This window comes from Colwellia sp. RSH04 (assembly GCF_003545765.1).
Lineage (GTDB): Bacteria > Pseudomonadota > Gammaproteobacteria > Enterobacterales > Alteromonadaceae > Colwellia.
Genome location: NZ_QXIO01000012.1, coordinates 1 through 57,671, shown reverse-complemented (window position 1 = coordinate 57,671; position 57,671 = coordinate 1). Strand labels below are relative to the sequence as shown.

Annotated in this window: 49 protein-coding genes and 1 pseudogene (1 of these 50 running past the window's edge); 17 read left to right on the top strand and 33 right to left on the bottom strand. The window is 36.8% G+C overall.

Going from position 1 to position 57,671, the window contains the following annotated elements:
• The 9 genes from D1094_RS16165 to rimP all read right to left on the bottom strand — a co-directional run.
• A protein-coding gene (locus D1094_RS16165) for a hypothetical protein (protein WP_118961146.1) crosses the window boundary here: on the bottom strand, window positions 1-108 show its 5' portion. 1,371 nt of this gene lie to the left of the window's left edge; only the first 108 of its 1,479 coding nucleotides appear in the window; its start codon is at window positions 106-108; its stop codon lies off the left edge, out of view.
• A 50-nt stretch (window positions 109-158) separates the two neighbouring features.
• On the bottom strand, window positions 159-1,064 hold the full coding sequence (gene nlpI, locus D1094_RS16160; protein ID WP_118961145.1) for a lipoprotein NlpI: 906 nt from the start codon (window positions 1,062-1,064) through the stop codon (window positions 159-161).
• Window positions 1,065-1,178: 114 nt separating this feature from the next.
• Window positions 1,179-3,296, bottom strand: a complete 2,118-nt coding sequence (pnp, locus tag D1094_RS16155; protein ID WP_118961144.1) for a polyribonucleotide nucleotidyltransferase — start codon at window positions 3,294-3,296, stop codon at window positions 1,179-1,181.
• A gap of 370 nt (window positions 3,297-3,666) precedes the next feature.
• Complete coding sequence (rpsO, locus tag D1094_RS16150; protein ID WP_118961143.1) at window positions 3,667-3,936, bottom strand: 30S ribosomal protein S15; 270 nt, start codon at window positions 3,934-3,936, stop codon at window positions 3,667-3,669.
• A gap of 224 nt (window positions 3,937-4,160) precedes the next feature.
• A complete protein-coding gene (truB, locus tag D1094_RS16145; protein ID WP_118961142.1) occupies window positions 4,161-5,108 on the bottom strand; it encodes a tRNA pseudouridine(55) synthase TruB in 948 nt (315 codons plus the stop codon).
• 3 nt (window positions 5,109-5,111) lie between these two features.
• Window positions 5,112-5,519 carry a 30S ribosome-binding factor RbfA gene (rbfA, locus tag D1094_RS16140; protein WP_118961141.1) on the bottom strand — a complete coding sequence of 136 codons (408 nt, stop codon included), beginning with the start codon at window positions 5,517-5,519 and terminating at the stop codon, window positions 5,112-5,114.
• 125 nt (window positions 5,520-5,644) lie between these two features.
• The gene (gene infB / locus D1094_RS16135; RefSeq protein ID WP_118961140.1) at window positions 5,645-8,329 is read right to left on the bottom strand and encodes a translation initiation factor IF-2; all 2,685 of its coding nucleotides are present in this window, start codon (window positions 8,327-8,329) and stop codon (window positions 5,645-5,647) included.
• Window positions 8,330-8,352: 23 nt separating this feature from the next.
• Window positions 8,353-9,849: a transcription termination factor NusA gene (gene nusA, locus D1094_RS16130; RefSeq protein WP_118961139.1), complete on the bottom strand. Its 1,497-nt coding sequence runs from the start codon at window positions 9,847-9,849 to the stop codon at window positions 8,353-8,355.
• A gap of 15 nt (window positions 9,850-9,864) precedes the next feature.
• Complete coding sequence (rimP, locus tag D1094_RS16125; RefSeq protein ID WP_118961138.1) at window positions 9,865-10,323, bottom strand: ribosome maturation factor RimP; 459 nt, start codon at window positions 10,321-10,323, stop codon at window positions 9,865-9,867.
• A 609-nt stretch (window positions 10,324-10,932) separates the two neighbouring features.
• On the opposite strand from rimP, the gene D1094_RS16120 reads away from it, so the two are divergent.
• The 8 genes from D1094_RS16120 to nth all read left to right on the top strand — a co-directional run bounded on the left by D1094_RS16120 (window position 10,933) and on the right by nth (window position 19,719).
• Window positions 10,933-12,852 carry an EAL domain-containing protein gene (locus D1094_RS16120; RefSeq protein WP_118961137.1) on the top strand — a complete coding sequence of 640 codons (1,920 nt, stop codon included), beginning with the start codon at window positions 10,933-10,935 and terminating at the stop codon, window positions 12,850-12,852.
• Window positions 12,853-13,036: 184 nt separating this feature from the next.
• Window positions 13,037-13,618, top strand: a complete 582-nt coding sequence (rsxA, locus tag D1094_RS16115) for an electron transport complex subunit RsxA (protein WP_118961136.1) — start codon at window positions 13,037-13,039, stop codon at window positions 13,616-13,618.
• Entirely contained in the window at window positions 13,619-14,173 is a 555-nt protein-coding gene (gene rsxB / locus D1094_RS16110) for an electron transport complex subunit RsxB (RefSeq protein WP_118961135.1), read from the top strand. It begins immediately after the preceding gene.
• 9 nt (window positions 14,174-14,182) lie between these two features.
• On the top strand, window positions 14,183-16,492 hold the full coding sequence (gene rsxC / locus D1094_RS16105) for an electron transport complex subunit RsxC (protein WP_259337989.1): 2,310 nt from the start codon (window positions 14,183-14,185) through the stop codon (window positions 16,490-16,492).
• A gap of 3 nt (window positions 16,493-16,495) precedes the next feature.
• Entirely contained in the window at window positions 16,496-17,557 is a 1,062-nt protein-coding gene (gene rsxD, locus D1094_RS16100) for an electron transport complex subunit RsxD (RefSeq protein ID WP_118961133.1), read from the top strand.
• 62 nt (window positions 17,558-17,619) lie between these two features.
• Window positions 17,620-18,306, top strand: a complete 687-nt coding sequence (gene rsxG / locus D1094_RS16095) for an electron transport complex subunit RsxG (RefSeq protein WP_118961184.1) — start codon at window positions 17,620-17,622, stop codon at window positions 18,304-18,306.
• A complete protein-coding gene (locus tag D1094_RS16090) occupies window positions 18,299-19,069 on the top strand; it encodes an electron transport complex subunit E (protein WP_118961132.1) in 771 nt (256 codons plus the stop codon). The genes rsxG and D1094_RS16090 overlap by 8 nt, the downstream gene beginning before the upstream one ends.
• Before the next feature lie 17 nt (window positions 19,070-19,086).
• On the top strand, window positions 19,087-19,719 hold the full coding sequence (nth, locus tag D1094_RS16085) for an endonuclease III (RefSeq protein ID WP_118961131.1): 633 nt from the start codon (window positions 19,087-19,089) through the stop codon (window positions 19,717-19,719).
• Window positions 19,720-19,938: 219 nt separating this feature from the next.
• Here the strand turns inward: nth and D1094_RS16080 are convergent, their stop codons facing one another.
• Complete coding sequence (locus tag D1094_RS16080) at window positions 19,939-21,612, bottom strand: tetratricopeptide repeat protein (protein ID WP_182440219.1); 1,674 nt, start codon at window positions 21,610-21,612, stop codon at window positions 19,939-19,941.
• A gap of 200 nt (window positions 21,613-21,812) precedes the next feature.
• Window positions 21,813-22,886 (bottom strand): AraC family transcriptional regulator, encoded by a 1,074-nt coding sequence (locus D1094_RS16075; RefSeq protein ID WP_118961129.1) that lies wholly within the window; start codon window positions 22,884-22,886, stop codon window positions 21,813-21,815.
• A gap of 133 nt (window positions 22,887-23,019) precedes the next feature.
• On the opposite strand from D1094_RS16075, the pseudogene D1094_RS16070 reads away from it, so the two are divergent.
• A pseudogene (locus tag D1094_RS16070) lies at window positions 23,020-23,217 on the top strand (endonuclease III); the annotation flags it as partial.
• Between the two features lie 218 nt (window positions 23,218-23,435).
• Here D1094_RS16070 and speA read toward each other — a convergent pair.
• Entirely contained in the window at window positions 23,436-25,388 is a 1,953-nt protein-coding gene (speA, locus tag D1094_RS16065) for a biosynthetic arginine decarboxylase (RefSeq protein WP_259337988.1), read from the bottom strand.
• Window positions 25,389-25,390: 2 nt separating this feature from the next.
• Window positions 25,391-26,323: an agmatinase gene (gene speB, locus D1094_RS16060; protein ID WP_118961128.1), complete on the bottom strand. Its 933-nt coding sequence runs from the start codon at window positions 26,321-26,323 to the stop codon at window positions 25,391-25,393.
• Window positions 26,324-26,508: 185 nt separating this feature from the next.
• On the opposite strand from speB, the gene D1094_RS16055 reads away from it, so the two are divergent.
• Window positions 26,509-27,471: an adenosylmethionine decarboxylase gene (locus D1094_RS16055; protein ID WP_118961127.1), complete on the top strand. Its 963-nt coding sequence runs from the start codon at window positions 26,509-26,511 to the stop codon at window positions 27,469-27,471.
• Complete coding sequence (speE, locus tag D1094_RS16050) at window positions 27,461-28,318, top strand: polyamine aminopropyltransferase (RefSeq protein ID WP_118961126.1); 858 nt, start codon at window positions 27,461-27,463, stop codon at window positions 28,316-28,318. Before D1094_RS16055 ends, speE begins: the two co-directional genes overlap by 11 nt.
• Window positions 28,319-28,751: 433 nt before the next feature.
• Here the strand turns inward: speE and D1094_RS16045 are convergent, their stop codons facing one another.
• The 4 genes from D1094_RS16045 to D1094_RS16030 form a co-directional block, all read right to left on the bottom strand.
• Complete coding sequence (locus D1094_RS16045; protein ID WP_118961125.1) at window positions 28,752-29,615, bottom strand: PA4780 family RIO1-like protein kinase; 864 nt, start codon at window positions 29,613-29,615, stop codon at window positions 28,752-28,754.
• A 281-nt stretch (window positions 29,616-29,896) separates the two neighbouring features.
• On the bottom strand, window positions 29,897-30,091 hold the full coding sequence (locus D1094_RS16040) for a hypothetical protein (RefSeq protein ID WP_118961124.1): 195 nt from the start codon (window positions 30,089-30,091) through the stop codon (window positions 29,897-29,899).
• Window positions 30,092-30,202: 111 nt separating this feature from the next.
• Window positions 30,203-30,562 carry a DUF413 domain-containing protein gene (maoP, locus tag D1094_RS16035; RefSeq protein WP_118961123.1) on the bottom strand — a complete coding sequence of 120 codons (360 nt, stop codon included), beginning with the start codon at window positions 30,560-30,562 and terminating at the stop codon, window positions 30,203-30,205.
• The gene (locus D1094_RS16030) at window positions 30,562-30,819 is read right to left on the bottom strand and encodes a hypothetical protein (protein WP_118961122.1); all 258 of its coding nucleotides are present in this window, start codon (window positions 30,817-30,819) and stop codon (window positions 30,562-30,564) included. Before D1094_RS16030 ends, maoP begins: the two co-directional genes overlap by 1 nt.
• Before the next feature lie 127 nt (window positions 30,820-30,946).
• On the opposite strand from D1094_RS16030, the gene D1094_RS16025 reads away from it, so the two are divergent.
• Window positions 30,947-31,777, top strand: a complete 831-nt coding sequence (locus D1094_RS16025) for a LysR family transcriptional regulator (protein WP_118961121.1) — start codon at window positions 30,947-30,949, stop codon at window positions 31,775-31,777.
• A 121-nt stretch (window positions 31,778-31,898) separates the two neighbouring features.
• Here the strand turns inward: D1094_RS16025 and D1094_RS16020 are convergent, their stop codons facing one another.
• The 5 genes from D1094_RS16020 to rimK all read right to left on the bottom strand — a co-directional run bounded on the left by D1094_RS16020 (window position 31,899) and on the right by rimK (window position 36,376).
• Entirely contained in the window at window positions 31,899-32,846 is a 948-nt protein-coding gene (locus tag D1094_RS16020) for a zinc transporter ZntB (protein ID WP_182440218.1), read from the bottom strand.
• Between the two features lie 53 nt (window positions 32,847-32,899).
• Window positions 32,900-33,784, bottom strand: a complete 885-nt coding sequence (locus D1094_RS16015; RefSeq protein WP_118961119.1) for a mechanosensitive ion channel family protein — start codon at window positions 33,782-33,784, stop codon at window positions 32,900-32,902.
• A 195-nt stretch (window positions 33,785-33,979) separates the two neighbouring features.
• A complete protein-coding gene (locus D1094_RS16010; protein ID WP_182440217.1) occupies window positions 33,980-34,411 on the bottom strand; it encodes a RimK/LysX family protein in 432 nt (143 codons plus the stop codon).
• Complete coding sequence (locus tag D1094_RS16005) at window positions 34,408-35,442, bottom strand: succinylglutamate desuccinylase/aspartoacylase family protein (protein ID WP_118961118.1); 1,035 nt, start codon at window positions 35,440-35,442, stop codon at window positions 34,408-34,410. Before D1094_RS16005 ends, D1094_RS16010 begins: the two co-directional genes overlap by 4 nt.
• A 28-nt stretch (window positions 35,443-35,470) precedes the next feature.
• Entirely contained in the window at window positions 35,471-36,376 is a 906-nt protein-coding gene (gene rimK, locus D1094_RS16000) for a 30S ribosomal protein S6--L-glutamate ligase (protein ID WP_118961117.1), read from the bottom strand.
• A 126-nt stretch (window positions 36,377-36,502) separates the two neighbouring features.
• Between rimK and D1094_RS15995 the strand changes: the two genes are divergently transcribed.
• Complete coding sequence (locus D1094_RS15995) at window positions 36,503-37,354, top strand: LysR family transcriptional regulator (protein ID WP_118961116.1); 852 nt, start codon at window positions 36,503-36,505, stop codon at window positions 37,352-37,354.
• A gap of 470 nt (window positions 37,355-37,824) precedes the next feature.
• On the opposite strand, the gene D1094_RS15990 is transcribed toward D1094_RS15995, so the two are convergent.
• Together D1094_RS15990 and D1094_RS15985 are read right to left on the bottom strand one after the other, a co-directional pair.
• The gene (locus D1094_RS15990; RefSeq protein WP_118961115.1) at window positions 37,825-39,165 is read right to left on the bottom strand and encodes a magnesium transporter; all 1,341 of its coding nucleotides are present in this window, start codon (window positions 39,163-39,165) and stop codon (window positions 37,825-37,827) included.
• Between the two features lie 64 nt (window positions 39,166-39,229).
• Window positions 39,230-40,036 (bottom strand): mechanosensitive ion channel family protein, encoded by an 807-nt coding sequence (locus D1094_RS15985; protein WP_118961114.1) that lies wholly within the window; start codon window positions 40,034-40,036, stop codon window positions 39,230-39,232.
• A gap of 209 nt (window positions 40,037-40,245) precedes the next feature.
• On the opposite strand from D1094_RS15985, the gene D1094_RS15980 reads away from it, so the two are divergent.
• Window positions 40,246-40,665 (top strand): VOC family protein, encoded by a 420-nt coding sequence (locus D1094_RS15980; protein ID WP_118961113.1) that lies wholly within the window; start codon window positions 40,246-40,248, stop codon window positions 40,663-40,665.
• Between the two features lie 172 nt (window positions 40,666-40,837).
• On the opposite strand, the gene D1094_RS15975 is transcribed toward D1094_RS15980, so the two are convergent.
• Window positions 40,838-41,959: an alanine--glyoxylate aminotransferase family protein gene (locus D1094_RS15975; protein WP_118961181.1), complete on the bottom strand. Its 1,122-nt coding sequence runs from the start codon at window positions 41,957-41,959 to the stop codon at window positions 40,838-40,840.
• Window positions 41,960-42,285: 326 nt separating this feature from the next.
• On the opposite strand from D1094_RS15975, the gene D1094_RS15970 reads away from it, so the two are divergent.
• Both D1094_RS15970 and D1094_RS15965 read left to right on the top strand, forming a co-directional pair.
• Window positions 42,286-42,828 carry a YaeQ family protein gene (locus D1094_RS15970; RefSeq protein ID WP_118961112.1) on the top strand — a complete coding sequence of 181 codons (543 nt, stop codon included), beginning with the start codon at window positions 42,286-42,288 and terminating at the stop codon, window positions 42,826-42,828.
• A gap of 44 nt (window positions 42,829-42,872) precedes the next feature.
• Window positions 42,873-44,267, top strand: a complete 1,395-nt coding sequence (locus tag D1094_RS15965) for a M20/M25/M40 family metallo-hydrolase (RefSeq protein WP_118961111.1) — start codon at window positions 42,873-42,875, stop codon at window positions 44,265-44,267.
• A gap of 70 nt (window positions 44,268-44,337) precedes the next feature.
• Here D1094_RS15965 and D1094_RS15960 read toward each other — a convergent pair whose 3' ends face one another.
• The 7 genes from D1094_RS15960 to D1094_RS15930 form a co-directional block, all read right to left on the bottom strand.
• On the bottom strand, window positions 44,338-44,829 hold the full coding sequence (locus tag D1094_RS15960) for a GNAT family N-acetyltransferase (protein ID WP_259337987.1): 492 nt from the start codon (window positions 44,827-44,829) through the stop codon (window positions 44,338-44,340).
• A 137-nt stretch (window positions 44,830-44,966) separates the two neighbouring features.
• Entirely contained in the window at window positions 44,967-47,798 is a 2,832-nt protein-coding gene (locus tag D1094_RS15955; RefSeq protein ID WP_118961110.1) for a TonB-dependent siderophore receptor, read from the bottom strand.
• Between the two features lie 448 nt (window positions 47,799-48,246).
• Window positions 48,247-49,089 carry a hypothetical protein gene (locus tag D1094_RS15950; RefSeq protein WP_118961109.1) on the bottom strand — a complete coding sequence of 281 codons (843 nt, stop codon included), beginning with the start codon at window positions 49,087-49,089 and terminating at the stop codon, window positions 48,247-48,249.
• A 91-nt stretch (window positions 49,090-49,180) separates the two neighbouring features.
• Window positions 49,181-50,377 carry a collagenase gene (locus tag D1094_RS15945; RefSeq protein WP_182440216.1) on the bottom strand — a complete coding sequence of 399 codons (1,197 nt, stop codon included), beginning with the start codon at window positions 50,375-50,377 and terminating at the stop codon, window positions 49,181-49,183.
• A 295-nt stretch (window positions 50,378-50,672) separates the two neighbouring features.
• Window positions 50,673-51,647: a biotin-dependent carboxyltransferase family protein gene (locus D1094_RS15940; protein ID WP_259337986.1), complete on the bottom strand. Its 975-nt coding sequence runs from the start codon at window positions 51,645-51,647 to the stop codon at window positions 50,673-50,675.
• 6 nt (window positions 51,648-51,653) lie between these two features.
• On the bottom strand, window positions 51,654-52,367 hold the full coding sequence (pxpB, locus tag D1094_RS15935; RefSeq protein WP_118961107.1) for a 5-oxoprolinase subunit PxpB: 714 nt from the start codon (window positions 52,365-52,367) through the stop codon (window positions 51,654-51,656).
• Between the two features lie 27 nt (window positions 52,368-52,394).
• On the bottom strand, window positions 52,395-53,132 hold the full coding sequence (locus tag D1094_RS15930; RefSeq protein ID WP_118961106.1) for a 5-oxoprolinase subunit PxpA: 738 nt from the start codon (window positions 53,130-53,132) through the stop codon (window positions 52,395-52,397).
• Between the two features lie 217 nt (window positions 53,133-53,349).
• Between D1094_RS15930 and D1094_RS15925 the strand changes: the two genes are divergently transcribed.
• Window positions 53,350-54,438, top strand: coding sequence for a phospholipase A (locus D1094_RS15925; protein WP_118961105.1), 1,089 nt, complete (start codon window positions 53,350-53,352; stop codon window positions 54,436-54,438).
• 18 nt (window positions 54,439-54,456) lie between these two features.
• Here the strand turns inward: D1094_RS15925 and D1094_RS15920 are convergent.
• Window positions 54,457-57,671 (bottom strand): response regulator (locus D1094_RS15920; RefSeq protein WP_118961104.1); only part of this gene is annotated, 3,215 nt, incomplete at its 5' end.

Genomic DNA, 57,671 nt, shown 5'->3' with positions numbered 1-57,671 from the left:
ATTATTGCGAGTTAACGCATACTGTAGTTGTTGCTCATTATGATTTTGTTGCTCTATTAATACCGTTAAATGGTTAGATAAAAAAAACGAGCTTGACGGCAATAGCATCAAACTCGTTATTATTAGTAATCTAAAATTCATTTTAAGTGAAAGTAATGTTAAGGAACAGTGCTCAAAGCTTTAGTACTAGACATTAAATCTAACTCTAACTTAGCATAACGATGTTCAACAAATTCATAAACATTAGTGCTAAGTGATAGTTTAAAGAAGTTTGCCGCTGCCAGTTCATCCCCTAAAATTTGGTTATACTTTCCTAAATAAAAATAGGCTTCGCATAGTCGATCTGTTAACTGTTTATTGGTTTCAACACCATACGTTAAGCTATTAATAAACTCTTGTTGAGATAACTCGCCAATGTACATTTTAATGACTTGCTTAGCCCACGTTCTATCATCTACATTTTTTATTCGTTTGTTTAGTTGGTGAATAGCTTGTTTAGCATCCACTTCATGTTCTGTTAAATAAAGCCACAATATACGGTAAGGATCATCAAGTTGCTGATGGTGAAAGGCTTCAAAGTCTTGTACTGCAAGTTCTGGTCTAGCGCCATAATATAATGCTATACCTCGATTTAAATAAGCATATTCATGCAATGGCGCTAATTCTAACGCAGAATCAAACTGTTCATAAGCTTGCGAAAACTCTTGCATTTGTGTGTAGTGAATACCTAAAAAGTTATATGCATCAACTAAATTAGGCTTTAGCTGTAGGGCTCTACTAAAATCGAGTCTTGCTAAAGAACGTAACCCTACACTATCAAACAATACTCCACGGTCATAAAAAAGCTGAGCTCTTTGCTCTTCTGATATTTGAACACGAGTAAGTACTTCAGATAATCGAGCTATTGCAATCTCGCTTTTATAATTTACTGGTAATGGTTCAGCAATAATGAGTTCGCCCATTTTTGCGGGATTACTAGGAGTGGTTAATGTCGTTGTTGAATTACAACCTTGATTAAAGAGAGCTAAGGCCATTACCAAAGGAAATACGACTTTATTGATCATTGAGTGCACAAAAATGCCTTAAAATTAAAAAGCTATACTGAATAAGTACTGAGCATTATATACAAAAAAGGAGCCATAAGGCTCCCTTTTAACAAAGAATTCGTAAAATTTTACTTATTCTTCAACTGGCGCCGCTTCTTCAGCAGGCTTTTCAATTGCTTCTTTGATACTTAAACGTACACGGCCTTGGCGGTCAACCTCAAGTACTTTAACCGTAACTTCTTGTCCTTCAGAAAGCACATCACTTACATTATTAACACGCTCTTCTGATATTTGAGAAATATGTACTAAACCATCTTTACCCGGTAATACATTTACAAAAGCACCAAAGTCTACGATACGAACTACTTTACCAGTGTAAATAGTACCTACTTCAATTTCAGCCGTAAGTGCTGTAATTCTTGCGATAGCATCTTTAGCTTGCTCGCCGTCAGTTGCCGCAATTTTAACAGTACCATCATCATCAATTTCAATAGTCGTGCCTGTTTCTTCAGTCAATTGACGAATAGTTGCACCACCTTTACCAATAATGTCGCGGATCTTATCTTGACTAACTTTCATTGTATGAATACGAGGCGCAAACTCTGAAATGTCGTCTCTATGGCCAGCAATCGCTTCATCCATAACAGATAAGATATGCGTACGTGCAGCTTTTGCTTGGTTTAAAGCAATTTGCATGATTTCTTGCGTGATACCTTCAATTTTGATATCCATCTGTAAAGCAGTGATACCTTCTGTAGTACCCGCAACTTTAAAGTCCATATCACCTAAGTGATCTTCATCACCTAAAATGTCTGAAAGAACAACAAACTTTTCGCCTTCTTTAACAAGACCCATTGCAATACCAGCAACAGAGGCTTTGATTGGAACACCTGCATCCATTAGTGCTAATGACGTACCACAAACTGATGCCATTGAAGATGAACCATTTGATTCAGTAATTTCTGATACGACACGAACAGCATACGGGAATTCTTCAACCGTAGGCATTACAGCTAACATACCACGCTTAGCTAGACGACCATGACCAATTTCACGACGCTTAGGAGAACCAACAAAGCCTGTTTCACCTACACAATATGGAGGGAAGTTGTAATGAAGCATGAATGCATCAGTTTTCTCACCCATAATAGTATCTAAACGTTGAGCATCACGTTGAGTACCTAATGTTGCTGTAACTAATGCTTGCGTTTCACCACGAGTAAAAACAGAACTACCATGAGTACGTGGTAATACACCTGTCATTACATCTAAAGCACGAACTGACTCAGGATCACGACCATCTATACGAGGGTTACCATCAGTAATACGGCCACGTACAACCGTTTTCTCTAAGTCATGGAATAAATCTTTTGCTTCTTGAACATCAAGCTCTTCATTTTCAGCAAGTAATTGCTCAACTACTGAGTTTCTAATTTCAGCAACACGTTCATAACGTACCGCTTTTTCAGTGATTTGATACGCTTCATTAACTTGTGCTTCTGATAACTCAGCAATTTTTGCTGCTAACTCAGTGTTTTTCTCTGGCGCAGACCAATCCCAGCTTGGGTTGTTAACTTCAGCTTTAAACTCTTTAATTGCAGTAATAGCTGTTTGCATTTGCTCATGACCATAAACAACTGCACCTAACATAACCTCTTCAGAAAGCACGTCAGCTTCTGATTCAACCATTAATACTGCTGAATCTGTACCTGAAACCACTAAGTCAAGTTCACTTTCAGGTAACTCAGACTGTAATGGGTTAAGTAAATATTTACCGTCAGTGTAACCAACGCGTGCAGCACCCACAGGACCATTGAATGGCGCACCTGAAATAGCTAATGCAGCAGAAGTACCAATTAATGAAATGATATCAGGAGAAATTTCAGGGTTAACTGAAACAACGGTGATGATAACTTGAACTTCGTTAGTAAAACCTTCTGGGAATAATGGACGAATTGGACGGTCAATTAAGCGTGCAATTAATGTTTCTTCTTCAGATGGACGACCTTCACGTTTGAAAAAACTGCCTGGGATTTTACCAGCAGCATAACTTCTTTCTTGATAGTTAACTGTTAGCGGGAAGAAGTCTTGACCAGCAACGGCTTCTTTTTTAGCAACTACAGAGACTAATACACTTGTATCGTCCATACTTGCCATAACAGCAGCACTTGCTTGACGCGCGATTGCGCCAGTTTCTAATGTTACAGTATGTTGACCAAACTGAAATTTTTTAGTAATCGGATTTAACATCTAATTAATGTCCTTTATATATTTGATTATTTATAAACGTTAATCAATCTGTACAATTATTTATTCACTCATAGCAAAAGCAAAGAAGAGTTGAACAAAAAATTATACAGTTTGATTGATTATATCTTTTATATGCCGCTGTTAACTAAAATCAAAAATAGATTGAAGTAGCAGTAACACGTTGCAACTTAATAAATTGCTCGCACATTATACTGCCCTGTACGTGATTTACCAGTGTGAAAAACAATGAGAGGGTTAGAAACAACAAAAAAGATCAAAGTTTTACATTATTTGTCATTAAAACGAAAAAAACGCATAAAAAAAGGAGCCAATCGGCTCCTTTCAGTAAATTTTCTATTGAAAATTTGTCTTAGCGACGTAAACCTAGCTTTTCAATTAAAGCAGAGTAACGTTCAACGTTCTTGCCTTTTAAGTAATCAAGAAGCTTACGACGTTGAGCAACCATACGTAATAAACCACGACGTGAGTGGTGATCATGGATGTGCTCTTTAAAGTGACCTTGTAAGTGGTTGATTTGTGTTGATAACAAAGCAACTTGTACTTCTGGAGAACCAGTGTCACCTTCTTTATGTGCGTATTCTGCAACAATTGCAGCTTTTTCAGCAGCGTTTAAAGACATAATTTTTATCCTTAGTGTGAACTTTATCGATACAAAGTTTTGTAAAATAAAGTATTAAATAACCATCAAGCCAAACACTAATTCAGCATCGATGACGAAAGAGCGCGTATTCTAGCAGTAAGCAAGTAAATTGCAAGGTAAACCTTTCACCTCTATTATTTTACTTTTCATCATGCCTAAAATAACGCCGTAAGAGTACTTAACTTAAATACTCTTAACATGGTTTAAATTACAACGATTCGTTTGGGTGCAACCAAGCCATCATCATTTATTTGACCAACGCCAATGAATTCAGCTTGCTCATCACTTTCATCTTCCCCCACATAGACTTGAACACTCCCTTCAGCAGGTGCATTATGAGCTTGTACAGGGTTACCATGCCTTAAAAAGTTAGCCGACATATCATCAACATATACTGCTGGCATACCATCTACCGCACTTTCCATAGGCAGTAATAAAGGGTCTAACAATGTTGACGGTGTAATACCTTGCTCGTTAGCTTGTTCAAGTAATGATTCAACATGCGAAAGCGTAACCATTCGCTCTATAGGGTAATTACCCACGCCTAACCGTCTTAAATCAGCAACATGAGCACCACAACCTAATATTTCACCTAAATCATCAATAATAGTTCTAATATAGGTTCCTTTAGATACATGTATTTTTAATTCAACTTCATCATTTTCAAAACGAAGTAAATCTAAAGAAAATACGGTTATATCTCGTGCTTCTCTTGGTACTTCTATACCTTCACGTGCATATTTATATAGGGGTTGTCCTTGATACTTTAATGCCGAATACATTGAAGGGATTTGTTTGGTAGTACCACGAAAGCTTTCTAATGCATTTAACAATTGGTCACTAGAAATATTGACAGGCTTTTCACTGACTATTTCGCCATCAGCATCGCTTGTTGTTGTACGAATACCTAACTTTGCCCTAACCTGGTAAGTCTTATCTGTATCTAACAAGAATTGAGAAAATTTAGTTCCTTCTCCTAGGCAAATTGGTAGCATGCCTGTTGCAAGTGGATCTAATGCACCAGTGTGTCCTGCTTTTTGAGCAAAATAAATGCGCTTCACTGCTTGAAGCGCATGATTTGAAGACATTTCATAAGGTTTATCTAATAATAAAACACCATTTATTGCTCGACCTTTTCTACGCTTTGCCATGGTTTACTCACCCTGCTCGTTTTTGTCTTCAGAAGGGTTTTCATTAGTGCTATTGCTATCACTGGCAATGGCTTGATCTACCAAGTTACCCATTCTTACCCCTTCAGCCATAGATTTGTCATAAACAAACCTTAAGTGAGGCATAATACGCGCTCTTAAGCGCTTACCAAGTAATGAGCGAATATAACCTTCTGCTTCTGATAATACTTCAAGCGACGCGTTAATTTCATCTTCATTATCATTGAAAAAAGTTACAAAAACTTTTGCATAAGCTAAATCACGAGTGACCTCTACGGCTGAAACGGTTGTCATACTTAAGCGGGGATCTTTTATCTCACGCATTAAAATAACGGCAATTTCTTTTTGGATTTGCTGACCTACACGATCAGTACGGGCATATTCTCTAGCCATCGTATACTCCTATGAAACTAAGACTTGATAGCTTAGTTTTCAATTAACAACACAAAAGGGGCATAAGCCCCTTTTTAAATATATTCCACCTACTGTGACATTAAATTAATTCGCAATAATTTAAGTTACAGTGAGCGTTTTACTTCAACTGTTTCAAATACTTCAATTTGGTCGCCAACGCGTACATCGTTATAGTTCTTAACACCGATACCACATTCAGTACCGTTTCGAACTTCTTGTACATCATCTTTAAAGCGACGTAAAGATTCAAGCTCACCTTCGTATATAACAACGTTTTCACGTAATACACGTATTGGAGCGCTACGTTTGATAGTCCCTTCAGTAACCATACAACCAGCAATTGCACCAATTTTAGGTGATTTAAACACATCACGAACTTGAGCAAGACCAATAATCTCTTGCTTAAATTCAGGTGCTAGCATACCGCTCATCGCTTGTTTAACTTCATCAATTAGCGCGTAAATTACACTGTAATAACGAAGATCAACACCTTCAGTCTCTATCACTTTTCTCGCAGATGCATCAGCACGTACGTTAAAGCCAACAACAATTGCATTAGAAGCGGCTGCTAAAGTGGCATCAGTTTCAGTAATACCACCAACACCTGAGCCAATAATACGTACTTTCACTTCATCAGTAGAAAGTTTTAACAATGAGTCAGAGATAGCTTCTAATGAACCTTGTACATCAGATTTTAATACCACATTAACTTCTGAAACCTCACCTTCCGACATATTAGCGAACATGTTTTCAAGTTTAGATTTCTGTTGACGTGCTAACTTAACATCGCGGAATTTTCCTTGACGATACAAAGCAACTTCTCGTGCTTTTTTCTCATCTTTAACCACTGTTGCTTCATCACCAGACTGAGGAACACCACTTAGCCCAAGTATTTCTACAGGAATTGAAGGACCAGCCGATTGAATTGATTTACCATTTTCATCTCGCATCGCTCGTACACGGCCATATTCTAGACCACATAATACGATATCGCCTTGGTTCAATGTACCCTCTTGAACTAGCACGGTAGCAACAGGACCACGACCTTTATCTAGTTTAGATTCAACAACTACACCGTTAGCCATTTTATCAACAACAGCTGTTAGCTCTAGTACTTCAGACTGTAATAATACTGAATCTAATAATTCATCAATACCTAAGCCAGTTTTAGCTGAAACGTGAACAAATTGAACATCACCACCCCAATCCTCAGGGATAACATCATGTTGTGATAACTCAGTTTTAACACGATCTGGGTCTGCAGTTTCTTTATCCATTTTGTTTACTGCGATAATAATTGGCACCTCAGATGCTTTCGCATGCTGAATTGCTTCAATTGTTTGTGGCATTACACCATCATCTGCAGCAACTACGATAATGACAATATCTGTCGCTTTTGCACCACGTGAACGCATTGCGGTAAATGCCGCATGACCTGGAGTATCTAAGAAAGTGATCATGCCATGACCCGTTTCTACATGATACGCACCGATATGCTGTGTAATACCACCAGCTTCACCATCGGCAACTTTAGCTTCACGAATGTGATCTAGTAGTGACGTTTTACCATGGTCAACGTGACCCATAATCGTTACTACAGGCGCACGAGTGATTTCTTCACCAGTATGAGCGCGATCAGCAAGTACTGCTTCTTCTAATGCATTTTCTTTAACTAATACCACATTAAAGCCCATTTCTTCAGCAACCAATGCTGCTGTTTCTTGGTCAATAACTTGGTTAATAGTTGCCATGGCACCCATTTTAAACATTACTTTAACAACTTCTGCACCTTTCTTTGCCATTTTATTAGCAAGTTCAGCAACAGAAATAGTCTCACCGATACGTATATCTTGAACTTTTGTTTCTACTGGTTTAGTAAAGCCATGTTTTAAACTTTGAGGAGCTGATAAGGTTTGTTTACGACCTCTTGCTGAGCGTGCATCACGACCTTTCTTGTCTGTAGCACCTTTTTTCTTCTTACGACGGCGTCCAGCACCTTCATCAGCAGCATCAACTTTATCTTCAGCTTCTTGCGCATATTTAGAAGAGGTTAAATGAACAACTTCTTTTTCTTTTGCTTTACGTTCAGCTTCTTGCTCTTTCCAACGAGCTTCATTTTCTTCAGCAAGTTTTTTAGCTGCTGCTGCAGCTTCTTTAGCTTCAGCCTCAACCTTTGCAGCAAGCTCTTTCTCTTGTTGCAAGCGAAGTTTTTTTGCTTCTTCACTTTCAACAATTTTTTCAGGCTCAGCCACTGTTTTTTCAATGTTCTTAGCTTTCTCTACTGCTGCCTGTTTCGCTTTTGCTTCAGCTTCTGCTTTTGCGGCTGCTTTTTTCTCTGCTTCAGCTTCTGCTTTAGCCGCTGCAACTGCACGAGCATTTTCAGCTTCTTTAGCTGCTGCTTCTGCTTTCGCTTTTGCATCAGCTTCAGCTTTAGCTTGCGCTTCAGCTTCTGCTTTAGCTGCTTCTTCCGCTAACTTTTGCTCTTCAAGATCGCTACGCTTAACATAAGTCCGTTTCTTACGTACTTCAACATTTACCGACTTGGCTTTACTGCCATGACCTAAGGTTAATGTTGATTTAGTTTTACGACTTAATGTCAACTTGTTAGGCTTAGAAGATGAATCATCTCCATGTTGCTTTTTAAGGTGCTCGAGTAAAGTTTCTTTTTCTTCTTGTGAAACTTTATCAGTTGCCGATTTATTCACGCCTGTATCAGATAACTGACTCACTAAGCGTTCCACCGGTGTACCGATTTCTTTGGCGAGTTCTTCTACCGTTATATCTGCCATCTATAATTTTCTCCCGGTGTTAATTATTCTTCGTTAAACCAACAAATGTTACGTGCAGCCATGATAAGCTCGCCCGCTTTGGTTTCATCTAATTCTTCAATATCACTAATTTCGTCAATGCCTTGCTCTGCAAGGTCTTCTAGTGTACATACACCACGACTTGCTAAAACAAACGCTAAATGACGATCTAACCCTTCAAGGCCTAATAAATCTTCCGCTGGCTCAGCACCTTCAAGTGTTTCTTCACTTGCTAAGGCTTGAGTTGTTAATGCTTCTTTCGCTCTATCACGAAGTTCTTCAATGATCTCTTCATTTAAACCATCAATTTCAAGCATTTCAGCCACTGGCACATAAGCTATCTCTTCTAAAGAAGTAAAGCCTTCCTCTGCAAGTAATGCTGCGAAGTCTTCATCTAAATCTAACTTATCAGTAAATAACGATAATACTTTGTCATTTTCTGCTTGGTGTTTCTCTTTCATGTCTTCAACAGTCATGACATTCAATTCCCAACCAGTTAACTGGCTTGCTAAACGAATGTTTTGACCACTACGACCAATTGCCATTGCAAGGTTACCCTCTTCTACAGCAATATCCATTGTACCTTTATCTTCATCAACAATAATTGAAGCAACTTCAGCAGGTGCCATGGCATTAATAACAAACTGGGCAACGTTATCATCATGTAAAACGATATCAACTCTTTCACCACCAAGTTCACCTGAAACAGCTTGTACACGAGAACCACGCATACCAACACAAGCACCTACAGGATCAATACGTTTGTCGTTACTTTTAACTGCAATTTTAGCTCTTGAACCAGGATCACGAGCTGCACCTTTGATTTCAAGCATTTCTTCGCCAATTTCTGGTACTTCTACGCGAAATAACTCAATTAACATTTCAGGCTTAGTACGACTTACAAATAATTGTGCGCCACGAGCTTCTGGTTTAATTTCATATAACAAACCTCGAACACGATCGCCTGGACGGAAAGATTCACGCGGTAACATGTCATCACGGTAAATTACAGCTTCTGCGTTATTACCTAGATCTAAAATCACGCTATCACGGCTTGATTTTTTCACCACACCAGTAACTAATTCACCTAACTGTTCTTGGTAAGCATCAACGACTAACGCTCGTTCTGCTTCACGAATTTTCTGAACAATAACTTGTTTCGCTGTTTGTGTTGTGACACGGTCAAACTTTACTGATTCAATTTGTTCTTCGACATAATCACCAACATTAAGTTCTGGATCATCATATTGCGCTGCTTCTAAGCTCATTTCTGCATATGGATTTTCCATTGGTGTTTCACTTTCATCAATCACCAGCCAACGACGGAAAGTATCAAATTCACCTGTAATGCGGTCAATAGATACACGAACAACGATGTCGCCTTCATATTTTTTCTTTGTTGCTGTTTCTAAAGCAGTCTCCATCGCTTCAAAAATACTTTCTCGGGGTAATGCTTTTTCATTAGAAACTGCATCGACAACCAGTAATACTTCCTTACTCATGCTACTTAGCCCTTATTATTCAAAATTTGCGACAAGATTTGCTTTGTCAACATTACTGAAAACCAACTCATAATCTATGCCATCAACAGCAACAATTAACGTATCGTTTTCAATAGCAACCAATTCACCTTTAAATTTACGACGACCATTTAATGGTATCGACAATTTAACGTTTATCGTTTCACCTACAACGGCTTGAAAATGCTCTAAATCAAATAGAGGTTTATCAAGGCCAGGAGATGATACTTCAAGGTTGTACTCACTACTAATAGGATCTTCTACATCCAAAATAGCACCAACTTGACGGCTAACTTCGGCGCAGTCATCAACATTAATGCCATTTTCATGGTCAATAAACAAACGTAAAACTGAATTATTACCAGCACTTATAAATTCAACACCGAGTAATTCCTTACCAGTTTCTTCAACTGCTGGTCTTAACATTTCAGTTAGTTTTTGTTCAAATTTAGCCAATATTTTTCTCCTGCCACACTACTCACTTCCTTAGTAAATAAGCATGACCATATAAAATTTAGGTACAAAAAAAGGGCATATAGCCCAGCGATATTTTGCTGTAATTTTCATTTTTCAAGATTTATTCAACCTGTAAAAACGAAAAAACCCCATATCAGGGGCCTATTTCACTGTTTACCCCTATATATAGCTTAGCTATATATGGTTTATAACTAACTATTTATTTATATATCAATACAAGCGTTAGTTAATAATCATAGTAAGAATAAATACTACCACTATAACTTAGTGTTAATATTTCCAGTGACATCTTGCTATGTAAGCTGGCGCAATTATATAGGTTGCATAAAACAAGCGCAAGCTAGATTAAGGAATAACTGTGAAAAACTATTAAAACTTGTAACACGTCCCGTTACAAAATAGCTAAAAAACGTTCCTAAAAATAATTTATATTTTACAAGACTTTAGTATAATTACGACATTAGTGCTATATATATACTAAGACAAGCTATATAATTGCGTAATTTTTTAATAATCATACTATTACCTCCCCCAAATTAAGTAGTTATGTGGGAATTTACTTGAAGTTGCGGAGTCCATAACTTTACTATGTTTAAATTTTCAAAACTCTTACTTAAAAACACACTTATTGCGCTCATTTTTTATGGTGTAATTGCTAGCATCTCTTTACTGTTATTAAAGAGCTCCTTATCGGAACAAAACACAAAACATGCTTCAGCGATTAATATACTCGTTGAACAAGTGTCATTGAACATTGCGTTTCAAAAAGAAACCCTTGATGATGAGAAAGCAATCTCTAAAAAGTTATTAACGACACTTAAGCAATCTAATAGCTATCAGTATTTAGCAATAAAAAACAAGGCGACTAATTTACAACTACATCAAAGTAACAAAAAGTCTTTATTATCATTTGTAAACCCTGAGAAAAAAACAACCACTTCACGTAAAGTTAACTTCGCAGTAGAGTACCTGCTAGATTTTACTAGTGAAAACACATTAGTTGAGCGGTTTTTAGCTAGTTTAGCAGCGCTTTCTGTAGTCTTTATATTTTTAGCAACTTGGTTTAATTATAGATTACAGTCTGTTGTTTTTAATATGATTAGTACTCAGATCAAACAAGATTTAGACCAAATTAATCATCCCGATGTAAAAAAGGCTAAAAGAAATAGTTATATAAATATCCCAGCATTACAAGAAGGTATTGCAGAAATCAAAGAGTTAATGTCTGAACAATTACGTAGCTCTTCTCATCTTGAAATTGAAGCGTATATTGATAATTTAACAGAACTTGAAAATAGAAACCGTTTTGTACAAGTCTATGAGAAATACTTAGAGGAAGACAGTTCGGTAAACTTTGGTGTTCTTTTAATTATACGTTGCTCAGAATTACAAACCATTAACCAAGTACATGGCTATAAAGAAGGTGATGATTATATAGTACAAGTCTCTAATCGCCTTAAGCAAAACCTTATCAAAAGACCTAAAGGCAAGCTATTTAGATTAAATAGCTCTGATTTTGCCATTATATTACCAAATGAAAAGCTTAAACAGGCAGAAGAGTTTGCTGACGAATTAACCACAGCGTTTAATGGCTACCAACAACTTGCTTCGCTTGATTCAGTTGCTTTTACCGGTTTAGTATTCTTTGATAAAACAAAACCTCTAGGGGAATTGCTTGCTCTAGCTGATACTGGTGTGAGTGTTGCACAAACAAAAAGTAGTAACTCTTGGTACTCCGTTAAAGATGTTGACATGTTGAATACATCAACTGTTAATACAGGCAACCAAAATTGGCGTCAAGAAATTGATAGCGTTTTGGAAGGTAAACGTATTTCGCTATTACTACAACCAATTCAACCTAGTGGTCGAAACAGTAAAGTGTACAGTGAAGTGTTAGCAAGGTTCCTAAATTCAAGTGATGATATGTTACCAACTGCTAGTTTTATTGCAATGGCAGAGAAATTAGATAAAATTGTCGATGTTGATAGGTTAATTATCGATACTGCTATCAACGAAATAACTAGTAAAAACATCATTGATCATAGCTTTGGTATTAATATCAGTGCGAGAAGTATTAGTGATGAACACTTTATGATATGGCTAGAAAGAAAGTTACTACGTGAACCTTCTATAGCCCCTCGTTTAGTTTTTGAAATAACAGAATTTGGCTTACAACAAAATATAAAAACAGGTAAGCGATTAATTGAAATGCTCCACCGTGTAGGTGCGCGTGTTACGGTAGAACGCTTTGGCGTAGGTTTAACTTCCTTTAAATTTTTCCGTGATCTTACCCCTGATTATATTAAAATGGATAGTTCCTATACTCGGGATATTGATGATGATAAAAACAACCAATACTTTTTACGCTTGATGGTTGATTTAGCTCATCGCTTGGGAATAAATGTTTTAGCTGAAAGTGTCGAAACACAAGAAGAAAAACATACACTAGAGAAACTGTTTATCGATGGCTGCCAAGGGTTCTATGTAGGTAAACCTTCGCCATTCTAGCTATCCAAACGACTACTACTGTATGTTTTTAAAACAAAAGGTTGTAGTCGTAAACCTTTCTAATACAATTATTCAATATTAATCTAAAAAATCATTGCTAGCAGCTATCGAAACTGTTGTTAAATATGTAATAACAACGGATAATACAGCCAATTAATTTTTACTTTCATACCCTTTTAAGCAAATGACTGATTATCTTCTGCTACTTGTTGCAACAGTGCTAGTTAATAATTTTGTACTTGTGCAATTCTTAGGTTTATGCCCTTTTATGGGGGTCTCTTCTCGCACAGAAACCGCTATCGGTATGTCTTTTGCTACCATTTTTGTAATGACAGTAGCTTCTCTTTTAAGCTATTTGGTCACCACTTACCTGCTAGTACCACTAAATATTGAATATTTAACCACAATGAGTTTTATTCTTGTAATAGCTGTTGTGGTTCAATTCACAGAAATGGTAGTTCATAAAACAAGTGCAAGTTTATATCGTTTATTAGGTATTTTCTTACCGTTAATCACCACAAACTGTGCTGTTTTAGGTGTTGCTTTATTAAACTTGCGTTCACATCACAATTTCTTTGAATCAATTATCTATGGCTTTGGTGCTTCAGTTGGCTTTTCTTTGGTTTTAGTGATGTTTTCTGCAATGCGCGAAAAATTAGCGAATGCCGACGTACCTACTCCATTTAAAGGTGCGGCTATAGCTATGATTACCGCAGGTTTAATGTCATTAGCCTTTATGGGCTTTACCGGCTTGGTAAAATTATAAATGACTCTCTTAATTGCCATTCTAGTATTCGGGCTAATTGCCGCATTATTTGGCGCCTTACTCGGGTACGCCTCCATTCGATTTAAAGTTGATGCTGACCCTATCGTTGAGCAAATAGATGCCATATTACCCCAAACTCAATGTGGCCAATGCGGCTATCCGGGATGTAAACCTTACGCGCAAGCTGTTGCAGATGGCGAAGCAATTAATAAATGTGCCCCCGGCGGTGAAGATACCATAAAAAAAATTGCCGACTTAATGGGAGTTGAAGCAGAGCCTCTAGATGAAAGTCATGAAAAAGATAATCGCCCCAAAGTCGCTTTTATTATTGAAGAAGACTGTATCGGATGCACTAAATGTATACAGGCTTGTCCTGTTGATGCCATCCTCGGCGCAGCCAAACAAATGCATACTATTATTGCCGATGAATGTACTGGTTGTGATTTATGTGTTGCTCCTTGTCCTGTTGACTGTATAGAAATGCGTGTAGTACCTGAAACCACTCAGAACTGGTTGTGGGATTTAAACAGTATCCCTGTTCAGCAAATAGATTAGGAGGGCTTGATGGAGTCGATAATTAATCGTATCAATCAGCAAAAATTTTGGAGCTTTCACGGTGGCGTACATCCGCCTGAACAAAAAACGCTTACCAATCAGAAGCCGATAAAACCATTATCATTACCTGAGCAACTTATCATCCCTTTACAGCAGCATATTGGCCGCCAAGGTGATTTATTGGTGCAAGTTGGCGATCATGTATTAAAAGGACAGCCTTTAACAAAAAGTACAAACCCGATGGCTGTTCCTGTGCATGCACCAACAAGTGGTACCATTACCGCCATTAAGCATTCTGTTATTGCACACCCTTCTGGTTTGTCTGAATTATGTATATTTTTAAACGTTGATCATCAAGATACTTGGGTAGAACGAACTCCCTGTAATGACGTTGCCACATTGACAAACCAAGAAATTGTTAAAAAGATTGCTGATGCGGGTATATCAGGAATGGGCGGAGCGGGATTCCCTACGCATATAAAAGTAGATACCAAACCTGATATCAATTTCTTAATCATCAATGCCGCTGAATGTGAACCATATATTACCGCTGATGACTTGCTGATGTGTGAACACAGCGAATCAATCGTCGATGGCATTAAAATATTAAACAAATTACTTAATCCCGCGTTTATATTAATTGGTATAGAAGACAATAAGCCTAAAGCAATTGAAGCATTAAAAAAAGCAACTGCTGGCATTGAAAAAATTCACGTATGTGTTGTACCAACTGAATATCCGGCAGGTGGCGAAAAACAGTTAATTCAAATACTTACGGGTAAAGAGATTAAATCAGGCACCCTTCCTATCAAGGAAGGTATTATCATGCAAAACGTTGCCACATGTTATGCCATTAGTGAAGCTATTTTGCATGATACTCCATTAATACAACGTGTTGTAACCGTAACTGGCCAAGCATTAGAAAAGCCTCAAAATGTCTGGGCATTACTTGGCACACCTGTCCATTACCTACTTAGTCAATGCGGCTTTGATAATCAAGGGATGGAAAAAACACCGGTGATCATGGGTGGACCTATGATGGGTTTCAGTTTACCTACTGACACCGTTCCCGTTATAAAAACAACCAATTGTATCTTAGCGCCCTCTTATAAAGAAATGCCTAGTGCTTTTGAAGGTAATAGCGCTGAAGTTGAATGTATTCGTTGTGGTCAATGTGCAGATGTTTGCCCTACTAACCTATTACCACAAGAGTTGCAGTGGAGTGCAAAAGCCAAAGATTACCCGCAACTTAATAAACTTAATTTGTCAGATTGTATTGACTGTGGTGCTTGTGCATACGTTTGCCCAAGTCATATTCCTTTAGTGCAATATTACCGAATTGCTAAAGCAGAAATACGACAACAACAACAACAAGAGCTTAAAGCTGAAAAAGCAAAAGCGCGTTTTGAAGCGAGAAAACAAAGATTAGAAAAAGAAAAAAGAGCAAGAGAACTTAAGCACAAAAAAGCCGCAGAAGCACGTAAAGCCGCGATGAACAAAGCAACCCCTGAAGCTACAGAAGCTAAATCAGCCGTTGCCGCTGCGTTAGCTCGCGTAAAAGCTAAAAAAGCAGCTAATCAAAAATCACCTAGCAGTTCAGCTATTTCTGCCCCTGTAGAAACAACAGAAAACCAAGATAACAAAAAGGCACAAGTTGCAGCCGCTATTGCAAGAGCAAAGGCAAAAAAACAAGCTAAACCAGCTCCTGAGATTGATGCTAAAGAAAACGCTAAAGTTGAACCATCAAATACAGACAGTAAAAAAGCCAAAATTGCAGCAGCTGTAGCTAAAGCTAAAGCAAAAAAATCGCAAGAAAAAGCACCTATTCAGGGGCAAGAACAAAATCAAGAACAAACTGATTCATTATCTTTAGCGGATAAAAAAGCGAATGCCATAGCAAAAGCGAAAGCAAAAGCATTAGCCAAAAAGCAAGCGAGTTCAAATAATGATTCGTCGACGGCAAGTGATTTAACGATTGCCTCTACAGCAGAGTCAGAGCCTGCTATTGATGAAAAAGACGCGAAAAAAGCAGCGGTAATTGCAAAAGCGAAAGCAAAAGCGCTGGCTAAAAAAAATAAAGAATCAAATACTGACAATAAAGTTAGCGAAAAAAACACAGTTAATGTAGAACCTAGAAAGGTTCAAAACACATCAGAAACTAGCACTATAAATGATACAAACAACATAAGCGATAAAGACGCTAAAAAGGCTGCCATCATAGCCAAAGCAAAAGCTAAAGCACTTGCTAAAAAAAAACTAGCGACTCAATCTGTAAGTGAAGAAAAAACGATGCATGAACAAGAGAAAGGGGCAAAATAATCAATGGCTTTTTGGATAGCAAGCTCACCCCATAACCATAATCAACAATCAACATCGTCGCTAATGCGTCTCGTAATATTTGCTGCAATACCTGGCATTATTGCGCAGTGGTACTTTTTTGGTTGGGGTAACCTTATACACATAGGTATTGCGATGATAACAGCAATGCTATGTGAGTTTATTGTCCTTTCATTGCGAGAAAAACGAATAACAGAACAACTCTTTGATGGCAGTGCATTATTAACGGCTATGTTAATTGGTATATGTCTTCCTGCCTTTGCACCTTGGTGGATTACAGTAATCGGCACTATCTTTGCTATTGCCATTGCTAAACACCTATACGGTGGATTAGGCCATAACCCATTTAACCCAGCGATGACCGGTTATGTCATGCTGCTTATTTCGTTCCCTTTACAAATGACAACGTGGCAACCGCCTATTAGCTTAATGGAAATAGAATTAAGCTTTAGCAATACTTTAACCACCATTTTTACAGGCTTTACAATTGATGGATACTCTGTAGAACAATTAAGAACGAGTATAGATGGTGTTACCATGGCAACACCGTTAGATACACTTAAAACTAGCATTACTATGGGATTAACTGTTTCAGAGACAACGCAAAGCTCTGTATTTGGTGAACATTTTGCTGTTGGTTGGGAGTGGGTTAACCTTGCTTTTTTATTGGGCGGCATTTTTCTTATTAGTAAAAAAGCGATAGCTTGGCAAACCCCTGTAAGCTTTTTATTAAGTTTATTTTTATGTTCGTTAATTGGTTACACTATTGTTCCTGACAGTAGTGCTTCAACAATGTTTCATTGGTTTTCAGGTGCAACAATGCTTGGCGCTTTTTTTATATTGACTGACCCTGTAACAGGAGCAACAAGTGCAAAGGGTAGATTAATAGTAGGGCTATTAGCTGGGCTACTCGTCTACCTCATTCGAGTTTTTGGCGGTTACCCTGATGGCGTTGCTTTTGCTGTATTACTTTGCAATATGTCAGCACCATTAATTGATCAATACACTCGTCCACGAACATATGGCCACAGTAAGGATCTTAGTTAGCGATGAATGATAAATCTAACACTGAAGATGTGAAGCCAAATAGCAGTACCCGTGTTACTGCCATGTCAAAAAATAGTAAAATATTGGCTGCCTTTGCTATATCTTGTACCTTAGTTGTTGGCTTAGTTAACGAATTAACCAAAGAAAAAATAAAAGCTCAAGAGCAATTACAGTTGCAAAAAACTTTGCATAGCATTATTTCACCTGAACGTTACAACAATGACATTACCAATGATTGTATAGAGATGACCTCAACTTACCTTGGAACATCCGACACTCAAAAAGGTTATATCGCACGTTTAAATAATAATGTTCAAGCCGTTGCTATTACCGCTATTGCGCCAGATGGATATAATGGCAACATTGAATTAATAATCGCGGTAAACATGGACGAGAGTGTTAGTGGCGTTAGAGTATTAAAACACCAAGAGACCCCCGGTCTTGGCGATAAAATTGAGTTAAGAAAAAGTGACTGGATCACTACTTTTTCTGACAAAAAATTACTTTCACAAACTGATAGCCGATGGGCTGTAGCCAAAGAAAATGGTATGTTTGACCAGTTTACTGGTGCCACTATAACCCCACGAGCAGTGATTAAAGCAGTAAAGAATGCCGTACACTATTTCAATAGTAATAAAGCAAATCTATTGACTCAACCTAATGTATGTAACAGTGAAGCATTAGACTTAATCGAAGACGAAATAAAACCAAAACAAAGCACTCCTACTCAGGAGAAAGAAAATGACTGACACAAGCTCAACAGTTAATCATAATATTGACGATAATAATGAACAGCCTCAAAAAGAAGCGGCAAATTATGATGAATATAAAGAATTAGCCATACAAGGCTTATGGAAGAACAACCCAGGTCTAGTACAATTACTTGGTTTATGCCCATTATTAGCAGTAACAGCAACCGTAACTAACGCTATAGGACTTGGCTTAGCCACATTATTAGTACTGCTTTGCTCTAACATTACTGTTTCAGCGATAAGGCATTGGGTACCTAAAGAAATAAGAATACCTATTTTCGTACTGATTATTGCGGCTTTCGTGACCTGTGTTCAGTTATTAATGAATGCTTATACTTTTGGTTTATATCAATCACTGGGAATATTCTTACCATTGATAGTTACCAATTGCGCTATTATCGGACGTGCTGAGGCATATGCCTCTAAACAGCCTATAAAGCAAGCTGCCTTTGATGGTTTGATGATGGGCTTAGGTTTTGCTCTAGTGTTAATTGTATTAGGTGCTATCAGAGAAATACTAGGTCAAGGTACATTGTTTGATGGTGCAAATCTATTACTAGGAGATTGGGCGAGCTCATTGCGTATAGAAGTGCTTGAACTTAATAGCGACTTCTTGTTAGCGATTTTACCACCAGGTGCATTCATTGTAATGGGGTTTCTCATTGCTATAAAAAATGCCATTGATAACAAGATAAAAGAAAAAAATACGATTAACGAAGATAAAGTAATTGAGCGTGTTCGCGTTAATTTTGACTCTTAATAAAAATAATAATACTTATGAATAAAGAAAAACGTCTTGAAATACTAACTCGCCTAAGAGATGACAACCCTCACCCAACAACAGAGTTAAACTTTAACTCTCCTTTTGAGTTACTCATTGCGGTTTTGCTTTCAGCACAAGCTACCGATGTTGGCGTAAATAAAGCTACTGACAAGCTCTACCCTGTTGCCAATACGCCTCAAGCAATATTAGATTTGGGCTTAGATGGTTTAAAATCTTATATAAAAACCATAGGCTTATTTAATACTAAAGCAGTAAACACCATCAAAACCTGTCAAATGCTGGTTGATTTACATGGTGGTGAAGTACCAGAAAGCCGTGAAGCATTAGAAGCCCTGCCTGGCGTTGGCCGAAAGACCGCCAACGTTGTGTTAAACACCGCCTTTGGCTGGCCGACGATAGCGGTGGACACCCATATAGACCGCGTATCAAACCGCACTAAATTTGCCATGGGCAAAAACGTAGGAGAAGTTGAGAATAAACTTTTAAAAGTGGTTCCTGCTGAATTTAAAGTAGACGTGCACCACTGGCTTATCCTTCACGGTCGTTATACTTGTGTCGCCCGCAAACCTCGCTGTGGTGCTTGCATCATCGAAGACTTGTGTGAGTTTAAAGAGAAAACTGAGTAAGGTCAGAACAGTATATTTATATTAAATCTGATCAATAACAAAGACTTGAGTATGTACCTTATAGATAAGTATCACCTAGATTTAGTCCCTACCCATATAACTTAAAAGAAAATGTGTAGCTCTACACTCATTTTGTTAACCGTCTATTGCCAACGGCTAATCCCTTTAAAACAATCTTTAATTTAGCGATAGACTGTTTTACTCAATTAATATTAAGACTTATTTACGGTTAATTATCTTCTTTATTGCTTGCATTGCAGGATCATCCCCTGAAAAGTATTGCTTAGACGATAAGCTTACAGGTACATGAGGAGAGACCCAAATGCGATGGTCCTCTGCTTTAGAAGCTTGGTGAAACTGAGATGAAATAATTCCCCAAGTGCCGCTATACGGTAATTTAAACCAACCAGCCTCACTTAACGCATTGGGTCTAGAGCCGCTCGGTTCACCAACCAATATTGGATTACTAAGTCGGTTAATATCCAACAATAAACTGTGAGCAGCAGAAAAAGTATTCCTTCCCATAACCACAAATAGTTTGCCATTTGGCCTTATTGATTCAAACTGCACCAATGTTTTAAGTAAAGGTGGATAGGTACTTCCATCACCACCAGCATTATGTCGTATGTCCAAAATAATGTTCTCAGGTTTCAATAGCGAAATTTTATCTCTAAGCTCATGATTAAAGCTTTCAAATGATTGTGAACTGGAATTATGAACATAGTTATACTGAACATAAAGCGCAGACTGTTCAGGGATATGTTGATACCAATACGTCTTTTTCGCTTGAAAATTATGAATTTCATCACTATTAGCAAGTGCTGGTAATTTGGGAAAACCACTAAAACTCATTACTTTAAGTTTTGGCGTAACCGTTTTCTGCTCGCCCTTAGTACTCTCAATCGTAATTGTAATAACATTAGCATCATCGACAATGTTTAAGCCTTCAAGCACTTCAGCTAACCCCAAATAATGAGGTGCCAACCAAAGGTGCTGCATTTCATTATCTCTTGCATTCACCTTTTTAGCTCTGTCTAGCGCCTCTTCTACCGCTGTACTGCCTATCCTAACGACTTTACTACCAACCAAGTGCTGATACTCCTCCTCGGCGGAGACAATAAAGAGGCCATCGCTAAATAAGTAAAACTGTAATGGTAGTTGATTAAAAGCCCCTATTTTGGCGTAAGCCGGTACAATGAAGTTGTGACCATTACCCGTAGACGCAACTAATTTCATAAACTCGAATACTATTTGTTGATCAGACAGCGTAGGAATTTTTTTATTAATAGTAGCGACCATTCTTTCAAAGTTGTCTTCACTTATTGAGTGATACATGTTGACGTGAAGTCGTTTTATTTCAGATACCAGAAACTTAAGATCATATTGCCATAACTCTACTCTCGATATATCTTTAGGCAAAAATACGCCCGAAACCTTTTGAAATTCCTTAGATGCTGCTATTTCTTTAAAGTGAAAGTTTCCAATTAAATTCTTTCGGTCATCATAGCGATAGGCTAAAGACTTGTTAATCCAAGCAATTGTATTTTCCGCTTGGCCAAGCTCTGCATAAGCTTCTGCAATGTTGATCATAATATCATTAGACGGTGCAGACCCGGTTGGAACATTAGACAAAATAGTACCTAACTCTATTGTCTTTTTAAGTGCAGCAATTGCTTTTTCCCATTCTTTTAATTGAAAGTAAGTTAAGCCTAGGATGTACCAAGTATCGCCGTCATCAGGGTACTGGCTTATCAAAGACTCGATAACGGGTTTCGCTGCTAGCCAATTTTCTTGCCGCACTAAATCGAGTGCTTTTTGTCGATCCGTATAATATTGAGCAGGATCTTCCACCTTACTGAACGTAGGGACTTGTCCAATCGAGTTATTTGTCATCTTACTCGATTTGTCGGATGCGAGTACATGAGTCGAACAGTAAACGAATATCGTGAGAATAAACAATTTTATATAAAACTTGCTGTGCATAAACTGCCTTTACCTAAATTAACTTTAAAAGATAGGCGAATCATAGTCATATATGACAGAATATCGTCCGAAATCAGGATTTCATACTTAATAAAACTATTATTGCACTTCTATGGGGTGGTTGTAGGCTTTAATTCATCACGAATAAACTGAGATGGTGTTTTACCTAACTCCTTTTTAAATACTGCATTAAAGGTCGATTTTGAGTTAAAACCTGATGCTAAAGCAATATCCAGCAAAGAGGTATTTCGACTATCTCCTGCGAGTAACTTTTTCTTCACATTCATTATTCTTAAACTATTTATATAATCACAAAAGTTACGATTACAGCCTAAGTTAATGGCCCAAGAAATATCTTTCACACTAATTCCTGTGCTCTGAGATATATCCGTCACCGTTAACCTTGGTTTTTTGAACATTGCATCTTGTAGAATATGATTTTCAATATTAGCGAAAATTCTCTGTGCTAAAGCCTGTTCTTCTTGGTTATCGCCCGACTCTTCATGCTCGACTAACTTCTCGTAGGATGTCATTCCAACAAACAACTGGGGCTGCCTAATAATTTTAAAGCCTAAGTAGCAAGACAAACTCATGAAGATGACTTCATTAATAAAATACCAAAGCATTGCAACAAAGTCTGATGTGAAAGTTTGCAGGTTCATCCTAATAAGATCTGCAATTGTCACGAATGCGAAAATAAATAATGCTTTTAGTAGCCAGTTTAACTTATACCGGTCAGCATCCGAACTTACTGCATTTGCAGTTTTATGATACCGAGCAATAACACGAAATGAATGCGCTAAATATATTAATTGGCTTAATGTACCAAAGGCAACAATAAGCTGAACGTAATGAGTGAAAGGAAGTGCGATTAGCGCCGCAACAAAGTGAACGATTTTTTGCTTTGTTGTCATTGCAACATCATTTACAAGTGATCGAATAAAGAAATAGAGCATTGGGCCAATGACTAATGTAAATACTGGTGTGACTAAATAATATTCCGTTGTAGTATTTGCTCCTTCTAATACATTCATAACACTAAGAATGGCTTGGAAAATAAAGAATACTGCCAAGCTACGATAACGTTCTTGGTTCCAGATCAGTATTGAGATAAATCCCACTTGGCATGCAAAAACAATTTGTACAATATGAACCGGAAATAACTCTAACGTTTGTAAAATCATAAAATCGTGTATGCCATCTAAAGCTGCTTACGTAATACATAATAAGTGTTTTTACATTTTAAACTAAACATTGATAGTAACAAAGCATTGGTACGCTTAAGTTACAATAATACAATCAAGTCTACTTTAATTATCTTTTGGTTGGCCGACAATAGCAGTAGACACCCATATCGATCGCGTATCAAACCGCAATAAATTTGCTATGGGTAAGAATGTCGTTGAAGTGGAAAATAAGCTTTAAAAAGTGGTTCCTGCTGAGTTTAAAGTCGACGTACATCACTGGCTAATCCTTCATGGCCGTTATACCTGTGTTGCTAGAAAGCCAAAATGAGGTAGCTGTATTATTGAAGACTTGTGTGAGTTTAAAGAGAAGACAGAATAGCCTAGGGTGGACTTTATTAGAAATGGAGAGTTGCAATCCTCTCCAGTTATTGACGCTAATGCTAAGGTAGTATGCATTATTGACTATTAAAGACGATTAACCAAGATTGCTTTTCATCACCACAATGTGAAATGTAACAATACTTGGTTCATTATGAAATAGGTAAATTATTTCAGGTAAGTATACCCGTCTAGGCAATTTTCGTAAAAGTCTATCCAGTTTACCCCTTCACGTGGTTTTATTTTGCCCCGTTGAATTTGCTTATCTATTTCTTTTTTCACCACTTGCGCCATAATCTCTGGCGTATATTGCATGGTTGATAAAACGTTTTTAACCGCAGAGCCTTTCACCACTTCCTCAATGTAAAAGTCTTTTGGATCATCGTCATAACTAACGATGTGCACTTCATTTAAACGGCCAAATAAATTATGCATATCCCCCATAACATCTTGATAGGCGCCGGTGAGAAATAAACCAATATAATAATCTTCGCCATCATTGAGCTGGTGCAACGGCAGGAGCTTGCTAACCTCTTCATCACCAATAAACTTGTCAATTTTTCCATCACTGTCGCAGGTAATATCGACTAAACTACAAAGCTTTAACGGCGCCTCATTTAACCTAGCAATTGGCACTATCGGTAACACTTGGTCGATAGCCCATGAGTCAGCCGCTGATTGAAACACTGAAAAATTTGCTAAATACTGAGATGACAACATTTCTGGTATTTCTTTTAGCTCTTCAGGAATAAACTCTTCGGCTTGGCTCACTTTTTCTACAGTATTTAAAATTCGCCAATACAATGTTTCTATTTTAGCCAACTCTTCAAGCGTTAATACACTGAGTTTAAACGCTTGCATTGCCTGCTCTTTGAGCTGCGAAACATCGTTAAATGACTCTTGAAAATTATCCGATGACAAGTTGTTTTCAATCTCTCGAATATTACTGACAATGATATGCTCACCGGTTTTTTTACGGGTATTGTATGATTTATCACTGGGTTGAATTTCCCCCACTATCTTAGTGATAACGCAAGAATGATGCGCCGTCATTGCCCGGCCACTTTCGCTAACGATATGAGGGTGTTGCACCGACTCAAGATCACAACTTTGTTTAAAGCCGTAAATTATATCGGCGATATATTCTGTTAAATCATAGTTACATGACGAGTCATTGGTTGATTGCGAACCATCATAATCTACCGCTAAACCACCGCCAACATCTACGTATTCAAGGGGAACACCTTGTTTTACTAATTGCGTATAAATTAATGACGACTCTTGTACCGCCTCTTTTATTGCGCGAATATCAGTTAATTGGCTGCCAATATGAAAATGCAATAATTTAATCGTATCTTTTAAGTTTTCTTGCTCAAGCAAATCAATCGCATTAAGTATTTCAGCAATGCTTAAACCAAATTTTGCCCGTTCTCCGCTGGAGCTTTCCCATTTACCTCGCCCTTTTACCATCATTTTAACACGTAAGCCAATAACGGGCTTAATGCCTAATGATTTTGACAATGATATTAATTTAGTTAGCTCACTATATTTTTCAATGACGATAATGGTATTGCGATGAATTTTTTGACCTAATAAAGCCAGCTTTAAATATTCTTCATCCTTGTAACCATTTAATATGGTTAGCGAGTTTTTATTGGTATTGTACGCTAAAGCCGCAATAAGCTCAGGCTTTGAACCTGCTTCTAAACCGTAGTCAAATCGTTTGCCCGCACTGACAATTTCCTCAATGACTTCACGCATTTGATTAACTTTCACCGGAAAGACACCAAAGTAACGTCCTTCGTAATCAGCTTCTTCAATGGTAGATCTAAAGGTTCTGTTTAAACGTTCAACCTGCGAGCGTAATATGTCATGAAATCGAATAACAACAGGAAAATCAATATCGGTTGCGGCTATTTCATCAACCACTTCTTGTAAATTAATTGACAAACCCGGTTGGTCATGACGCGGAGTAACATTGATACACCCATGCTCACCAACACTAAAATAGCCATTCCCCCAACGATTAACCCGATAAGTTTTTTCAGCAGACTCTATCGACCATTCGTTTGTATATTCTGTGGCATTGTTGTTCTCAATGGTATTTTTTTCTACGTTCAATGCTATAAACTCCACGGCTCTAAACAAAGTAATAATTCGCGAACGACTTTCGCGGCAAACACATCACTATTTCCAGTACTGTCAATTTCGGGTGATAACTCAACAACATCACATCCGACAAAGTTTTTGTTTTTAAGTATTTTACAAAGGCTCACAAACGAATGAAAATCTTCTCCTCCCGGCTCAGGCGTACCAGTACCTGGCAGAAAACTTGGATCAAAGTAGTCTAAATCTAAGGTGAGATAAATAGGCGTATCTAGTGGTATTTCCTCAACCGCTGCAAGAAATTTGTCTCTACTGGCTTTTAATGTTCCGTGTTGTTTCATCCATTCATATTCATCTTTTGTGCCTGAGCGAATTCCGTACTGTAGTAATTGATGATGTTCACCAAAATGCTCACTTATACGGCGAATGATAGCCGCATGTGAATGATGATAGCCCAAATAGCCATCGCGTAAATCGGCATGCGCATCTAAATGTAAAACAACAAGCTTTGGGAAATCAGCTAAGTACTTAATGATAGGTGCGTAAGAAATTGAGTGCTCACCACCTAAGGTCATAATGCGAACATTACTGTCGTTTAATGAAACGTCACCAAATAAAGTATCAAATGCCTTATTCCCATCGTAATAGGCTTTTTCAACGTCACTTGGCGCACTGTTTTTATTTATCGATAAATCAATGGCGAGATTGCCCAAATCAATAAAGGAAACATCATCAAGTTCGGCCTCTAAATAAGGCGAGTATGACTCAATGCCATCAGCAACCGCACGCAATGCATTTGGACCAAATTTTGCACCTTTACGAAAACACGCAGTACCATCAAACTCAAACCCAATCATATGGGTTGTATTAGCGTGAACTCCTATCTCCTGTGATGTTCCTTCATAAGGGATAGGTGCAGGCACTAAGTTAACGTTAATTGATTTAAGCATAACAATTGAACACTTATTTAATTTTTGCGTAATTATGCAAATTATTTGCAAGATGTATAGTTTTTTATAAGCTAAATAGAAAAAAAAATACAGTTTAAAGTATTAACAATTTACCGTGATTTTTTATTGATTAATACAGATTAATTTGTAAAATAGCGCACCCTTTTTACATTAGGAAGCTCGGAATGTTTTTTGAAGGTTCAGAAAAAAAAGCTGAGATTTTAATCGATACGAAAAAGCTTTCTTTGCTTGACGATATCAGTGATGAGTTTTGGTCAGCATTAGTGAATTGCAGTCAGGCGAAAATTTTGTCATCAATCCGTAATAACTATTGCAAAGCATTTCTCTTGTCTGAGTCAAGTTTATTCGTCTGGCAAGATAGACTATTAATTTTAACCTGCGGCGAAACCCAACTCGTTAAAGCGGTTGAATTTTTCATTAAAAATTTAGGTTCAGAGGTGATTAAACATCTCACTTATCAGCGTAAAAACGAATACTTTGCCAACGCACAACCAAGTTGCTTTGGTGATGACATCAAATTAATTCATCAGTACCTTCCCGGCAAAGCCTATCGTTTTGGTGAAATGGACAGTCACCACAACTACGTTTTCCATGTAGAGAACGACTTTGTTGCCGATGCGGATGACATTACCTATGAGTTCTTGGCTTACCAAATATCTGAAAAAGCCTCACAGCATTTAACTCAGCCTAATTTAACCAAGGCGGATATCCGAGAATTCCTTAGAATTGATAGCCTATTACCAAATTTTATTATCGACGATTTTGTGTTTTCGCCCTATGGTTACTCACTCAATGCGATTCACGACCAGCACTATTTAACCATTCATGTTACACCACAAATGGACAGTAGCTATATTAGCTTTGAGTCAAACCTTGATTTACTCGCACTGGCACCCACGCTAATTGATATTTTAGCCCCTAAATCATTTGATTTGATGAGCTTTAATGCGCAAAATTTTAATGCAAAATTGGCACAATACATACCAAAGCAATATGTGAGTAAATCACGCGTAAGCACACAACTAGACAACGGCTACATAGTTAATTTTGCTAATTATATACTGCCCCAAACAACGTTTATTGAGCCGATAGAGCTTGATGTTTTAGGAGATAACCATGCACTCTAATTTATGGGTTGAAGAAAAATTTCAAGACTTCTTAGGTATTAAGTTTAAAGTAGAGAAGGTACTTTTTTCGGGTAAAAGTAATTTTCAAACCGTTGACGTTGTCGAGACTAAAGGTCATGGCAAGATGTTATTAAATGACGGCTTAATTATGGTTACCGAAAGAGATGAGTTTGCCTACCACGACATGATAACTCACGTTCCTTTATTTGTTCATCCCCACCCTAAAAATGTGTTGGTTATCGGTGGTGGTGACGGCGGTACGGCAAGAGAAGTAATCCGCCATGCTTCGGTTGATAAATGCACAATGGTTGAAATTGATGGTATGGTTGTGGATGCCTGTAAAGCACACATCCCGCAAACCGCTTGTGCACTCGATGATGAAAGAATTAACCTTATCATTGGCGATGGCGTGCAATTTGTGAAAGAAACTAAAGAAAAATTTGATGTTATTATTGTTGATAGCACAGACCCTATCGGCCCAGCACAGCCTCTATTTGGCGAAGCGTTTTATCAAGACGTTTTTAACTGTCTCACTGATGACGGTATTGTTGTTTCTCAAGGCGAATCATCTTGGTATGCGATGGATATTCAACAATCATTATTAAAAGTACTAAACAATGTTTTTCCTAAAAGCTACTTATATAGCTTTAGTAATTTAACCTACCCAGGCGGTTTATGGAGCTTTACATTTGCATCTAAAAAATATCACCCAGTGAATGATTTCAATCCTGAACGCGTAACTCAATCAGGGTTAGCATTTGATTATTACAATACACCATTACATAGCGCCGCATTTGCTTTACCCAGCTTTGTGATAAAAGGCTTAGATGAACTCATTGACAATTAGTTTAACGACAACTGCTTCATCCTCGCTAGACAGCATAAATAGGCACATTAGCCTTAGTAGCCTTGGCCTGTCTAGGGTGGTGGTGACCACTCAACTCAGATATGTCTGATAGATTATATTTATCGTTAACTCAATAATGTTTTGTTGTACAAGGCGACTGCGCTTTTTTAAGGTACTCTGAGTAAATACGTGATAGTATTAAAACACTTTATTTAGACAACTTTTACTCCATTTGAACTTGAGCTTTTTACATGACAGCATGAATAGCACACATGCCCTTGCATGCTCAACTTAGCACTTCAGCTTAAAATATATCCATCCATTGACGAACCATTTATTTTAAGAATACACTGGACGTTCAAACACTAGGCGACAGCTGAGTCAGTTGAGCTTTAATTTTTGGATAGCTCAGAAAACAATAAAGATATTTAATCTATTCCATTTCAGTATTTTCTGCCGTTTTTAGACGTTCAAGATTTGCTTCATGCTCTTCAAAAGCGGCTTCAATTTCATTTAATACACTATCAACGTCGGCGTTACTCGTTTGCTCTGCAAACACACCCATTAATTCAGTTTCAGGGGTTAGCTCGCTTCTTTCATAAAGCGACCACATTTCATAAGCATACCTTCGTTTTAGTAATTCAGGGGCAAATTGACTGTAATATAGAGTCATATTTTGAACATCACGAATTAGCATTGACTTAGCATTATTATTGGCAGATGCATCAACGGCTTGGGGTAAATCAATAATCACTGGGCCATAGGAGTCGACTAACACATTAAACTCAGATAAGTCCCCATGGACTACACCCGCGCATAACATTCGCTGAACATACACCATCACTTCTTCCAAATCTTCTATGGCTTGTTCCGCAGACATAGTAACGTCGTTTAATCGTGGAGCGACTTCGCCATTATCATCGGTTATTAATTCCATCAGTAAAACACCGTCATAGCATCCATACGGTTGAGGTACTCTTACGCCAGCCTCAGAGAGTAGGTTTAGTGCATCGACTTCTGCATTTTGCCAAGCTTCTTCTTGCTGGCCTCTTCCGTATTTTGATCCTTTCTCCATGGCGCGAGCACGTCGGCTATTTCGACTTTTCCGCCCTTCTTGATATTGTGCTGCTTTTTTAAAGCTACGCTTATTAGCTTCTTTGTATACTTTGGCACATAGGATATCCTCACCACTGCGAACCATATATACAGTCGCCTCTTTGCCACTCATTAATTGGCAAATAACTTCATCAACTAAACCATCTTCAACAAGTGGCTGTATTCTTTTAGGTACTTTCATCGCGCTGTTATACCTTAGTTAACGACAATTTTAAATAGATAGTTTACATTTAAAAAATTGCGCGTAGATTTTTCGGTATTAAAAAGGCGTGTAACGGCTATGAGTTGTTTAACTCTCAGAGTTAAGAATGGATTCAAAATGACCAATGAATTGGCTTCTATTTTTGCTCTGAGTTGTCATTTATTTATACAAAATGATATAAAAGGTAGATGCCCTAAGTCCATTTAATGACATCTGGTAACTAAATTCAAAAGTACTTCCCGAAGATTTAAAAATTTTACTTAATCGTAATAAGTGGTTTCGTCTTTTGTAATGTGTTTATTAAGTGAAGCTTCATCTTTTATTTTCTCTATTTTTTGCCAAGTTGATAAAGCTTTTCGTCGAGCCCTCATAGGAGCAGGTTTGCCCGTTGTATATGAAATTTGATAACTCCCTTCCCAGTCATTATCGTCTTTTGTCATTTTTACAATACTCATAAGAATTCTCATTAAATATATCAGGGTAAATACGCTTTTTTATTCCGCATGCATACTTTGACCCCAAATTGTTAACGTAGTGGCTAGCACTCATCCTTGAGCGCAAAAAGATTACCTAACATAGTTAAACGTAATGTCATTATTACTTTGTTGAGCGTTCGAATGAACGTACCTGCTGCTCATTGAGAACCCGTGAAACACCCCTTTATTAGCAACAACTGACAAATACTTGTGCCATAGCTTTACCGAATATAAGGTTACTTCTTCATTGCTATTAATCTCAGTGACAAATGCCGCTTCTTCTTCATTTTCAGGAGACAGAGAGCCGTCTTGTAACCCCGAAAAGGTATGCCCATACATCATTAATTCTTCAGCTTCACGTTTGTTAAAATAACTACTTCTTGAAAGGCCATGTGGAAAAATATCACTGGCATAAAATGTTATTTTGCCTTTTCTGATTGCAGTTTCCATTACTCATCCTCTTTATTCATGTGTTCAATCATTTCTTTGTACAAAGTAAAAGTATCAAAACCTGCATCACTGAGCTGTCCATTTACACAGTTCAAACTGTACTCATTAAGGTCAGCTTCATCATCAGGACGAATTTCATTACAGTAATCAAAGTAATCTTGTACCAATGATGGTGGTGCTAAGTTTGTCTGTTCGGTACTTGCTGCTGCATTAAACATAACTAACATACCAAACATGACTACATTACAAAGTTTCATAACTGTTCCTTTAAGGTTATTCTCAACGCTAATTTAAGGCTGAATGGTTAAAATGAAAAGCAAATAATAATTGTCGACAAGACAAAATTTCTTTAGATTACCTTGAGTAAATTAAAAGAGTGACAGTATGGATATTAAAATATTTAAAACATTTGTAGCGGTGGCTGATAACAAGCATTTTGGCAGAGCTGCTGAGCAACTGTATATCACACAAGCCGCAGTAAGCGCTCGAATCAAGCAATTAGAGGAATTTTATACTTCACCATTATTTATAAGAGAAAAAAATAACTTAACACTTACCCCTGCAGGTGAGTCATTATTGCCTTTTGCCCATTTAGTAATTGAACAAGTGGAACAGTCAAAAGTGGTTGTCAATTTGGCTAGCCAGCAAAAAGTTAACTTCAACATGGCTGCTACTCCTAATGTATGGGATGCATTTTTAAGTCGACGCGTTAGTGATATTGATGACTTATTTGATGGTATGGTGGTTGGGACTGAAATTTCTGTTCGAGAAGCTATTCAACGTAAACTTGATGATAAAAGCCTTAATCTTGCCTTTTTAACAGACCCAATAAAAGACAGTGACTTTATCAATACACTAATTGGATATTTCGATATTTCGCTAGTGGGTAGTCATCAAACGTTTTCTGAAAGTAGTGAGAGGTATATATATGTTGATTGGGGAATTACTTTCGCTAAAGAACATGCCACAACCCACAAAGTTTTTCCTGCACATAGAACATCTACAGCAAGTATTGCGCTAGAGTTGATATTAACAAATGGAGGGTTTGCTTATTTACCTACCGAGTTAGTGGCAGATCACATTGAAAGCGGAAGTATATTTAATATTGAGAGTTCTCTTCAATTGAAGCGACCTATCTATTTAACTCAACGAAAATCAACTCCTCACTCTGATTTAACCTGTAAACTGACTGAGTTATTAAGCACTTCACAATAATTATATGATTTGCCAACATCGTTAGTTTATAACGATGTTGGCACTCTATCTTGCCTAATTTAGCCTGGTAAAAATCTAGTTTTAACTTAGTTAAAGTTTAGCTTAAACCCGTAAAACCAAGTTAAAGAAATTTTAAACGACGAAACAACACAAATTCAAATACACCAACGCCTACAAGTAGTCCGCAAAACAAGTAAAAAGCATTACCATTTTCAACCCCAGGCATACCACCAATATTTATACCAAATAAGCCTGTTAAAAAGCCGAGTGGTAAAAATATTCCTGCGATTATTGATAACAAGTATGTGTTTCTGTTCATCACTTCACTATTTAAGTGCGAAATTCGATTATTAATTACATCTATTTGTGCAATATAAAAATCTATGGTGTCCACAATACGTTGCATCGTGTCTAGCTGATTAGCCAAGCTAACGGTATGCTCATCAAACGTTGATACTTTATTCTTGCATAAAGACGACAATGCATGTAATTGTGGCTTAAGAAACCTGTTTAACCTTAATAACTTACGATGTTTTATACTTATTTCAGTTATTTCTTCATTAGTAAACGAGTCATTGTCTTGAGCATCAATAAAGTGCTCTATGGGTTCAATTACGGTTTCAATCTTAGCATTTAACTGACTCAAAATAGCAATAACTAATACTTCTAAGCTTTCAGGCCCTTTCCCTCTAGATAACTCGTCGCTAACTGACGCGATAGCTTTTGAGTGTTGTAAGTTACACGTAATCACTCGCTGTGGTGTATATAAAAGCCTGATAGTTAGCATATCATCAGGCTCTTTACCGTTATTTAGGTTAACACCACGCAAAATTAAGAAAAAACTATCATTATCTATTTGCTGAAACCTCGGCCTTGTATCTGCTGCCAGTAATGAATCGATAATAAATTCTTCAGTATTTTCTGCCCTTAACCATTGTTCAAACTGCTCAGCTCCTCTGTTGCAATGAAGCCAATAAGCATTAGAATTCAATTCGTCATTTAATTCTATTTTACTGGCACTACCATCTTTGGCAATTGCCCAACCTTCTACAATAAAGTCATGAATCACAATGTCACCTTAAACGTCTCAAAGACACACAGTTATAACGTATTCATTCGCATTTACTGTGTTATGTTTTTATTTTTTGTATTAATTAACTTAATTGTACCATCCACATGAACATCTCTTTGTGGAAACGCAATCACTATATTTGCTTGGTTAAACGCTTCAACTAATTCAAAACGAATATTACTGGCGACAAACCGTAACCCACCTTCAACTTGAGAGTTTATCCAAAAATATACTTCAAACATTAAAGAGTTATCACCAAAATCTTGAAAGAATACTTGTGGCTCTTTGCCATTTTCCATTAACGTTTCTTGTTGAGCGTTTGCCGTATCTAACATGATTTTTTTCACTTGCTTACAATCAGTGCCATAAGCGACACCTACCGCAACCGTACCTCGAATAAGTTTATCTCTTAGTGTCCAGTTAATCACAGTATTTTCAAGCAGTTTACTGTTAGGGATTAACATATGAACCCCGTCTACCCGTCGAACACGTGTAGAGCGCGTATTAATTTCTTCAACGGTACCTTTAACTCCTTCAACCTCGAGAAAGTCACCGATACGAATTGGCTTCTCACCCATTAAAATCCAGCCACTAATAAAGTTATTAATAATGTTTTGAGCACCAAAACCAAAACCAATCGCAATAGCACCAGATAAAAAGGCAAAAGCCGTAATAGGCACACTTAACATAGACAACGTTGTAATAAAGATTACCGCTAACGCGACAATATACAAAAGCCTTTGCACTAAATGAATAAGGTTTGGATCTTTATTTTTATGACGTAACTTGTCGCCAATCTTGGAAATAAAAAAATGAACAAACCAGACGCTAATAATTAACCACAGCGGCACAGTAAGCACTTCAACAAGGGTAATAACCTTTTCATTTAAGGTAAATAAAGGATAACTTAACCAATAGGTTATTTGTTCTAACATCGTTTACTCCAACGGTTAACCATATTACTGACTATAAGGATAATCATTTTTTATGGGTTAGCCTTTGTTCAGTGTAAACCTAGGGCATGTTTTATTCTTTGTATAAAAATATCAACAAAGCTCAAAACGCCCTAGTTAATTAAATATATTTTTACTTAAGTAAAACTTTTTATGAGCATACTACCTCAGCATTATTTAGCTATGAGAGGCAACAAAAGCATTAGCGGCATCTATATAAAAATGATCACTTAACGCCTGCCTTCCTAATAACATAAGGTAGGTCATATCTGATCTATCGGTTAACGTAATTTCAATATCCCAAGTATGATCACCCATAATTGCTGGTGTTTTAATTACATAACGTTGCTCGCTAATACCATTTGACGATTTTACCTTTCTCACATCATGTAAAATTGCAGTACACCTGACTGACTTTTCTACATTATGAATTTCAGGATGAATATCAAATGCTACCGCAGGTTTATTATCAATAAATGTTCGCTGAAGGTTATCAACATGTAGTGATGATGTTTGAGCTCCTGTATCTACACGTACCGTTAGTTGCTTTATAGCCAATTCAGGCAAATCAATATTCTCAATGTGTCCAATTACAATTCTATCTATCACAGTACCCCCTCATTAGCCTCAAAACTATTAACTAATTCTTCTTCAACATTTTCTATATGTTCGGCAATTTCTTCATCATCTTCTTTAAAATAAGCAATGTGATACATAGCCTCACCTTCTTGCACTAAAGGTATATTTTGTTTACCAATAATAACACCGCTTTTATTAGCAAATACTTCGCCTAATGTTTCACCGTATGGACTACCAATTTCAGCAAGAAGATTTCCTTTTACCACTTGATCACCCAGGTTGTAATGGTGAGTCACAATGCCACTACTTGACGCCCTTACCCAGCTACTATTATTAGCAATAAATTGACTAATCGCTTTTTTCTTAACTCTTCCTTTTGGCATCATTTTTAGGTGTCTTAGTACATTGACTATACCTTGAATACCCGCTCTGATTGAAAAATCATCAAAACGTAGCGCTTCACCCGCTTCATAAAGCAACACTTTGGTTTCACAGCCTACTGCAGCATCGCGCAGCGAACCATCAATGATGTCTGAATTTAAAATCACTGGCGCACCAAACGATTTGGCAATTTCCAGCGTTTCTTCATCTGTTAACTGCGCTCTTATTTGTGGTAAATTCGAGCGATGAATAGCACCAGTATGCAAATCAATCCCATAATCACAATGACTAACAATTTCTTTGAGGAAAATATTAGCAACCCTCGCAGCAAGAGATCCTTTAGAAGAGCCAGGAAAACTCCTGTTTAAATCTCTTCTGTCTGGCATATAGCGACTTTGATTCACAACACCATAAACATTTACCATCGGCACAGCGATAAGAGTACCAGCCGAGATTTTAAACCCCTTTAAATTAATAAGCCGCCTTATTATTTCAATACCATTAAGTTCATCTCCGTGCACGGCAGCACTGACAAAAATAGTCGGCCCTGCTTTTTTCCCACGAATAATATAAACCGGTAAATTTACATCAGCGTCGGTATAAAGCTTTGCTACGGGCAAATCAATTTTCTTTGTTTGCCCAAGCAAAATGGTATGTTCGCCAATTTTTAATTCATTCATAATGTTTCCTAAGCAAACTTATATTACCTTAACCCTTGCCTTTTGTTTTATTGGCATTAAGTTTCCCATTTTTTTCAATAAATTCAATTAACTTACCAGCAACATCTAACCCAGTTGCTACCTCAATACCTTCTAAACCAGGCGATGAATTCACTTCCATTACCATAGGGCCGTTATGAGAGCGAAGTAAATCAACCCCACAGAAGTTTAAACCCATAACTTTTGCTGCATTTACCGCCGTAGCGCGTTCTTCTTTAGTTAGCTTTATCACTTCAGCACTTCCGCCACGGTGAAGGTTTGAGCGAAACTCACCTTCAGCACCTTGTCTCTTCATGGCTGCAACCACACGGCCACCAACAACTAAACAACGAATATCAGCACCGCCAGCCTCTTTTATATATTCTTGTACCAGTATATTCGCTTTAAGTCCCATAAAGGCTTCAATAATACTTTCAGCCGCTTTTGCTGTATCAGCTAATACCACTCCTATACCTTGCGTACCTTCAAGTAATTTAATAACTAAAGGCGCACCACCAACATTCTTAATTAAATCTTTAATGTTGTCTGGCTTACTTGCAAAACCTGTACGCGGTAAACCAATACCTTTACGCGATAATAATTGTAATGAGCGTAACTTATCGCGTGAACGACTAATTGCTACAGATTCATTAACATTGAATGTTCCCATCATCTCAAATTGTCTTGCTACCGCAGTACCATAAAATGTTACCGAGGCACCAATTCTAGGAATAATCGCATCATACATTGGCAGTTCTTCACCATGATAACGCATTGCAGGACGACTACTGGTAATGTCCATGTAGCAATGTAATGTATCGATAATATCAACTTCATGTCCGCGCTCAATACATGCTTCTTTTAAACGACGAGTCGAGTATAAGTTTTCGTTTCTAGATAAAATGGCAATTTTCATTTTGTACTCCAGTGTTCAATTTTTTGAATAAATGTTTTATGCAGCGAAATTTAGTTGATCTTTTTCAAAAAGAAAATCAAAATAAAAATAACGGTTTGATAAAAAAAATCTATCAATAGGTATCTAATGAAAATTGAACTTTTAACCACCTTCTTAGAAGTAAGCCAAACTTTGCATGTTAGAGTTACTGCTGAAAATCTTTATTTAACGCAAGCAGCTGTAAGTAGCAGAATTAAGCAATTAGAAGAAGAGTTAGGTGTACTGCTATTTGATCGCACACAAAAACGATTAAAGCTTACTGCTGAAGGTCATCGCTTAGTTAAGCACGCCAATGAAATGATGATTATGTGGCAAAAACTCAAACAAGACGTTAGCGTGGCACAAACTAACTCTCACCAATTATTTGTTGGCTCTATGATGTCTATTTGGGACATAGTTTTACAAGACTGGCTTCAAAAAATTCACCGCAATCTAGATGATGTACATTTATTCACGCAAACTTACTCACCGTTAGAGTTAAGAAAGCAAGTTATTAGTCGGCTTATTGATATTGCTTTTCTATTCGAACCGCCCTTTGTCGAAGATATTGTTAATGAAAAGGTTGCCACTGTACCGCTTCAGCTCGTGTCAACAGATAAAGAACAAATCTTTAACACGATGGAGAATATAGAAAATATGGTCATGGTTGATTATGGCGAATCCGTCAATAGTCAAATATTAAGGGACTATGGTTCATTTGATGTGATTCGTCACCATATGAGTCAGCCTAGAATAGCGCTCAATTTTATTCTAGAAGCGTCAGGTTGTGCCTACTTACCAAAACAAATGTGTTTTGAACATATTAGAAAAGGAAAGCTTCACCCTGTTGACAAAGCACCTGAGTATAGTCGCGATATATATGCCATTTATTTAGCTAAAAGTAGCAAAACTAACTTAGTTAAGGACGCTTTGACATTATTCCCGTATGTGAGAAATTAGCCTTGAACGTTCAAAAAACATAATGAGTTTGATAAATATATTTTATTAAACGGTGTTATTCATTCAATTTGCCCTATAAGTAAGGATTGATGATCATTGAATTTTTTTTGTTGAAACGACAAATTATTTTTGTTGTTAACACTTTTTGTTGTTAACACTTTTTGTTGTTAACACAAGTATGTACGCTCAACGTATTAGAATAAGATATATATCTAAGCGACATCAGCTCAACAAATTATATTTGTCGACGCCACAATTATTATTAGTTTTTATTTTTAAAGCACTTTTCTTAAAATGTTAATAAATAGTAGGTCTTAAGAGGTATATTATGAAATGGTTAAAAATAGATGCTGTTAACCTTGCCGTTATTGTGTTTATTCTTTTGAGTTTTTTTATTGCGACTTTGTCATCTAGCTAGTTCTGACATTAAGAAGACACATGCCTATTTTGATAAAAATCACTTTCAACGCTTAACTTAAAAAAATAAAAGTAGCGCCGCCTAAAAAGACAAAAAATCCTACGACATCAGTTACTGTTGTTAATATAACCGAGCCTGCGATAGCGGGATCAATGCCAAACTTTTCTAGTAAAACGGGGATATATACGCCTGCAAATGCTGCAACCAGCATATTTATCATAATTGAAATGGCAATAATAATAGCCAGTGCCACGTTTTCAAACCAATAAAAGCTTACAAAAGCGACTAAAACAGCCCAGCAACAGCTATTAAGTAAAGCAACTAAAAACTCCTTATTTCTAAGCGTTACTAAATTGCCTTTGCTTATTTGTCCTGTTGCTAAACCTCGTATTGTTAAGGTTAATGACTGACTCCCTGTTATTCCTCCCATGCTTGCAACAATAGGCATCAATACAGCAAGTGCTACTACCTCGATTAAAACTTTGTCAAAAATACCAATAACAAATGAAGCTAAAAACGCCGTTAATAAATTGATACCTAACCATACCGCTCTTCGTCTTGAGCTTTTAATCACAGGAGAAAACAGATCTTCATCACTCACATTACCCATATGAGCAACTTGAGCCTCGTAAAAGTTTTGGAATACATTTAACGCATCTTGAATTGAGAAAACACCAACAAATCGTCCATCAGATTGAATAACGGGCAGATAGTTCTTTTGACTATCCTTTACCAAGTTAGACGCCTCTAATAATGGTTGTTGATCAAGCAACGTTATTTCTGTGCTATGAACTAATTCTGCAATTTTCTCTTTGTTTTTTGCATTAAGTAGATCATTAATTGAAACTTCACCTTGATAATGAAAGTCACCATTAAGCACAATAAAGTTACTCGACGCTAAGGTATTCTCACTTTCTTTTATTTCAGCGATAACTTCTGCTACTTTTTCATTGGCATCAATAGTATAAACTTGTTGATTTGCATAACGCCCCACTTGCTCTTCAGTGTAACTAAATGAAAGTTCGACACGGTTTTTTGCTTCAGGCGTTAATTTTTTAATGATTCTTCTAGCGGCTTTTTGAGACAGTGCTTCAAGAATTTCTACGGCTTCAGATTGACTACTCGCACAAACTGTCTTTTCAATTGAACCTTGAGGTAATACCGCAAGGAACTGTTGTAAGGTATCTTCATGTAACTCAGCGAGGATAGAACTTGCGTGCGAACTATCAATTTTATCCCATAAACGTAACCTTTGCTCATTGGTTAAGCTTTCTAAAATACGTGCCCACTGAGATGAATTTATTTCATCGAAATGCTTTGGTAACTGAACAGTTTCCTGCTCTAGTAAACCAAGCAGTTCATCAAGATCAGTTACTCCTGTTGAGCTATCCATACATCCATCCTTTAAAGTCGTATAAGTTTTATTCGTGGCTTTTTTTGCTAGTAACCCTATTCAGTTAACTGTAATTGTTCCACAAAACAAAGAAATCGGTTGTTAGCTTTTGCTCAATTTCAATCGCATCTTCAGTAGGGCAAAATAAACTAAATGTTATTTTGACATGGCCAATATCCGTGGTAGATATTTTTATACTTGGTTCAGGCCCTGCTATTGCGACATCAAGCCTGTTTTCTATAAGCGCATTATAGCGCTCTGCAACATCTTTAAAGCTACTACAGTATGTTATTGCCTTTTGTTTTAATTCGCTGATTAAATTAATGGGCACCGCATTGGTACTCTCGCGAACAATAGCAAACGAATGGTTTACATATCGACGCATAAAATTCAGATTTCGAATTGATTGCAGCATAAGTAAACTGTTTGGCAAATAAATAGTTTTACCCGTATAAGAATAAGTATGTATATCAACTTCTAACAGGGTTACTTTTGCCCAGTCGATTTCAGATACTTCACCACAATTATCATTAACCTGAACCCAATCGCCAATCCTAAAAGGTGCACTGGTAGATAAATAAATAAAACCAATAAAACATTGAATGATTTCTTTTGTCGCGATCACAATAGCCACCACAAAAGCAGCAATTGATAGCGCAAACCTTTGTAATTCAGTACTCCAAAAGAAAAATAACAGTACAATAAGCATTAGGTTTATGGCATTTTTAATATTATTAACTAAATAACGTTTATCTAAACCTTTCTTTTTGTATCTTTTTTTCAAAAAAGTACTGATGAATACCTTTAAGATAATCGCTAAAATAATCGCCCCTATTGTTAGGGCTAATTTAAAGTTAGAAGTAAGTTCCATAATAATTTAATAGATAATTAATAATTTCGCGGACTATAGTCGAATAGTATATTTTTTTAAATAGAATAATTTTTGTTTTGATGACAAATACCTAGAAAAACTAAATTATAGATTACTTTCTGTGGAGTCAGCTTTATAATTTCTAATCTCTTTTATTTACCTACACATTTTAACGTGTAGACACCCAGTATTATTAACAAGGTAATGAAATGAAATTTTTACACTCTATGGTTAGAGTCCATGACTTAGACGCCTCACTAGATTTTTACATTAACAAGCTCGGCCTTATTGAAACGCGTCGTCACGAAGTACCTGCTGGAAAATTTACCTTAATATTTCTTGCGACAGCCGAAGGTGAAGCTGAAATAGAACTAACCTATAATTGGGGTTCAACAGAAGATTACACTACAGGTAGGAATTTTGGCCATTTGGCTTTTCAAGTTGATGATATTTATGAAACTTGCCAGAAACTTCAAGAGGCTGGTGTCGTTATTAACCGTCCGCCACGCTGCGGCAAAATGGCTTTTATAAAATCGCCTGACAACATTTCAATTGAATTATTGCAAAAAGGCGAGCCGTTACCTTCACAAGAACCATGGTTAAGTATGGAAAATATTGGTACTTGGTAAGTTCACTTGAACACGCCTTTTACCAATCCGTAAAGCAATTAATCGCTTAGCGAAATGGTATTAATAAGTAACAAAAAAATTGAGAGTGAATAACGACAAGCTTAGCAAGCCATTCACTCTAATTATCTATTATTATATTTAACGTTACGTTTAGCGCTACTCGTTTTAGGCTTTATTGAGATAAAGCATCTTTAAGTGCGGCTAAACATAAAGCGACATTCTCCGTTCTAGCTGCGTAGCCCATTAAACCAATACGCCATGCTTCACCCGCAAACTGACCTAAACCAGCACCGATTTCCAAGTTGTATTCCTTTAATAAATACTGTCTGACTTTAACGTCATCAATTCCTTTAGGAATATACACAGAGTTTAACTGTGGCAAGCGTTCTTGCTTAGGTACAATATAATCTAAGCCTAAATCACCTAGGCCTAGACTTAGTTTTTCATGTTGAGCTTTATGACGTACCCAACTTTGCTCTAATCCTTCATTTTTTAACATGACTAATGATTCATGTAATGCATATAAAGAATTCACGGGCGCTGTATGATGATAACTTCGATTACCTTGCCCTGACCAGTACTCCATGACGAGCGATTGATCTAAAAACCAACTCTGCACAGGTATTGTTCTGTTTTTGATAACGTCTGCTGCTCTATCGCTAAAACTTACGGGTGACAAACCAGGTACACATGACAAGCACTTTTGGCTGCCCGAATAAATAGCATCTATGCCCCAATCATCAACCCTTAATTCGACACCCGCTAAAGACGTCACAGCATCAACAATAGTTAAACAATCATATTTTCTTGCAATAGCACATAAGGTTTGTGCATCAGATAAAGCCCCCGTGGAGGTTTCAGCGTGTACAAAGGCAACAAAACCGGCCTGAGGGTTTTGCTTTAAAGTATCTTCTAGTGCTTGAGGGTCGACTGCTCTGCCCCATGGACAATCAACAATAATAACTTTTGCGCCAATACGCTGTACATTTTCTATCATGCGAGCGCCAAACACTCCGTTTCGACAAACAACCACAGTATCTTCTGGTGTGAGTAAGTTAACAAAACACGCCTCCATGCCTGCAGATCCTGGTGCTGAAACAGCCATAGTAAAGGTATTTTCAGTCTTAAAGGCATATTGCAATAATGATTTCACTTCATCCATCATGCCAACAAAGCTTGGGTCTAAGTGACCTACGGTCGGTCTACCTAGTGCAGATAACACTCTAGGACTAACATCTGAAGGCCCTGGGCCCATTAGTGTTCGTTGCGGTGGTATAAAAGATTGAATTGTCATAATGGCCTCATTTAGGGCAATACACTGAGTATTTAGGTTATCTATTAGTACTTGGTAACATACCATTGTAAGTACTATTTATTAAATTAATTACCATTATCCTAGGTATTCACAATACTAATAAGCATAGAGTTAATAAATAGCATCAATAAATAAAATATTAGTAAGCTCTATATTAGCTTATTTAATATTGTACGTTGTGTGATTACCCCGACTTATAGATTGACTAAAAACCTCAGTAGATTCATCAATAACTCAAGTAGACTTACTCATCACACAAGTTTACTGGTAACATAAGCTATCTACTTATTAATAAATCACCTTTTATGGCACTTAAATCAACAATTTATAAAGCTAATATCGAATTAGCTGATATGGATAGAAATTACTACGATAGTTTGCAATTAACCATCGCCAAACACCCATCGGAAACAGACCAAAGAATGATGGTGCGCTTGATCGCCTTCCTACTAAATGCTCATACAGATTTATCGTTTGGTAAGGGCGTAAGTGATGAAGATGAAGCAGCTATTTCGCTGGTTAATTACAGCGGCGAAATTAATTTATGGATTGAACTAGGCCAAGTTGATGAGAAACGCCTCAAAAAGGCATGTAATAAAGCCGAGCAGGTTAAACTCTACAGCTACGGCGCTAGTGTTAATACTTGGTGGTCACAAGTTGAAAATGCACTCAACAAGTTTGGTAAACTCACTGTAGAGTATTTTGAACAAGAGACATGTGACGCATTAGTGAATTTTATTAGTCGTTCTATGGACTTTCAATGTAGTATTCAAGATGGTCAAATGTGGCTTACTAGCAATGATGAAACGTTACTCATCGAAACTAAAGTTTTAAAGCCACCACAATGAGTTAACGCTCAACCATTAAACTTAACGCGACTATAGTGAAATTTATGTTAAAAATATCGAAACTCAATAACGCAATACGCGTAACAGCAGTTATAGCTGTATCTGCATTAACCGCCTGTAATACCACACAACCAAGCGTTGAAACTCAAGTTAATGCCAATATTTCTTTTGAGCAAGTATCAAAAGATGTCACTTACCTTGCCAGTAATGAATTACAAGGGCGAGGAAATTTTTCTAAAGATATTAATACAGCAGCAAATTATATTGCAGAGCGTTTTAAAGCTATTGGGTTAACAAGTCAATCTGGTTCGGCTAATGACATTCAAAGCTTTTTACAAGAATACCGTATTAAAACAGTCACACCTGAAAAACTTAACGTCACGTTAAATGAAAACTCAATTCCAAGCGACAAACTCGCTATTGCTAGTAGTAACGATGAGATAAATTGGCAAAATGATAAAACGATAAACATTCATTCTATTGGTGAAGATGATGATATGCGTTCATCATTGCAAGAAATTAATCACCAAGGCGGTAACCATATTGTTTTAGTCAATACCGCTCACGAAAAAATGTTCAAGCGTTACCAAGCTTATTTTAATCGAGGCATTACTAAACTAGAAACGAGTGAAAAACAAAGCGGTGAGTTAACGGGTGGCAGTATCATTTTAGTGTTAAGTAATAACAAGAATCTTAAGAAATTTACTGTTCAAGCTTCTAACACTGTTAACAAAACCGTATTGAAAAATGTTGTCGGTGTATTACCAGGTAAATCTAAAGCTGATGAAATTGTGCTTTATTCTGCCCATTATGATCATCTTGGTATGCAAGGTGACAGTGAGATATTCAACGGTGCTGACGATGATGCTTCTGGCACTTCAGCCATCATTAATTTAGCTGAACACTTTAGTAAAACGCACGCTAACGAAAGAACCGTAATGTTCGCTGCATTTAGTGCTGAAGAGATTGGTGGCTTTGGTTCAAAGTATTTTTCAAAGCAACTCAACCCTGACACAATTACGGCTATGGTTAACATTGAAATGATTGGTAAACCGTCTAAGTTTGGTGCAGGAACCGTTTGGATGACAGGTATGGATCGCTCAAGCTTAGGTGAACAATTAAACAACGCTCTCGCGAGCACTGACAATAACACGTTAAAAGTTCATAATGATCCTTACCCTAAACAAAATCTGTTTTATCGTTCAGATAACGCGACATTAGCGCGTTTAGGTGTACCTGCTCATAGTTTTAGTAGTACGCAGTTGGATAAAGATGAACACTATCATCAAACAAGTGATGATATAAACAGTGTAGATTTATCATCAATGCATCAAGTGATTAAAACCTTAGCTATTGCGACAACACCACTAGTTGAAGGAAAAATTACTCCTTCACGTATAGATCCAAACCTAGTTAAAAATAAAGGGCGAATATACTAAAAAAACAATATCAATAACGTAATAAAAACCAATAATTAGTCGCTTAGCTCATTAAAAAATTCATTTATAGCTAAGCGGCTATCACATCTATTGGACACCTAAGTTGATATTCATACTTGTTTTTCCCTTCAACTTGAAAACCATGACGTAAATAAAGCCCTCTTGCAGGGTTTTTTAATAGCACATTAAGCGTAATGGGCAAGCAGAGCTGTAAGGCTTTTTTCTTTACAACATTGAGTACTTTACTCCCTATGCCTTTGCCTTGGTATTCAGGCAAAATCTGTAACTGCCTTATATGTAGACTCTTTTCGGTTAATTTTTGAGTGATAACACCAAACTTAACAACGCCAATAGGTTTTCTGTCACACAATATAATATGGCTTTCATAAAAAGCTTCTTTAACACGCTCAATATGTTGCTCGTTAGACATTTTAATACCTGCTGCAAGCAAGTGCTGATTCATGGACTTTTTCCGTAATTTAACTAAAAAATCCAAATCATCATGTTTAACATTACGAAAACTAATCGTAAACTTCATGTCGTTTGTAAACTCTTCGTTCATTCATATCTTTTAATAATATCATAATTAAATAAAACCCATGTTAATGTTAACGCACGCAAAAATAGAATAAAAAAAGCACAAGCAATATTGCTTGTGCTTTATATTGTAACTCTTTGCTTAAGTGAATATTTTTAAGCTTAGAAGCTTAAGTTAACACCAGCGTAGTAGCCACGACCTGAAATAGGATACGTTGAGCCACCACGACTTGCGCCAGGCATACCTAACCAATCTTTATCAGCAACATTATTAATACCAAAGTAAATATTAGCTTGTTCTGTTAAGTTATAACCAACTCGCATATTATGTAACGTAGAGCTAGGTATTCTATAGTGCGAATAATCTTCAGCGGTTGCTTCTAAAGCATAAATCACATCAGAAGAATGATTAGCCTGCCAACCAATCGTCAAATCACCAAGAGTATAATCAATAGAAAATGAGGCTTTCCAATCTGGTGTACCATTAACGCCAACCCACTCATCTCTATCTGCACCAGCTAAATCGGATTCAGTAAACGAGCTTTCTAATAAATGAGTCGCGTATAAACTAAAGCCTAAATCACCAAACTGATCCATACTTAAACCATAGTAACTTTGTATGTCAAAACCGCGACGTCGCATTTTATTGGCATTAACATAGGTGTCGTTAACTATGTCGATATTACCATCAGTTTTACGTGTTACTTGTGGACAGAAAACATTATTAATTGTACTCGCATCAACACACATTTCTGCGGTTGTTGAAGCACCAAACTGGGTAATACCGTCTTCTAAATCAATATCAAAATAATCAATTGATAAACTAAAATCATCGATAAATTGCGGTGTAAAGACTAAGCCAGCGGTTAATGTATAGGCTGTTTCAACGTTTAAGTCTTCATTGCCTTGTACTCGTACATCTGAACCTGTTGTAATGCGCATTTCAGACTCAAAATCTGCAGGCAAACCTAAAGCTGCACAGTTGGCTGCACGAACGTCTGGTTCATTGGCCAAAGGAACTTCATCAACATCACAAGGATCCATATAACGATTAAAAACAATAGATTCTGGTCTAAATAGCTCTGTTAGTTGTGGCGCACGAACTGCTTTTGAATAGATGGTACGTACTCTTAAGTTATCATCCATCGCCCAGTTTGCACCCACTTTCCAACTATCATTACTGCCTGCATAGGTGTAATTAGCATATCGGTAAGCCGCTTCAACATCTAACGATTTCACCATTGTGACATCTTTAACTAAAGGCGCGACAAGTTCAACATACACTTCCTGTATATCACGATCTACATCGGTAGCACCTTTAGTTTTTCCTCGATTTGTGCCATTTAAAGAAACCTGTGAAGGCGTAGCAACTAACTCCTCATGTCTAAGCTCTACCCCCGTTGAAAACATTAAATCACCCGCAGGTAGCTCAACAATATCTCCACTAAGGTTACCAGATAAAGTATATTGAGAGGTTTCAGAAGTGTCTGTGAAAGGGTCAAGTTTAATATAATCAATCACTTCATTCGATAATGGCTCAAAAGGGTTAATAACGCCACAGCTATTCGTTTCTTCACATTCACCAAAAACAGAAAATCCGAAAGAACGCTCTGTATTTAAACGGTTTTTAGAAGTTTCATCTACTGTAGTTTTACCACCGGCTAAAAATACATCCCAAGCCCATCCGTTTGATAAATCTCCTTCAAAAGCAAAAGATGCAGAGACATATTCACGTTCAACATCAGTTATCCTATTACCCATGTCATTATAGGTATAAGGGATAGCTATCCAGTTAGTACCATCAGACTCTGCGGCATCAACAACCACTTGTGGAATATCAAAAGGTGCATCATAAACATTTACCCAAGCGTCCCATGAAAAAAGAAACTCAGGATCCATAGTAATTTCAGCATCAACTTTTGCGTAACTAACATCTGCCGTTAAATATATAGTATCTGTAATTTCATAGCCACCGCGTAAATTTAAGTTAATGCGATCATACGGCTGTACTGCTTGAGTCGGGCCAACACTAGAATACATATTAGGGTTTAAATCATCAGATTGCATGTAGTACTCATGAATTTCCGAATCTAAGATGGCGCGATAACCTTCACCTAACGTGCCATCATCATTACGATTAAACTGAAAATAATCATAGCTGTTACCCGACATAAAGGTTGGTCTATTACTAGGGATATTATAATCAGCCCACCCGACATTGTTTAATATGACTTGGTTTGGAATACCGTTATCTTCAGCATCTGGGTCTAATGGGTTTCTGATATATTCTGTTTGGCCGTTTGAACCTGGACGAGAAGCATAGGTCATCTCTTCTTGGTTATAATAATCAACACTAAAAACAATATTGCCTTTATCATCATTAAAATTAGTACCATAACTTAAGGATAAAGCTTGTGTTTCGCCATCTTGTTCTTCTGTAGAGAACGCTTGTAAGTTTGCTTCAAAACCTTCAAAGTCTTTCTTTAAAATAACATTAACAACACCTGCAACCGCATCAGAGCCATATACCGCTGATGCGCCTCCCGTAAGAATTTCTATTCGCTGAATTAATGATGCAGGGATATTCTGCATATCTGTTACTAAGCGACCGTCAGCATCAACCATTTGTGTTGGACGGTGCCCATTAATTAACACTAAGGTACGATGCGAGCCTAAACCACGTAAATTCACCGTAGACATCCCAGCATTACCTGGGTTGTATGAGTTGTTACTCGATTCAATACCCATAGCAAACTGTGGTAAGGTAGCTAGAGCCTCTGCTACATTCATGCTACCCGTTATAGCTAGATCTGCTGCTTCAATAGACACAACAGGTGAGGCTGTTTCAACGCCTGGTCTTGCAATACGAGACCCTGTTACAATAATTTTTTCTACTTCTTCAACACTTGATTGAGAAGGCAACTCTTCCGCCAAGGCATAAGTTGACACGCTAGCAGCCATTAAAGCAATACTGATTGGTTTTAATTTAAACATGTAATTCCTCTTATATTTTCTTAGTTTTATGACAAAGCAATTCTAAAGATTCATTCATCTGGAATATGCCAAAACATACGGTATACAATATACCTAGATAAGATGATGTCAAGCCTTCGGTAAGCCGTATAGTGCTAAAATACTGAGGTAACGTTGAATTGTATTACAAATACATCAATGAATATTCTGTTACATTTTTAAGAAAAGAAGTGTTAAAGCTAAGCTATTCAATGCTTAGTTAAAAAAAACAAAAAAAAAACACTGAATAAAATATTAACTATAAAAGATACTTATTCACTCGATGTTTTTAAAATATCGAAATTAAATTAAAAAATAAATTGTAACAAGGAGCGGTTTTTAAAAAATGATAAGAAAAAGCTTAATATTGCTATTAAGCTTTCTTTAAGGAGGTGATATAGAATACCTAGTCTTTTTAAGTTAAATTCATTTAATACTGGTACTTTTCAACCTGAGTATCAAGTTGTGTAACCGTTATTTCTTGGCTTTGGCATTTAGCAATACTGTTGTTATTCATGACGAGTACTTCATCATTATAGTTATCTTTTTCTTCATCACCTAAGCCCTTAAATATTACTGTTAATTGTTCGTTTTCAGGCAATGATGATAATAGATTATCGCTACACACTAACTCATACGTTTTTTTAAGCATGTTTTGATAAATGGCTTGTCTAGAGACAGAGGGGGTTGACGTTGAGCTTGATTGTTTCATGGTGTTTGCCATTTTCTTATTTTGTATTTGTATCGCTATAAGTTGTTTTTTCTCTCGTAACTGATCTAATTCTGATTGTGATTTACGTATATTTTGATCAAGCTTTTGCATGGTACTTTCTTGATTTGAAGTTTTACTTTGCTTCTGCATTGATTCAATTTTCTTATGTAATGAAAACTCATGATGAGCTAGATTTCTCTGTTCAAGTTGAAGATTTGCTAATGTTTTTTGCTCATGTGGTTTTGGTTTATGGTTTTTTGTCTGTGTTAGCTCACTATTAGAGTGGCTATGTTGTGAGTCGCTAGAGATACTATTTAAAATAGGTAAAAAATCGACATTAGTTTCTACCGTAAATACTTGGCCATATCCCATTAAATACTGATGCGATATATGATTAATCGCAAAACGCTTTGTTATTGGCTGAGATTCATACTCATGAGCTAATTTCTCGCTGATTAAATTTCCTTGTTTTTTAATCGCTGATAAATCGATTGCCGTTGCCAGAGGAGAAATAGCTACCGTTGTTAATAGCGTGAAAAGTAAACTTAATTTTTGTTTCATTATAAACCTCGAATAAAAGCCGATAGAAAAATTGCTTTAACACTTTCATGTTAAAGCAATTTTTTGGGAGATTAAATTTAATAAGCTTAGCTTAATAATTCAATGTGGCTTTTAAGCTTACACCATCGAACGATTTGTAGGCATTTAAACCTATGTGGTAAGTTTCACCAGCATTTACATTAATTTGACAACTTTCTGTATTACCTGTTTTATATGGACGACAATCATACGAGCGCTTACTTGGTTGTGATCCGGCTTTAACATACAAGTCTGCATCGCCAGTTCCACCTGAAATAGTCACCGTTAAGCTACCTGATTCTTGCGGTGATATTTCATAGTATGCCCAGTTACGTGCTGAAGCACTCGCGATAGTATCAATCAATACTTCTGAGCCTGGCTCTGTTGGTGGGTCAGTTGGATCTGTTGGATCTGTTGGATCTGTTGGATCAGTCGTACCACCCGCAAGTGTTATTAGCCAGTTCTGCCATTCTTGTTCATAGCTATATCCCCAAGCATTTAAATCTGCTTGATAACTACTCCAATCTGCTGCACGGGCTGTTGATCGTAATGAGCGAATATCATTCATATGCATTTCGAACATAAAACGAACACCTAGATAACCCCAGCGATAGATTTCATCAGAGCTATTGCTGTAACTTGTCGCAAATACATCAGCTAATGTACGGTTTGAACCACTTGCATTTATAAGAGCAATGGCTTCTGCGTTGTTATCTTCAAGAGATATGTATTCACCTAAACCTTCAGACCACCATACTGTTGTCGATGGGTAATCTGAGAAGTTTCCTTTTAAATTAAAGCGACCATCTAAGTAATGAACATACTCATGCTTTAAGTTCCAAATTTGAAAATCAGGTCTTAACCAATCAGCTTCATGGGCATAGAAAGCAGCTTGATTCGATGAATCCGTCGCATTACCTTCAATATAAATTCCACCATTATTAGTACCTATACCATAAATACGACCACCATAACGATTATACTGATCGTAATCATCAAAAATAACCATTTTCAAATCTTCATTTAAATCATTATCTACAGGCATGCCATTTGTTTCTAGACGTTGATGAAAGTATTGTTCTTCTGCCCCCACCTGTGCACAAGAATCAGCAAATTGTGCGGCTGTCATATCTTGTGCTCTAAATTTTAGTGTACTGCTACAAGTGTGGGATAAAGGTAGAACTGAAGATTCGGTTGGCTTTCCTGCAAAAGCTGTTGATGACAACATTATTACAGTAGAGATTACGCTTGGTATAATTGCTTTATTCATGGTCATATTACTTCCTAGGTTTTTATAATTATTCACCTTCCTAGCTTTTTTATGTATGCATTTTCCCTTGCGTGTATATTTTATAACCCATAAATAACAAAAGATCCAATATATTGTATAATATTTTTAGGTTTTTAATCTAAATATCGCTGTAATAAGGATATTTTTATGGTATTTTTTACTTGAATAGTTATTAGTAATTACTTTATTTATAAGTGGTTAATGATTTATTTTTATTTAACTAGGCCTTGTCGCTTTTTCAAGATGATTTATGAGTGAGAAGGTTCAACACGACCTAGCATTTAATGAGGGTTACAGCTCTACTTTTATGACGAGATAAATGAAAGATATTATTAGCCTTTTCCATTGAAATAGGTTCAAAGTGCACTTTATCACTTGGTCGTAACTGCGCTAATTTATTGGTATCAATAGAAATAACTGAGCCAATTTTAGGGTATCCTCCTATCGTTTGTCTGTCGTTAAGTAACACTATAGGCTGTCCATCTGCTGGAATTTGAATGGCGCCATGACAAATACCTTCAGATAAAATACCTGACACTTCACAGTTAATTGCTTGCCCTTTAAGTCGGTATCCCATGCGATCACTGTCAGAGGAAACGCTATACTCACTCGAGTAAAACAGTCGTTGTTCAAATGAATTAAAGTGTTGTTGTTGATAACTCGGTATTGTTCTTAACCTAGCAGATTGACCATAATGCGGTACCTGGTCAGCTGGTAACATCAAGCTGTAATCAGTTTCAGAGAATTTATACTCATCACAGGGTAAGAGGTCATGTTTAAGTAACTGACTTCCCTTTAAACCACCTACACCTTCACGGCATACGGTTGACACACTACCAAACGACTCTTTTATTTTAAAACCACCTTTAACTGCCAAATAACTACGCAAGCCTGATTGCGCATAATCTAAAGTTATCAAATCACCCGCTTTAATTTGATGGCTTCGCCACATGGGCACTTCTTTTGCGTTAATAGATAATTGCATTTTAGCGCCTGTAACAGCAATAACCGTATCTAATTGAGCTAATAACTCAATCCCCCCCACACTGACCTCAACCATTGCAACATCAACATCATTGTTACATAAGCGGTTTGCCCAATAGAAGGCCTCTTTATCTGCTGGGCCACCTTGGGTTAGCCCCATTTGGGCATGACCAAATCGTCCACTGTCTTGAATCAACGATAAAACACCTGGCTTTTTCACTAAAAAACCGAGCATTATCTGATTGTCTTTTCTTTTATTCATCATATTTAATTAGTCATGGAACATAGGGAATTTACCACCTAAGGTGAAAAATTCTTCTTTCGAAATTGCGGTAAACTTAACTTTATCACCAACGTTAACAGGCATAGTTGGTGTTGCCTTTTGGTCAAACATTATTATTGGACTGCAACCAATTATATTCCAACCACCGGGTGATGTATTTGGGTAAATGGCTGTTTGTCTATCAGCAATGGCAACCGCCCCTTTAGGTACTTTTAGTCGAGGTGTCGCTAAGCGCGGCATGGCAATTTTATCGTTTACTTCACCTAAATAGGCAAACCCTGGTGCAAATCCTATGGCATATACCGTATAAACCGTGGATTGATGAAGCTGAATAACGTCGTCGCAACTTAAGCTGGCTTGTTTTGCGATTAAGGGTAATTCAGGAGCAAAATCTTCATGGTAACAAACCGGTAACTCAACAATATGTTGATGATTAGGTGCTTGTACATCATCAATTGTAGCCAACAGCGTTCTCAACTTATTTCTTAATTGATGATGATCAATCTTATACATATCAAACGTTACTAGCAATGAGGCATATGATGGTGTTAAATCAAGAATATAGTTAGAGAGAGATTGTTTTATTTTTAACGTAGCACATTGAATTTTACTCGCAGTTTTATCATTAATTGTTGAAGAAAAATATAGAATTAATGCATTTTCACCTGCAGCTTTAATTAACGTTTTATGTTCATTTTTCATGCAACTACTTAACCACTTACGTTTCAACTAACTCAAAATTTCTTTAATGTTCGCAATCAATTTAACTGCAGCCATATTGTCACCATGAACACATAAACTGTCTACCGTAAGTGCTATCGTTTTACCTTGTACAGTAGTGATAGTACCTTGTTCTTTTAACTGTTTTACTTGTTGCAACATTTTCTCTTGTGTATGTATCGCTTTTTCATGCTGGCGTGAGAGTAAACTACCGTCGTCAGCATAACATCTATCAGCAAACGCCTCTGCAAGTAGCTCTACCTTGTATCTTTTTGCTTCATCTTGGTGCTGGCTAAATTTTGGAGTCGCTTGTATCATTAATTTTAATGCCCGATCACCTGATTGATTATATTGGCTGATACTTTGTAATATAGTTTGACGTATTGGCTCGTTTTTCATCATATCGTTATACAACGCACCATGAGGTTTTACATAAGTTAATGAAAGTGATTGGCTTTTAGCAACACCATCAACAGCAGCAATTTGGTATAGCATCATTGCGCTAAGCTCCTCTTGGCTACATTGCATACTTCTGCGGCCAAAGCCGACAATATCAGGATAACTTGGGTGGGCTCCAATGTCGACGTTATGCTTCGCAGCGAGGTTTAAGGTATTTACTAGTGTTAAGGGGTCGCCAGCATGAAAACCACAAGCGATGCTTGCTTGGTCAATATAGGGCATAACCTTTGAATCTAGCCCCATTTTCCACGAACCGAAACTTTCACCTAAATCACAATTTAACTTCATAACCGCCCTGCCCACTTTTTATTATTAATGCCTTTACTTTACTTTAAATTCAACAGCTTCTATATAGTATTCGATCATTATAGACTTAAATTATATACATAAGTTGTTTTCAAGTTTTAGATAATTTTAACTTAGGCCGTGTTTAGCTTTTTGTACTATAGCTTTTAAAAGGCTTACGATATAATCATATACAATTAAACCAAGCCTATTTGAGATTATGAGTCTAATCACTTCGTCACGTATTAGTTTTATCTATTGTTTATCTGTTTTGCTTTTATTAGTAAGTTTTACTTCTTCCGCTAACGAAAATGTCGATGAACACCTTAATGAAGATCACAAATTTCAAAAAGACATTGATCGATGTATTATTGAAACAGTAAAAAAAGCCGATAAAAAAACTATTCTTTCTGAAATTGAATCTCAATGCGAAAAAAGTATTATGGTTGAAGTCCTTGTTAGCGATAATGAAGAACTTCAAAGCGAAGACGTCGAGTTAGGTGCATTAGCGAATAGAATCATAAAAGAGCGAAGAACAGCATTTGATCCTTATGTAATCACCCCTCATAAAATGAATTATATTTTACCCGTTCATATAACTAACCAGATAAACAGCGCTGCCTATGAAGGACACTCTAATTGGGCAGAGAACTTAACGAATACTGAGGCTAAATTTCAAATAAGTTTAAAAGTTCCACTCGCCTCAAACAGTATTTTTGTTGAGGGTGATCAAATATTCTTTGGCTTTACTTTACAATCATGGTGGCAACTCTATTCTGATGACATTTCAAAGCCCTTTAGAGAAACTAACTACCAACCTGAGTTTTTTTATATGGCACCAATCAACTTTCACCCGTTTGGCGGCAATTCAGGTATTATTTTCGGTTTTGAACATCAATCAAATGGACGCTCTTTAACACTGTCTAGAAGTTGGAATCGTATTTATGCACATTATTTATATGAAAAAAGAAATTTTGCGCTTTCTTTTAAACCTTGGTATCGCATAAAAGAAGAAACCAAGAGTGATATATATGATGAAGGTGATGATAACCCTGATATTTTAGATTATATGGGACATTTCGAATTAAGTATGGTTTATAAACTTTATAATACTTATGAGTTTTCATTTAAAGGTCGCGAAAACTTTGCTACGCATAATGGATACGCTGAAATAGGCGTAACGTTTCCTTTATGGGGGAAATTAAAGGGCTATGCACAATTCAGTACTGGCTATGGTGAGAGTATGATTGATTATAACTACAACCAAAATCGTTTTGGTATAGGTATCGCGTTAACCGACTTACTTTAGTTACTTATAGTTGAAGTGTTACTTGTAGTGTATATATTGTTTTAAAACTGATATTAAAGCCTCTTTTTCTACTGGCTTTCTTAAATAGTCGTTCATCCCTGCTTCAATGCATTTTGCTTTGTCTGTTGCCATTGCATGTGCTGTTAAGGCAATTATATTTATTTCAGTATTATGGTTGCCTCCTTCACCTCGCCGTATTGCCCTTGTTGTTTCGTAACCATCCATTTCAGGCATTTGGCAATCCATAATGATAAGGTCGTAATGTTTATCGGAGTAAGTGTTTAATTTTTCTAATGCGTCGATGCCATGCTTTGCAATGTCACACGACAAACCTAATTTTCCTAACACGCCTTTTAACACCATTTGATTCACACGATTATCTTCTACCACTAAAATATTTACCTGTGCACAGTCTAATGGGTCTTCAAGCATATTTTTGCCATCAACCTCACCAGTTGTTTCATCAGTACAATGGTCGTATGAATTTAAATAAGAAGAAGTAACAAGTTCGCCATCATTTAAAATTTCATTACCTTCTTTTACCACAACAGATAAACCCTCTAGCAATTCAGATGTCGTCACAGGTTTAGTAAAAAAGCCATTAATACCTATGTTTACTAGCTTTGTTTTATTTTCCATTTCACTTAATGATGTCATCAAAATTAATTTGATATGATTATTTTTATCTACCGATCTTATTTCGCGACATAATGATAATCCATCCATTTTCGGCATATGCATGTCGACTAATGCTAAATTAATTTCTTGACCATATTGCTCAATGGCATTTAGTGCATCTTCTGCATCAACTGCGTGAGTAACTGTTGCACCCCATGCCCGCAGTTGTTCGGCAAAGACCATTCTGTTGGTATTATTATCATCAATCACTAACACTGATAAATTATTCATGTCTAAATGAGGTAAAAAGTGTTTTTTTCCTTCGCTCTCTTTAACGGGTATTGTAATAGTAAAACAGCTACCTTGGTTAAATTCACTTTCAACAGTAATTTCCCCCCCTAATAACGTACTTAACCTTTTACAAATCGCAAGTCCTAAACCTGTGCCACCGTATTTTCTTGTCGTTGATGAATCCACTTGAGAGAACGACTCAAATAATTGATTTAATTTTTCTTCAGGTATACCAATGCCAGTATCTATTATAGAAACTTCAAGTGCTAACTCATCATGTTTTGGCGATGCCAGTGATACTTTACAAACAACTTCCCCGTGATGAGTAAACTTTATCGCATTACCCAATAAATTGGTTATGATTTGTCGTAGCCTAGTGGGATCACTTTTTATGCGTGATTGCTGAACTTTGCTTAAATCTAATACTAGCTCAATTTTTTTATCTTCTGCTCTAAAAGCAAAAGAGCGAATTATTTTTTCAAATAACTCTCTTAAATCAAAATCAACTTGTTCTAACGCTATTTTCCCAGCTTCAATTTTTGAAAAATCTAAGATGTCATTGAGTATTGTTAGCAATGAATTAGCACTATCTTGAGCTATTTCCAATTTCTTTCGCTGGTCTTGTGATACTTCACTATCTATAACTAAGCCCAACATGCCCAGAATGCCATTCATAGGTGTTCGTATTTCATGGCTCATACTGGCCAAGAATTCTCCTTTCGCAACATTGGCTTGTTCTGCTAGTTCTTTAGCATTAATTAACTCAGCTTCCATGTTTTTTCTCGCAGTAATATCAACAGACACTCCTAATACACCCGTCACATGAACATTGTCAGCTATAATAGGAATTTTGCTAGTCCAATAAGTTTTAATATTTCCTTCGGTATCTGGAGCTATATTTTCTAACTGTACAGTACTTGAGTTAGCTATTGCTTCCTGATCTGTTGCAATAAGGTTTTGTGCTATTTCTTGTGGAAATATCTCATCATCAGTTTTGCCAACCACATCTTCAGTTTTTAAACCTAAAGTCGTTTCCCACTCTTTGTTAACAAGTAAGTAGACGCCTTGCAAATCTTTCAAGTAAATCAGGGCCGAGATGTTATCTAACACAATTTGTAGCTTCTTTTCATTCTCAATAACTTGCTCTTGAGAAAGCTCTAATTGTTGAGTTCGTTGTTTAACACGCGTTTCTAAGCTGTTATTTGCTTTTGCTAATACTCTTGTCGTTTTATTACTAATTGAAACAATGAACAGTGAAATACTTATAATAACCAGCAGTAATACCGACAATATAAACAGAATCGTAAAGCGCGCAATTAAGAAAGATTGATACCCTTCAATTTTATCTATCTCGGTAATGATTGCAGCCTGAATATTATCATTCCAAGCCCAACTACCAATAACTTCAACTCCACGATAATCTATATACCCCTTTACATTACTACCTGATTTTTTACTCAAAGCGCTTTGCGCTGCATAAGTAAGTTTTTTTGTTTTAGAGTTTTGCTTATCAATAGATAATATACTTTGTGAATTAGATTCAAGCATTTGCATGGCATATAGTTGCTGCATAAAACGAGATTCGGACATCATTTTACCATTTACGTTAACTATATAGGTTTCGCCTGTATCTCCAATTCGACCTAACTTTAAAATTTTACTAAATTCTCCTAGCGGATCTAATCGCTCAGCAAGCACACCAAGTACTTCGCCATCATCAGCAATTAAAGGCGTTAAAATAAACATGGTAGATGGTAAATCTAAGCCGTTAATATTTGGCGTATCAGCTATTGCAACATCTGACACCATAGGTAACACAAATACTGTGCTCCCTTGAATGGCTTGATCAAAATATTTTCTTTGTTTTAAAAAAACTAAATTTTTTAAAGCAAGATTATTGTCTCTCATTGATCCAATATTTGTACCATCAGGGGCGATTAAGAAAAATCCCTTATGTTGACTCACCTCTTGTAACCTTCTAAAAATTTTCCTCAATTCGTATAATTCAGTGCTATTACTGATGTTTTTATTTGCTCTATATAGAGACAATTGCGCTTGTGCTACATGTTGAATTTCTGGATCTGAGGCAATACCTTTAAGTTTTTGTTTTTGATTAGACACCCAGATATCGAGTGCTTCTTGGGTCGTAGCACGTATAGTAGAAAGATTAGATTGCCAAACCTTTTGTGTATTTTCATTATTTTGTTCAATAGCCCAATAGGCAAGAAGCAAAGCTAAACAAACAATAATGACATTAAGTAACACCATCCACCGGTTAAACTGTTTAGAATCGCCAGTTTTCGTAAGAATATTATTTGGCATAC

What these genes read in the sequence shown, in the direction of transcription:
- nlpI (WP_118961145.1), bottom strand. Translation starts at nt 1,064, where the DNA reads ATGATCAATAAAGTCGTATTTCCTTTGGTAATGGCCTTAGCTCTCTTT.
- pnp (WP_118961144.1), bottom strand. Translation starts at nt 3,296, where the DNA reads ATGTTAAATCCGATTACTAAAAAATTTCAGTTTGGTCAACATACTGTA.
- rpsO (WP_118961143.1), bottom strand. Translation starts at nt 3,936, where the DNA reads ATGTCTTTAAACGCTGCTGAAAAAGCTGCAATTGTTGCAGAATACGCA.
- truB (WP_118961142.1), bottom strand. Translation starts at nt 5,108, where the DNA reads ATGGCAAAGCGTAGAAAAGGTCGAGCAATAAATGGTGTTTTATTATTA.
- rbfA (WP_118961141.1), bottom strand. Translation starts at nt 5,519, where the DNA reads ATGGCTAGAGAATATGCCCGTACTGATCGTGTAGGTCAGCAAATCCAA.
- infB (WP_118961140.1), bottom strand. Translation starts at nt 8,329, where the DNA reads ATGGCAGATATAACGGTAGAAGAACTCGCCAAAGAAATCGGTACACCG.
- nusA (WP_118961139.1), bottom strand. Translation starts at nt 9,849, where the DNA reads ATGAGTAAGGAAGTATTACTGGTTGTCGATGCAGTTTCTAATGAAAAA.
- D1094_RS16120 (WP_118961137.1), top strand. Translation starts at nt 10,933, where the DNA reads ATGTTTAAATTTTCAAAACTCTTACTTAAAAACACACTTATTGCGCTC.
- rsxA (WP_118961136.1), top strand. Translation starts at nt 13,037, where the DNA reads ATGACTGATTATCTTCTGCTACTTGTTGCAACAGTGCTAGTTAATAAT.
- rsxB (WP_118961135.1), top strand. Translation starts at nt 13,619, where the DNA reads ATGACTCTCTTAATTGCCATTCTAGTATTCGGGCTAATTGCCGCATTA.
- rsxC (WP_259337989.1), top strand. Translation starts at nt 14,183, where the DNA reads ATGGAGTCGATAATTAATCGTATCAATCAGCAAAAATTTTGGAGCTTT.
- rsxD (WP_118961133.1), top strand. Translation starts at nt 16,496, where the DNA reads ATGGCTTTTTGGATAGCAAGCTCACCCCATAACCATAATCAACAATCA.
- rsxG (WP_118961184.1), top strand. Translation starts at nt 17,620, where the DNA reads ATGTCAAAAAATAGTAAAATATTGGCTGCCTTTGCTATATCTTGTACC.
- D1094_RS16090 (WP_118961132.1), top strand. Translation starts at nt 18,299, where the DNA reads ATGACTGACACAAGCTCAACAGTTAATCATAATATTGACGATAATAAT.
- nth (WP_118961131.1), top strand. Translation starts at nt 19,087, where the DNA reads ATGAATAAAGAAAAACGTCTTGAAATACTAACTCGCCTAAGAGATGAC.
- D1094_RS16080 (WP_182440219.1), bottom strand. Translation starts at nt 21,612, where the DNA reads ATGACAAATAACTCGATTGGACAAGTCCCTACGTTCAGTAAGGTGGAA.
- D1094_RS16075 (WP_118961129.1), bottom strand. Translation starts at nt 22,886, where the DNA reads ATGATTTTACAAACGTTAGAGTTATTTCCGGTTCATATTGTACAAATT.
- speB (WP_118961128.1), bottom strand. Translation starts at nt 26,323, where the DNA reads ATGCTTAAATCAATTAACGTTAACTTAGTGCCTGCACCTATCCCTTAT.
- D1094_RS16055 (WP_118961127.1), top strand. Translation starts at nt 26,509, where the DNA reads ATGTTTTTTGAAGGTTCAGAAAAAAAAGCTGAGATTTTAATCGATACG.
- speE (WP_118961126.1), top strand. Translation starts at nt 27,461, where the DNA reads ATGCACTCTAATTTATGGGTTGAAGAAAAATTTCAAGACTTCTTAGGT.
- D1094_RS16045 (WP_118961125.1), bottom strand. Translation starts at nt 29,615, where the DNA reads ATGAAAGTACCTAAAAGAATACAGCCACTTGTTGAAGATGGTTTAGTT.
- D1094_RS16040 (WP_118961124.1), bottom strand. Translation starts at nt 30,091, where the DNA reads ATGAGTATTGTAAAAATGACAAAAGACGATAATGACTGGGAAGGGAGT.
- maoP (WP_118961123.1), bottom strand. Translation starts at nt 30,562, where the DNA reads ATGGAAACTGCAATCAGAAAAGGCAAAATAACATTTTATGCCAGTGAT.
- D1094_RS16030 (WP_118961122.1), bottom strand. Translation starts at nt 30,819, where the DNA reads ATGAAACTTTGTAATGTAGTCATGTTTGGTATGTTAGTTATGTTTAAT.
- D1094_RS16025 (WP_118961121.1), top strand. Translation starts at nt 30,947, where the DNA reads ATGGATATTAAAATATTTAAAACATTTGTAGCGGTGGCTGATAACAAG.
- D1094_RS16015 (WP_118961119.1), bottom strand. Translation starts at nt 33,784, where the DNA reads ATGTTAGAACAAATAACCTATTGGTTAAGTTATCCTTTATTTACCTTA.
- D1094_RS16005 (WP_118961118.1), bottom strand. Translation starts at nt 35,442, where the DNA reads ATGAATGAATTAAAAATTGGCGAACATACCATTTTGCTTGGGCAAACA.
- rimK (WP_118961117.1), bottom strand. Translation starts at nt 36,376, where the DNA reads ATGAAAATTGCCATTTTATCTAGAAACGAAAACTTATACTCGACTCGT.
- D1094_RS15995 (WP_118961116.1), top strand. Translation starts at nt 36,503, where the DNA reads ATGAAAATTGAACTTTTAACCACCTTCTTAGAAGTAAGCCAAACTTTG.
- D1094_RS15990 (WP_118961115.1), bottom strand. Translation starts at nt 39,165, where the DNA reads ATGGATAGCTCAACAGGAGTAACTGATCTTGATGAACTGCTTGGTTTA.
- D1094_RS15985 (WP_118961114.1), bottom strand. Translation starts at nt 40,036, where the DNA reads ATGGAACTTACTTCTAACTTTAAATTAGCCCTAACAATAGGGGCGATT.
- D1094_RS15980 (WP_118961113.1), top strand. Translation starts at nt 40,246, where the DNA reads ATGAAATTTTTACACTCTATGGTTAGAGTCCATGACTTAGACGCCTCA.
- D1094_RS15975 (WP_118961181.1), bottom strand. Translation starts at nt 41,959, where the DNA reads ATGACAATTCAATCTTTTATACCACCGCAACGAACACTAATGGGCCCA.
- D1094_RS15970 (WP_118961112.1), top strand. Translation starts at nt 42,286, where the DNA reads ATGGCACTTAAATCAACAATTTATAAAGCTAATATCGAATTAGCTGAT.
- D1094_RS15965 (WP_118961111.1), top strand. Translation starts at nt 42,873, where the DNA reads ATGTTAAAAATATCGAAACTCAATAACGCAATACGCGTAACAGCAGTT.
- D1094_RS15960 (WP_259337987.1), bottom strand. Translation starts at nt 44,829, where the DNA reads ATGAACGAAGAGTTTACAAACGACATGAAGTTTACGATTAGTTTTCGT.
- D1094_RS15955 (WP_118961110.1), bottom strand. Translation starts at nt 47,798, where the DNA reads ATGTTTAAATTAAAACCAATCAGTATTGCTTTAATGGCTGCTAGCGTG.
- D1094_RS15950 (WP_118961109.1), bottom strand. Translation starts at nt 49,089, where the DNA reads ATGAAACAAAAATTAAGTTTACTTTTCACGCTATTAACAACGGTAGCT.
- D1094_RS15945 (WP_182440216.1), bottom strand. Translation starts at nt 50,377, where the DNA reads ATGAATAAAGCAATTATACCAAGCGTAATCTCTACTGTAATAATGTTG.
- D1094_RS15940 (WP_259337986.1), bottom strand. Translation starts at nt 51,647, where the DNA reads ATGATGAATAAAAGAAAAGACAATCAGATAATGCTCGGTTTTTTAGTG.
- pxpB (WP_118961107.1), bottom strand. Translation starts at nt 52,367, where the DNA reads ATGAAAAATGAACATAAAACGTTAATTAAAGCTGCAGGTGAAAATGCA.
- D1094_RS15930 (WP_118961106.1), bottom strand. Translation starts at nt 53,132, where the DNA reads ATGAAGTTAAATTGTGATTTAGGTGAAAGTTTCGGTTCGTGGAAAATG.
- D1094_RS15925 (WP_118961105.1), top strand. Translation starts at nt 53,350, where the DNA reads ATGAGTCTAATCACTTCGTCACGTATTAGTTTTATCTATTGTTTATCT.